Source organism: Phaeodactylibacter sp. (assembly GCF_022763345.1).
Taxonomy (GTDB): domain Bacteria; phylum Bacteroidota; class Bacteroidia; order Chitinophagales; family Saprospiraceae; genus Phaeodactylibacter.
In genome coordinates this window covers 1-57671 of sequence record NZ_JALEGS010000086.1, presented here as the reverse complement: position 1 = coordinate 57671, position 57671 = coordinate 1, and the positions used below count along the sequence as shown (strand labels likewise).

The following is a 57671-nucleotide window of genomic DNA, read 5'->3' as shown; positions in this document are numbered from 1 at the left end:
CAGGCGGACAGACAGTTTGCACACCGGATTTGACAATAGCACAGAGGTTTTCGATTCCTGCTCAATGGCCGGCGCCTCCCGCCCGTAATCGAAGCGGGGAGCGCACTTTAAATTAAAGGTCAGTTTGCCGCGGATGCACCGCAGAGTGCGGACTAAAGCACAGCCCTCCTCCTTGTTTTTTACCGGCATATAATCCGTCAGTTCCGCCATGCCCGTTTCGGACAGGAAGCGGGTGAGCAGTATGGCCGTATCTGGGAGGTAGAGCTGCTTGATGCGGATGTTATCATCTGCCGGGCAAATCTGGAAACTGCCGCCTTGTTCCTTATCGAGCAGTGCGGCAAAGAGGGTAGGGGAGTCAAAACGGGTAAAGGGTAAGTAGTCAATCGAGCCTTCTCTGGAAACGAGGGCTACGGTATGAAGGTTACCAATAACACCGTAGTCTGCAATGGGAAGGTAGGCTGGGTTGCGCTTTTGCTGTGTACTGTTCATACTTCACTAACGCATCCCAGCCCGATTTGCTCAAAATACATTCACTTCTTCAGGCACGGGCACTGCCGATAAGGCCTGTCCAAGATCCCGGATGAGGTCATCTGCATTTTCTACGCCCACCGATAAACGCACGAGCTGATCCCGTATGCCCATGGCTTCCCGTTCTTCTGCGGGGATACCGGCGTGAGTCATGCTTGCCGGGTGCTGTGCCAGGGATTCGGTGCTGCCCAGGCTCACGGCCAGCTTCACCAGCTTCAGGTGGTTGAGAAAGGCAAAGGCCTGTTGTTCCCCGCCCACGATATCGAAGGAAAGCATAGCGCCCGGTGCTTCGCATTGGGTTTGGTACAGGCGGTAGGCTTCCCCATCCGCTTCCGTGAGCAGCCCGAGGTAATTCACGTGTTCCACTTTCGGGTGGTGGCTGAGGAAATCGGCTACTTTTTGGGCATTGGCGCACTGCTGTTCCATTCTCACCTTGAGGGTTTCCAGGCTGCGCATCAGCAGCCAGCCGGTCCAGGGGCCGGCCATATTGCCAAGGAAGGTCCGCAGGGTTTTGATGGGCGTCATGACCTCCCGGCTGCCCAGGCAGGCACCGGCAATGACATCGCTATGCCCGCCGATGTACTTGGTGGCGGAGTAGAGTACTAAATCGGCACCATGCTTCAGCGGATGCTGCCAGAGCGGGCCCATGTAGGTGTTGTCTACGGCCACACGCACCGGGTGGTCTTCCGTTCCCAGCGTATCTGCAATCTGCCGCATGCCCCGGATGTCAATCTGGGTATGGGTGGGGTTGGCAGGCGTTTCAATGTGGATCATAGCCAGACGGTCTGCCCAGCCCTCTGCCCGGGCACGGCGGATGATCGCATCAGGCGTTTCGGTAGGTTGGAAACCTTGTATCTCTACGCCCCAGCGGGTGAGGACTTCGGTAATGAAGTGGGAAGTGCCCCCGTACAGCGGCTTACTGTACAGCAATACATCGCCTGGCTTGAGAAAGGCAAGCATCGCCGTGGAAATGGCAGACATACCGCTTTCGAATACGGCACATTCTTCGGCCTCATCCCACAGGCATAGCCGGTTTTCGAGAATCTCCAGGTCGGGATTATTGAGCCGGCTGTAGATGAGGCCCGGCGCTTCTCCCTGATCGGGCTCCCGAAGGCCATAGGCCAGCTCGAAATAAGCTTTGCCTTCCTCTGCGCTTTTAAACACAAAGGTAGACGTCTGGAAAATGGGGCATTTGATGGCGCCTTCCGACCACTCCGGTTTGTAACCATGGGACATCATAAGGCTTTCTGGCTTGAACTTCATAATTATTTGGTTTTAGTAAGGTGCTGCTATGGCACCCCAATTTGGTTAGGTTAAATTAATCTAAAGCACTGCGCCTGAAAACGCAACGACATTTGTCAGCAGGGGGCCCGGATATTGTACCTGAACGACAGGCATAACACTGTGAAGCCATTACCATACAAAAATAGGGCGGTCGAGAAAGAAAACCCATATGGAGGGAAACACCGGGAAAACAACACTTTTATTACCCCGTGTAAAAGAAAAAGCCTATTTTTAGGTCGAACAACATCCCTAACGATAGAAATTTTTTCGCCAATGAAAGCTTTAGATGCGATCGACCGCCGCATTTTGACGATGCTGCAGGACAACGGCAAGGCCACCAATAAGGAAATTGCCAGTGTGCTGGGAATGAGCATTACTCCTATATATGAGCGGATCAAAAAGATGGAGGACGCCGGCTACATCAAAAAGTACACCACCGTGGTGGACAAGGATTTGCTGGGGTACCACCTCATGGCATTTTGCAATGTGCGGCTCAAGGAACATACCAAGGAATACCTGGAACGCTTTGAGGAACAGATCGCTGAGCTGCCGGAAGTGTCAGAGTGCTACCACATTGCAGGCAACTTTGACTATCTGCTTAAAGTAACCGTGGTGGATATGGAAGTGTACCACTTTTTCATCACCACCAAACTGGCCACCCTTGACAATATTGGCCATGTACAAAGCTCTTTCGTCATGAAGGAAGTGAAATGGGAAATTAATGTGCCCATTGAATAGTGCCCTCCCAGCCTGATCATTGAATTTGACTGCTGGCATACGGTTGAGCCGGAGTGGTATGCTTACCTTCGTCTCCGCTTTTATTGCAAACGAACCGTATGAATACCAAACAGCAAGCCAGCTTGCTCCGTACTTTTCGCAGTCTCCACCGGTATACCGGAGCGCTGCTTTTCTTTTTCTTTTTCTGGATTGCCATCTCCGGTCTTTTTCTGGGCTGGAAAAAGCACAGCGGCGGGGCTATTTTACCCTCAACCCAGCGCGGTACCTCCCAAAGCCTTACAGAATGGATGCCTGTAAACGAACTCGCCAACCGGGCCATAGCTGCATTGGAAGCGGCAGACCCACAGGCAGGCACTACGATCGACCGCATGGACCTGCGGCCCGGCAAGGGTGTGGTCAAGGTACGCTTTGAAGGCCATCATACCGAAGTGCAGGTCGATGGAGCCACCGGCGAAGTCCTGCAAGTGGCCACCCGCCACTCCGACTGGCTGGAAGCCCTGCACGATGGTTCGATCATTGAAGGCCCGCTCGGCATCGGAGGCGGCTACTTCAAGCTCGTCTACACCACCATCATGGCCCTGGCGCTGCTGATCTTCACGATAACCGGCTTTTGGCTCTGGTACGGCCCCAAGCGTTTGCGGGCAGCCAAACGCCACCGAAAGCATCGGGATTAAATGCAATTGAAATAATACGCCCTCAAATTTTCGCACTTTCCCGAAAAAGCCTATCTTTGCATTCCGTTTTAAGAAGCTAAAGTAACGAGCGCAATGAAAAATGATCTTCATCCAGATAACTACCGCATGGTAGTGTTCAAAGATTTCTCTTCCGGTGATTCTTTCATCACACGGTCTTGTGTGGCTACAAAGGATACCATCACCTGGGAAGACGGCAACGAGTACCCACTGGCCAAGCTGGAGATTTCCGCTTACTCTCACCCATTCTTTACGGGTAAGATGAAGTTTGTGGATACCGCCGGTCGTATCGATAAGTTTAACAAGAAGTTCGCTAAGACGCGCTTCGCTAAGAAAAAAGAGGACGAAGAGCAGGAAGGCTAGACCTTTTGCTGCACTCGCCGCTCCCGCAGGGGTAGTTTTGCAAAATGTGCAAAGCTACCCCTTCGTTTGTTATTTCTGCCTTTAAATGGTGGAAAGCTTGGTCCGCCTCTATATATTTGCCGCATAACCCTAAGGGACGGAAACAAAATAAGCTAGGCTGTTTTGGCTTTTGCGTCCCGGTCAAACCGGGACGCAAAAGCCTAAAGAAAAACGGTCTAGCTTATTTCCGTCAAACTACTAAAGACCATTATGCCCAATATTATTCTCTTTGACAACGAAGTCCGTGACCGGCTCCTGCCGCTGACCTTCACCCGCCCGGTGGGAGAACTCCGGATGGGGATTCTGACCATTCGCGAAAAATGGGAACGCTGGATGGACGCCCCGGTTTCCTACATCACACAGGACTACCTGGCGGAGCGCTTCGAAATTGAGTACGGCAAAGACAATTACATCATCAATGGCTCGGTACTGCCTTCGCCTCAGCTGGTCCGCCTCATTAAGCAGATGGACTACAACGAGGCTTATCTCCGGGGGGAAGAGCTCATCGTGGCCAAACTGGATGAAGAGCAGATCAGCCGCCTCATCAGCGATGATGATATCAGCGAGCTCAACGGGTTTGATCTGGAGGGGACGGAGTACCTGAAGATCGATTACCTCTGGGATATCTACCGCCACAATCAGCAGGCCATCGCCGAAGACTTCGAGCTGCTTACCAAAGGGCGCAAGTCTGCCCCCCTGAGCGCGAGCAACCGGGTGGTCGGCGATCCGGCACAGATTTTCCTGGAGGAAGGCGCTAATGTAGAGTGTGCCACCCTGAACACGGTGGATGGCCCTATCTACTTCGGAAAGGACAGCCTGGTGATGGAAGGCTGTATGATCCGCGGTGGTTTCAGCCTGGGCGAGGGCGGCATTCTGAAAATGGGCGCCAAAGTATACCGGGGCACCACCCTTGGCCCTGGTTGCAAAGGAGGAGGGGAAATCAACAACGTGGTCATGCTGGCCAACAGCAACAAAAGCCATGAAGGCTACCTTGGCAATGCCGTCCTGGGCGAATGGTGCAACATCGGTGCCGATACCAATGCTTCCAACCTCAAGAACAACTACGATGAGGTGCGGGTGTGGAGCTATGAGGAAGAGCGCTTTGTGAAGACCGGGCAGCAGTTCTGCGGCTTGTTTATGGGCGACCACTCCAAAACGGGGATCTCCACCATGCTCAATACCGGTACGGTGATTGGGGTGTGTACCAATGTATTTGGTGAGGGCTTCCCACGTACGTTCATCCCTTCCTTTGCCTGGGGCGGCAAACAGGGTTTTCAGACCTACCGTTCCGACAAGGCTTTCGAGACGATGGACCGGGTGATGGAGCGCCGGGGGCATACCCTTTCCGTGCAGGAGCGCCTCATTTTGCTGCGGGTCTTTGAAGATACCCGTCAGTACCGCAAATGGGAAAAAGAAGACTGATGGAGGTCCCCCGCTGGAAACGATGGCTGTCTTACCTCACGGAGGTGCATGTGGAGAGTGCGCCCAGCGAGGTCAATCCGCATTTGTACGTGAGTATGCGCAACGGCCGGTACCAGTTGTCTACCGCTAACGCTATTTACTCCTACGAGGACTTGTACACCAACTTCCTGTATGCCTTCCGGCAAATCGACTTTGCCCGCCTGCCTGGCCGGGAAGTGCTGCTGCTGGGGCTTGGGCTGGGTTCGGTACCGGTGATGCTGGAGCGCGTTTTCAAGCAGGATTTCAGCTACCTGGCTGTTGAGCTGGACCCTCACGTCATTTACCTCGCCAACACCTATGCGTTGAGCGGGCTGTCCTCCCCGGTCACCACCATCTGCGCCGACGCCTTTGCCTACACGCAGCAACTGGACGAAACCTTCGCCCTCATCTGTATGGATATCTTTCTGGATGACGTCATCCCCGCTGCTTTCCTCACTGCCTCCTACCTGGAAACGCTCCGTGGCCTGCTGCAACCGGGTGGCGTGCTCCTTTACAACTGCCTCTACCGCAACCCGGATGATAAGCGGGATACGGAGGCCTTCTACACCAACATTTTCCAGGAGGTCTTCCCCAATGCCACTTCTCTGGACGTCCACGGGAACTGGATTTTGGTGAGTGATGGGGGCGTGGTGAGGTGAAAAGCTGTTTTTCCCTTGCTGGTACATCGGCGAGCGTTACCTGAGCAGCATTTTAGTCGTAGCTACAGACCTGATTATGAAGGGCGTATTTGTTTTTTCAGGTGCAATAAGTGAAAATCTGCCCTGTCTTTTTTCGGGAAAAGTGTCACAAAAAAGTTTCCAGAGCCTTCTTATCTTAAGGGTGGCAATGGGATAAGCGCTTATTCTGATCGCACATTTTATTAATATTGAGTTAAAATCTGCCGAAAGATATTTTCATCTGCCCATAATAATCGTACACTAATGAAAGAGCAGTTATACTTTCTCAATATGATTCTGTTTTCATTTCTTATAAGCTGTTGCAATGATGATGATATGATGATAAAAGAACCTGATGGCATGGTGGTTGATTGTAGCGAAATGGATTGCTCGACTCAGGAGGATTTTTATGGTGTTGGTGTGATGAATGGGGAATGTTGGGAGTCAGATTTTAATCACCTAGAAATTTTTGATAGCTCTTGGAAGTTAATGATAACGCTTGGAAAAGAAGAATCAAACGGTATAGATGGTCGGTTGTTTTTTATAATTAATGAACTTACCAGTTTAAGCGATACGATTTGGCTAGGATTTTCATACAGTAATGTTTCAACACCTAACCTCATTGCAAGCGTGGGATACACCTATTTAGAAGACCATTCCATAGTTGGAGACTTTGATTTTTCTCCCGATGATGAACTGACTTATAATGACTTTTTAATCATTGATTATTTTAATCAAGACACTAGTATCGTAGAGGGGCATTTTCAAGTTCGCTTCCCGCAAAGGAGTGTTAATCATTTCGTTAATGCACCCGATAGTATGAATATCCAATGCGGACGTTTTAGGGTAAGTGAATATTGAGTATTAATAATTGTGGCTAACAAGGGCTACTCATCGAAATTTTGGGGGCAACATTCCTGATCACCGTTATTTCGAGTACACCTCACACCTGTCGCTCGCCTACTGGTACAAAAGGTATAGGGTAGAGCTGTCCTACATTCATGGCCTGGGGCTGAGGAACAGAGAGCGGGAAATGCTCCGCCCGATCAATGAGCTTAATCTCACGCTGATCGTTCAGTTCAAGGCGCCGTGGTCTGGTAAAGGGCGCAGGGGCATGGAGCTTCGGTTTTGAAAATAAAGCCATGAAACACTACTTCAAACCTAGCTTCACTGCCTACCTTACTCCTACTGCCTAGTATCGCTGCCCTGCACAGGCAGACCTACTTCAGGGGGATGCCCCTTGCTTGTTCGGCTAAATCATTTACCCTAAATACCTAACTGGCCTTCCGCCTACGGAAGGCCAGTTAGGTAGATGGAAGGACCGGTATCTACTTAATAAATGCTCTAAAGTTTTCTCTGTTAATCAGGAACCCTTCGGCATCATAAGCTTTAGTGAAAGTACTTGATATCTTAACCTTCTTGTTTGGGTTCCATTTAAATTCGTAGGCTTTCAAATTCAGCCCTCTTTGCTCAACGTAATCAATTTCCTGCTGCTGGTTTGTTCTCCAAAAAAAAGATTTTGCAAGGGTGAATTTATATTTATTCATTTTTATTCGCTCTGAGATAAGAAAGTTCTCCCAAAGTTGTCCGACATCTGATCTTAATGCCAGGTGGTCCATGGCACCAATTACAGCATTCCGAATGCCATTATCATAAAAATAGATTTTCCTTCCTTTTTTGATTTCATTTCTAACGTTTCGGTTAAAACTTGGTAGCCTAAACACGACATACCCTTGTTCCAATATCGTTATGTACTTCTCGATTGTGTTCCGGTCCACACCCACTAACTGGCTCAACTCATTGTAATTGACTTCACTTCCGATTTGTAAAGCCAATGCCTGAATCAGCTTATCCAATACCTGAGGTTTTCTTATTCCAGCGTAAGACAAAACATCTTTATATAAATAACTGCTAACCAGATTTCCCAAAATTTCCGGCTCTTCATTAGGATTGTTGATTACATCTGGGTACATGCCGTATACCAATCTTCTTTCTAATTGCTGGTCGGCTTCAATAAACCCTACATGATGCTCAAATTCTTCCCAGCTTATTGGAAATAGTTTGTATTCCCATTTCCTCCCGGTAAGTGGTTCATTGAGCTCATTGAACAGTGAAAAGGAAGAGGAGCCGCTAATCCATAATTGAACATCCTTTAGCTGATCAATTATTATTTTCATTGTTAGGCCTATATTGTTGATCCGCTGTGCTTCATCAATAAATACGACCTTGTGATCGCCTATAAAGGCACGTATTTGATCCGTATTTGGGGTGTCCAATAATGTTCTGATACGTGGGTCGTCACCATCAAAAAATTGATATCGCTCGTTCCTGAGCAATTTTTTGATCAATGTCGTTTTACCAACCTGCCGGGGCCCAATTATAATAATCGCCTTTCCTCTACCGGCTTTTCCGCTTATTCGTTCTGTAAGTATTCGTTCAATCATACTATAAATATAGTGAAATATGAATAGAATCTTAAAATAGTATGCTATTTTATGATTTATGATTTAGAATTTGAGGCACGATGGTATGAGGGGAATCTCTGGCGTCTAATACAGAAACTGGATTTTGGTAATTAACGGGGGCAGCAGCAGACTTCATTTCATTGCCCCTACTGCCTTAGGCAACTGCAACAAAAACGGCAGGCTTCATAGTAAGTGGTGTCGGTTATCCTCATTGCTATATGCTATACCCCTTCAAAATAGCGGTAAATCCGCTGCCTTCAAAGTTTCAGAAGGGAAGAAATAAAAACCGGGCTGTTGCGCCAAATAGCAACAGCCCGGTCCCTCAAGATGCGGATCGCTACCTAGCGCACACCATGCATCAGGCGCTTGAGCAATGGATTGAGCGCCATTACCAGCAGCCCGGAGGCAATAGGGACTATGGTGAAGATCAGGAAAAACGTACTCAAAGAGTACTGCGAGACGATCGCGTCAATCTTGCCGCCCATAAAGTGTGCCAGCTTATTGCCAATGGCAATGGCCAGGTACCAGATGCCAAACATAAAGGCAATCATGCGGCCAGGCACCAGCTTGCTGAGGTAGGAAAGCCCTACCGGTGACAGGCAGAGCTCACCCAACGTATGGAACAGATAAGCCAGAATCAGCCAGATCATACTTACGGCGGCGGTCTCTGCTCCCTGAGGGATAGAAAGGGAACCGAACACCAGGAAACCAAAGCCCACGCCCAGCAGGGACAGCCCGATTCCGTACTTCACCGCCGCAGAAGGGTTGTACTTGCTTTCCCACCAGCGGGAGAACAAAGGCGCAAACATGATGATGAACAGGGAATTCAGAATGGCAAACCAGGTGGCGGGTACCTCTGTTCCTGTATTGGAAAACTCCCGCATTAGTTTGTAAATCACGATCCCCCAGATAATCACAAAGCTCAGCCCCAGGATAATATTGGAAAGCGTGATTTTCTTGTAGGTCATCCGGAAAAGGCTGTAAAGCACCCAGGTGATGATCGCCAGTGGTATGATGGTGATGATGGTGTCCACGACTTTGAAAATCATGGCCGTATTGCCAGCCAGGGCACGGCTCGTATAGTCTTTGGCAAAGATGGCCATAGAACCAGCCGCTTGCTCAAAAGAAGCCCAGAAGAATACGGTGAAGAACGCAAAAATGGCTACCGCGATCATTTTATCACGTACCAAAGGCGTGTAACGGGTCAGACGGGAAATAAGCAATACAAGGAAGGCAACCAGGGCCGTTAGTATCACGGAATTGGCCACAGTGCCTTCCGCTCCGCCCGGCAATATCGGTATTTCCCCGATCTTGGACAGGGGATCATTGAAAATCCAGATTACCGAGAGCACCACAAAAGCGCCGATCAGAATTTTGTCCAGCAGGGTGAAAGGGTTGAGCTTGTCGCCCTCCGGTATCTCGAGCTCTTCATCAGTAGTGGATTCCGGCTTGTCGCCAATGCCATCAAATATGGGCTTGGCGAAGTAGAACTGAAGCATGCCCAGGAACATGAAAATACCCGCCAGGCCAAAGCCAAAGCTCCAGGCTACTTTCTCACCCAGGTACCCGCAAAGCATTATGCCCAGAAAGGCGCCGGCATTCACACCCATGTAGAAAATGGTATAGGCGCCGTCCTTTTTCTCCGGGAAGTTTTCATACATCTTGGAGATGATGGAGGTCATATTGGGCTTGAAGAAGCCGTTGCCAAAGATCAAAAATCCAATACCAATGTAGAGGAAGAGCGGGGTCTCCACCGCCATAGAGGCGTGGCCCAGGGTCATCAGCAATGCCCCGATAACCACCGCTGAACGATAGCCGATCATTCTATCAGCAATGTATCCGCCCATAATAGGCGTGAGGTAAACCATAAGGGCATATGTGCCCAAAAGGGACAGCGCGTCTTCCCGTTCCCATCCCCAGCCGGGGTTCTCTACATCAATAGCGCCAATGAGGAAAATGACGAGCAGGGCCCGCATACCGTAGTAGGAAAAGCGTTCCCACATCTCCGTGAAAAACAAAACGAATAGCCCCGAAGGGTGCCCGAGCACAGTTCCGTGTTTGGTCAGGCTGTTCAATGATCCGTTCGACATAAGTGTTTTGCTGTTTTTTGTTGGCCCCGAAGCAGGGCTTGCAGATTCGTAATTTGGTTAGATGACAAAGCCTCCGGCCTTTCCAAAAGAAGGCTGGAGGCCAGGGTTTTTATGATTTGGGAGGGTTCAGCATAGACCCGTCATCATCCTGTGTAGGATTGTCCTCGTCAGTCTGATCAGCAATTTCGTACCCTTCCTGCTCCTCGAAGTGGGTGTCGGTGGTGTCCTCCGCGCCGTGGGTCAGTTTCTTCAGGCGCTTGAAGAAGAGCAACAGCAGCACGCCAAAGGCCGCAGTAAAGATGAAGATGCCGACAAAGGTCTTATACTCCTGCTGATTTTGAAGTTCAAAGAGTTCAATTTCGCCACTGTATTTGCTGATATCGACCTTAGCGCCACCGTCTTTCATGGCGGCTTTGGCTTCCTCATCGTAGGCCATGCGCACCACTGCCGTCAGTTGAGCATCTGATGCCGCCCCTTCTTCTTGGAGGTATTCGGTCAGTAGCTGCTCATTTTCGGACGAAAGCTGCAGCAGTTCCTTTACGTCCACACCGCCCTCGCGGAGCACCACCTGCCCGCCTTCCAGGTAAGCATTGGCCGTAAACTCAAAATCATCGGCTTTCATGATGACCGTATCTGCAACCAGGTCATATTCCGCCGGAGAAGCCACCAGTTCCGTACTCACGGTTTCCAGCTGAGACGATTCCCCAATGGCGCCGGCCACTTTATTACCCAGGCCGGTGGCCGCAAAATAAACCCCCATCATAATGGAGACATACTTGACAGGTGCCACTTTCGTGATAAAGGACAAGGCAACCGGTGAAGCACAAAGCTCGCCCAACGTGTGCAGCAGGTAGGCCAGGATGAGCAGATAGAGGGCGGCTTTATCGCCGTACTGCTCCACATCGGCACTGGCTTTCGCCATAAACAGGAAGCCTGCGCCCATAATAATGGTACCCACTGCCATTTTCACCAGAGACGAACTCTCGTAGCCCTGATGTTTCCACCAAATCCAGAAGCTGCCCACCAGCGTACCGAAAATAATGATGAATAAGGCATTCACCGACTGAAATACCGATGCCGGGATTTCATACATCTCTGAGGTATACAAATCCGACCGGTAAAAACTATAGCCTGCTAAAATGAGTGCCCCAATCGGCAAAAACAGGTAGTATGTATCTTTTTTCTGCAGGTAGTGGATGATGCCGAGGATCACCAAAATGCCGCCGGCTCCGTAAAACAGCAGATCAATGGTGAGGAAGTTCACCGTCCGGTCAATCTTGTTCAGCGTGTAGATATTGAGCAAACCACCCGCCTGCTCGAAGGCGCCCCAGAAGACAATAATGATCAGGAAAGACAGGATGAGCACCATAAAGCGGTCTTTCTCGATGCTGTTCACCTCCTTGTAAATCATCATCATCAGCCCGGCTACGATAGAAAGGAACAGGAACAGCGCTGTGTAGAGGTAACGGTCTGTGCCTTCAAAAGCGGTAAATGCAAGAACCGAAGAGCCAACGATAAGCCCTGCCGTAATGGCTAGCTGCACCGGGCTCCTGAAAAGCTCCTGGAATAAGTCGCCAAAGGAGGAATCTGCGGCTTCCCCGGCCGCTTTGGGGGCTTTGCTCGGCGGTTCACCTACGCCTTTCAGGTATTTTTGCCCCAGCATGAAAATGACCTGCCCGAGGAGCATGCCAATACCCGCCAGTCCAAAGCCATAGTGCCAGCCGATGGTCTCGCCCACCGCGCCCACAATGAGGGAGGACAGGAAGGCCCCAACGTTAATACCAATATAAAATATAGTAAAGCCCTGATCGCGCCGTTCATCACCTTGCTTGTACAAGCCACCCACCATGGTGGAAATATTGGGCTTCAGCCCGCCCACGCCAAGAATGATGAGGGCCAGGCCCGTATAAAAAGCCCAAATAGCCTCAATAGCCAAAATACCGTGCCCGGCAACCAGCGTCAAGCCACCGTAGAGCACCGCCTTCTTTTGCCCGATAAACTTGTCGGCCAGAATACCACCGGGGATAGACATCACATAAACCAGCATGGTGTACCAGCCGTAAAGGGCCAACGCCTCAGAGGACTCCCAGCCCAGTCCCGGGTTGTCGCCGGTAGCGGAGCTGATGATGTAAAGGACCAGGATGGCGCGCATGCCATAATAGGAGAAGCGCTCCCACATTTCGGTAAAGAATAGGACGAAAAGCCCAATCGGGTGCCCAAAGAGTGAGGGCTGATTGTCAAAGTCAAAGGTGTTCGCTTTCGACATGTGTAATTGTAGTTTTAGCTAAGCCGGGGTCTTCCCGGTGTGGTTCTTCATTTCTGTTGCCCGATGAGACGGCGCTGCAAAACGGGTGTAAAATAGATACTTTTGGCTGAGCCTGCCTAATATCCCATCTATTATTTTGCAGTTCAGGCAGTTCACAGACAATCACTTTTAGAGTATTTCCCAACGGATACTGCATGAAAATAAATGGCATTCAATAGATCAAAAAAATGAATAACCAGCTGACTTCATCTGCAGCAAAAGCCTGACCCCCCTCTGTATGCCATGCCTCTGCATCCCATTTCTCCGCGGCCTTTGCGTGCCTTTTCTCTGCGTCCCTGCGTGCACGCTCTCCACCACTCCTATTTTATGTTTCCACCAGAACTTCTTACCTTCGCATTCCAATTACCTGAAACAGGTTGCTTACCTCACCTCATTTTAATCATGATCACGTATATCAAAGGGAATATTACCCACAAAAGCCCGACCTATGTCGTAGTGGAAGCTGGTGGTATCGGTTACCATATCAACATAAGCCTGCACACCTACGCTCTGATCGAAAAGCTGGAGGCCGTCAAAATTCTGACCCATCAGCACATCAAGGAAGACAGCCACACGCTCTACGGGTTTTCCGAGTCTGTCGAGCGTAACCTGTTCCGCCACCTGATTTCCGTATCCGGTGTGGGGCCGAGCACCGCTCAGCTGATGCTCTCTTCTATGACACCGGATGAAATGCGGGCCTCTATCATTGGCGAGGACGTGACCGGGCTCAAACGTATCAAAGGCATTGGTGCGAAAACCGCACAGCGGATCATACTCGACCTCAAGGACAAACTCCTCAAGGACGGGGGCGACGAAAACCTGCCAGCCAATGTCCCACAGGCAGACAATACGATCCGGGAGGAGGCGTTATCAGCTTTGGTTGCATTGCAGTTCAATCGTATTCATGCGCAAAAAGCCCTGAACAAAGCACTGAAAGCTCAGCCCGGGATTGGGCAGGTGGAGACCCTGATCAAGCTCGCGCTGAAGGAGCTGTCGTAACCAAATCTATTTTGCTTTGGTTGCCCCTGTTGAAATGCGTTACTTTGCGCCGTCTTTGAAGACAGGTACAGGAGGCTTCCGAAGTTTCCCAAAAGCAGAATGTTAAAGTTATCGGGTGGGGTAAAATATGCCCGTCACCTTCGTTTATAGGTGAAACACCCTGAAAATTGTGTTCGTAAAAGGATTAGGATTAACAAGATTTTAACCCTTTCAATGCCCTGACTTTTTTGATTTTCTACGGATTAAGCGATGCCTCGTGCAAGAATTCCATGATGTTGAATATGAATAAACTACTGATACTCGCTACGTTTTTGTGTGGGATAGCAACTATTGCCCTGGGGAGTGGCCCTCACCTCAATGAGGACCCCTACAGCAGCAGCTACACGGTAGCTTCGGATACCATCCCGGATATCGATGAGCGCTTCGGCGACTTTCTGACGAACCCGAATTCCAATCCATTTGACCTCAATGACCCCGATGTCGTTCAGCAGAATGTGGAATTTGACCCGGCTACCGGCCAGTATATCATCACTGAAAAAATTGGGGACGACTTCTATCGCCCGCCTACCTTTATGTCTTTTGATGAGTACCTCAATTTCCGTCAAAGACAGGATCAGCAGAATTATTTTAATGAGCTGGCGGGCATCAGCTCTACCGGGGCTACCGGAGCCCTTGACCCCATTGAGAAAATCGACGTGAAAGAAAACCTCCTGGAGCGCCTCTTTGGTGGCACAGAGGTGGACATCCGCCCACAGGGTAACATCGACCTCACCTTTGGCGTCAATTCCAGTATCACCGAACGCCCCGACCTCCCCGAACGGCAGCGGAACCTGACCAACTTTGACTTCGACATGAACATCAACATGAACGTAGTCGGTAAAATCGGGGAAAAGCTCAACCTGACCACTACTTACAACACCAACGCCAACTTCAACTTTGACAACCAGATTAAGCTGGACTACAACTCCGACAACTTTGAAGGGGGAGAGGATGCTATACTGCAGAAAATTGAAGCCGGTAACGTCAGCCTGCCACTCCGGGGCAACCTGATTCAGGGTGGGCAAAGCCTCTTCGGCCTGAAAACAGAACTGAAATTCGGGCACCTGCGCCTGACGCCCATCGTCTCCCAGCAGCGCTCTCAACAGGAAAACATCCAAATTGAAGGCGGTAGCCAGGTACAGGAGTTTGAAGTCCGCGCCGATGAATACGACGAAAACCGCCACTTCCTGCTGACCTTCTACAACCGCGACAACTTCAACCGTTCTCTGCAAAACCTGCCGCAGATCAACAGCCTCTTCAAAATCAAAAAGCTTGAGGTCTGGATCACCAACGACCGGAATGAAGTAACGGATGTGCGGGATATCGTTGCCCTGGCTGACCTTGCCGAGCCGAATCGACTCGTTAGCCCAGATAAAATCAACCAAAATCCATCCTGGAACAAGCGCGACCTGGTCAACCGGGACCTGCTTCCTGATAACTCCGCCAACGACCTCTACAGCCGTATCATCTCCCGTGGCGAACAGGTCCGGGATATCGACCGTGCGGTTTCTACGCTCAAAAATGACTTCGAGCTACAGCAAACCCGCGATTTTGAAAAAGTAAGTGCGCGCAAGCTACAACCTTCAGAGTACACCTTCCACCCGGAGCTGGGCTTCGTCTCCGTGAATATTAATGTGCAGCCTGATCAGGTGCTGGGCGTGGCATTCGAATATGAATACAACGGCAGCATCTTCCGGGTAGGGGAGATGTCGATCAACAACAGTACAGTTGGTACCGATACCACCGACCTGACACCTAAGGTGCTCTTTGTGAAAATGCTGAAGAGTACCACGCAGCGGACCGACGTGCCGACCTGGGACCTGATGATGAAAAACGTGTACCCCATCGGTGCCTTTCAGGTGAATCAGGAGGACTTCCGCCTCGATATTTTCTACGATGACCCTGGCGCAGGGCAGAAGCGATTCCTGCCAGAGACCAATATCGCAGGGATACCCCTTCTGCGCATTTTTAACCTTGATAGCCTGAATACACAGGGCGACCCGCAGCCCGACGGTATCTTTGACTTTGTGCCGGGCGTAACCATCAACCCCCGAAACGGGCGGATCATGTTCCCGGTCCTGGAGCCTTTCGGTGCTGCTCTGGCCCGGCAAATTAACGACGAAGAACTCCGGCGAAAATACGTTTACGATTCCCTCTACCGGACTACCGTATTCCTCGCGCAGGAAGCCGCCGAACAGAACCGGTTTATCATCCGGGGAGAATACAAATCGAGTGTCTCCTCAGAGATATCGCTCGGCGCCTTCAACATCCCTCCGAACTCGGTGACGGTGCGCGCCGGTGGGCAGGTACTGCAGGAGGGCCGGGATTATGAGGTGGACTACACTATTGGTAAGGTCCGGATCCTGAATGATGCGATCCTGCAATCGGGCGTGCCGGTGAATGTCTCTTTTGAGGACAATACCCTTTTCGGCTTCCAGCAAAAGACGATGGTCGGTTTGAGGGCCGACTATGAAATTGATGAGAACTTTAATATCGGTGCGACTTTCCTGAAGCTTTTCGAGCGTCCGTTTACCCAGAAAGTAAACGTTGGAGATGACCCCATCAACAATAATATTTACGGGTTGGATATGAATCTGAGCCGTCAGGCACCCTGGCTGACCCGCGCAGTAGATGCCCTCCCGGGCTTGTCCACGAAGGAGCCGTCCAATATCACGGTAGCTGCAGAGGTCGCCGCTATTCAACCCGGCCATGCCCGGGCGATTAGCCTCAACCCTGTGGATGAAGGAGGGGTGGTCTATATCGATGACTTTGAAGGCAGTGGAGCAAGCTTTGACCTCCGTGCTCAGGCCAACCGTTGGTTTCTGGCCAGTGTGCCGCGGAACGACGATCCCGGTGCAGAACAGCTTTTCCCGGAAGGGCAGCTGATCAATGACCTGCGCTACGGTGCCAACCGGGCCCTGCTCAATTGGTATCGTATCGATCAGGCTGCAAGGGGTGGAACCGATAATGACAATATTTACACCAGCCAGGTGCCTCAGCTTGAGGTCTTCCCTAACTTGCAGCTGCAGCCTAACCAATTACCGAACGTACAGACCTTTGACCTGCGCTATTACCCAACCCTTCGCGGCCCCTATAACTTTGATGTCCCCGAAGGCTATCCTGGCTACACACGAGGGGTGGAAACCTCCAACGGGCGGGTGGAACTCAAGGACCCCCAAACCCGATGGGCGGGCATTATGCGTGACATGACCACCAACGATTTCCAGTCTGCCAATATTGAATTCCTGGAGTTCTGGATGTTGAGCCCATTCCTTGACGAGTCCGGGCAGGGCGCTGCTTCTGACGCCGATGCCAAGCAGGGGGACCTCTACATCAACCTGGGTAACATTTCAGAGGACATCCTCCGGGACTCCCGCTTGTTTTACGAAAACGGCCTTCCCGGCCCGACCAACCCCAGCCGGCCTACCAATGATACGGAATGGTCACGGGTGCCCGTTTCCCAGCAGATTACCAGGGGCTTCGACATTGACGAGGCAACCCGGGAGCAGCAGGACGTAGGCCTGGATGGGTTGAGTGATGCCGCTGAGCGGGTAAAATACCAGGATTACATCGAGGCGATTTCGGCTACCAACGCGGTGGTGGGACAGCAGGTAGCAGAAGACCCTTCACAGGATAACTTCCGGTACTATAACGACGGGCAATGGCCTAATGAAGCCGGTGTCTACGAGCGCTACATCCAATTCAACAACCCGGACGGCAACTCCCGCTCTGCTTCTCAAAATACAGGTAACCAAAACCTCCGCCAAACCGGCACCAACATTCCGGATGCAGAGGACCTCAATCAGGACAACACCCTGAATGAATCGGAAACCTACTTCGAGTACAAGATCCCACTGCGCCGTAGCCTGGAGAACCCCGGTGAAATTGACCTTGAAGAGACACCTTACATCACAGACCGCAGGCAGGCTTCCAACGGACGGATCTGGTACCGTTTCCGTATCCCATTGACGGAGCCCGATAAGGCAGTCGGTGGCATCCGGGACTTCCGCTCCATTCAGTTTATGCGGATGTACCTGCACAATTTCAACGCGCCGGTAACTTTGCGCTTTGCCCGCCTGGAGCTGGTCCGCAACCAATGGCGCCGCTACCGCCCGGACCTGTCCGAGGTAGGAGGCCCTGCCACACCGGAGTGTATTGACGACGAGACCAACTTCACAGTCGACAACGTCAATATCGAGGAGAATAGCGGCCGTGAACCGTTCAACTACGTGCTGCCGGAAGGTATTCAGCGCGAAAGAGCAGTAGGGGTTTTCACCAACCTGCAGAATGAGCAGTCCCTGTCCCTCAATATCGAAGACCTGTGTAATGGGGCGACCCGCTCGGTCTTCAAAGTCATCAATATGGACATGCGGGTTTACGAACGCTTTAAAATGTTCATCCACGCTGAAGAAAAAAATGGTACGGAGATTCCGGAAGGTGCAACCTCTATCTTCGTCCGCCTGGGCAGCGACTTTCAGGGCAATTATTACGAGTACGAGATTCCGCTGACGATGTCGGAAGTGGAGGACCTGTCGGGAGCGCCAACCAGTTCTTCCTATAAAAATGCAGTTTGGCGGCCGGACAACGGGTTTGACTTTGCGCTGAAAGACTTTGTGGAGCTTAAAAAGCGGCGTAATGAGGGCAGCGTAAACCTAAGCGAGGAATATGTAGAGCAGAAGCAGGTAGGCTCTAAGATTCACCGCCTGAAAATCAGGGGCAACCCCAGTGTGGGGCAGGTGAAAGTCCTGATGGTCGGGGTGCGAAATCAGTACGACTTTGTGACGGAGGATGAAAACTTCGACCTGGAGGTCTGGATCAATGAAATGCGCCTCACCGGATTGGATGAGCGGGGCGGTGCCGCTGCTACTGCAAGGGTTGATGCACAGTTGGCGGACTTTGGTTCGATTGCGGCAGCTGGTAACATCAGTACCATCGGTTTTGGTGCGCTGGACCAGAAAGTGCAGGAACGGGCCCGGGAGCGGCTGACTGGCTACGATTTTGCGGTCAACTTCAATCTCGATAAGTTCCTGCCGGAACGCTGGGGGCTTCAATTGCCATTCTACGCACAGTTATCCAATACCACAAGCACACCGGAATTTGACCCTTACGATCTGGATATCCTCCTGGAAGATAAACTCAGGGATGCGGATAACCGTACAGAGCGTGATTCTATACGAGCTGCTGCTCAGGAGGTCACCACGATCAAAAGTTTAAACCTGACAAATGTCCGCAAAGAGCGGGCTGATAATTCCAAGGCGGCTATGCCGTGGGATATCTCCAACTTCAGCGCGTCCTATTCCTATACAGAGTCTGAGTTCCGGGACCCCATTATTGAATTTAATGAAGAAGAGCGGCATACGGGCTCTATCGATTATGCCTTTAGCAGGCGGACCAACTACATCGAGCCTTTTAAAGGGATACAGGGCAATGCTTTCAAGATCATTTCGGAGTTTAACTTCAACCCGTTGCCTAATGCCTTTAGCTTCAGCTCAATCATGAACCGGGTGTTCGAAACGACGAGCTACCGCTTCACGGATGTGGCACCGGAGTACCGGACTTTCTACAACAAAAGGTTTACCTGGGACCGGGATTATGACTTGCAGTGGGACCTGACGAGAGCTTTGAAGTTCAATTTCAATGCGACCAACAGTGCTGTAATTGATGAGCCCAATGAGTCCTTCCTGGTAGAGACCTTTGGGTTTGACCAGGCTCGGGAAATCCGGAGGGATAGTATCTGGACGAATATCCGCAACTTCGGCCGTCCGAAAAATTATCAGCATAATCTGAGCGTGGGGTATGACCTGCCCATCAAGCACCTGCCGTTGTTGCAGGGCTGGGTGACGGCCAAGGTACAGTATCAGGGCAGCTACAACTGGACTGCTGCGGCTCTTAACGTGGATAGCCTGGGTAACGTCATTCAAAACAACCAAAACCGAACGGCGGACCTCGACTTTAACCTGGAGCGGCTTTACGACAAAGTCGATTACTTACGGAAAATCAACCGGGGCTCCAGAGGCGGAGGTGGTGCAAACCGGTCACGCGGCCGGCGCCCAGATTCCCGTGATGATAATCAGAGCCAAAAAGATGACGAGGAGGACAAAAAGAAGAAACGCAACGGGCCTTCCGCCATTGAGCGGGCACTGATCCGGCCATTGATGCTGGTGCGACGGGTGCGCTTCAATTATAATGAGCAGTTTTCGACCACAGTGCCAGGCTACATGCCTCAGTCACAAATACTGGGTATGACAGATTTTGATTCTCCGGGCTGGGGCTTCGTGGCTGGACTGCAGCCCAACATCCGAAATTTAACAGAAGACCAGCTGTTCAACCCGAACCCCAATAATGTGGAGGGAGACTGGCTTAGGGAAAACGAGCAGTGGATCACCGGGAGCTCCTTCCTCAACCGGGAGGTCATGCAAACCTACTCACAGCGGTTTGACGCCCGGGCAACCATAGAGCCTTTCCAGGATTTCAGGATTGACCTGGAGCTCAACCGAACCTTCACAGAAAATTATTCGGAGACGTTTAAAGATACCCTCCCGGGCGATGGCGTGCGGCGGTTAGTCCACACGGTGCCATATGAGACGGGCAGCACACAAATGACTTACAATGCGCTGAATACGCTATTCCGTGACAGCCGGGATGATATTAGCGAGCTCTTTAACACGTTCGAAGCCAATCGTGTCATCATTTCCCGTCGTTTAGGGGTGGGAAATCACCAGGATGAAAACCTTAGCGCACTGGGTTACACCCGGGGCTATGGTAATACCCAGCAGGAGGTCATTCTGCCGGCTTTCATTGCTGCTTACCGGGATGTGGACCCGAATAATGTGCGGTTGAATATTTTTGATCAGATTCCTTCTATTAACTGGAGAATGCAATACAACGGCTTATCCCGGATTCCATTCTTCAGGGATATCTTCCAGAACTTCTCTATCTCCCACGGGTACCGGTCCACGCTTAGCGTGAATAACTTCCGGTCAAGTCTGCCGTTCCTGGCTACCCGGGCCACGGAGCCCATAGATACCGGGACGTTTAACTTTTACCCACGCCTGGAGATAGCTGATGTTGTCATTCAGGAGCAGTTTGCTCCGCTGATTGCGGTGGATATGACCCTGCAAAATGGGATTAGCTTAAATGTGGATTATAAGAAATCCCGTACACTGGCTCTGAGTACGGTCAACTACCAGTTGAATGAAACACAATCTGAAGAGTTCACTGTAGGGTTTGGCTACCTGATCCGGAATGTGGACATTCCATTCCTGACCGGGAGCAATAAGAAGCGAGACCGTAAAAAGGAGGAAGAGGAAGAGGAAGACCCCAATCAGCAAAATCAGGGCCGGAACAACCGGCGTGGCGGTGGAGGCCGTGGACTGCAGGGGCAGGACCTGGATATCAACTTCGATATGTCGATCCGGGATGATATCAGCTTTGCCCATCGGTTGGATGAGGGCATTCAGGAGCCTACCCGGGGTACTTATGCCTTCTCGATATCACCTTCAGCGGAGTACGCGATCAGTCAGCGGCTCTCACTGCGCCTGTTTTTTGATTACCGGCGTACAGTACCGGCTATTGGCCCGGCAGCGCCCAGAACAGATGCATCGGGAGGTATTATCGTCCGTTTCCAGCTGAATTAAGTGAATTGAGTTTTGACGAAAAAAGCAGTTGCTGTTCATCCGCAACTGCTTTTTTTATTCTTCTTCTATAGCTTCCTCCTCGCCCCAGCCCAGGGCTTGCACCATTTTTTCATAGATGGCGGTATTTTCGTAAATGCCCCGGAAAAGTTCTGCCCGTGGGCCATAGGCAAAAACAGGCACCAGGCTGGCGGTATGGTCCTCTGCTGTCCATCCGGCAATCAGGGAATCCCTGGTAGAGCCTGGCTGAATGGCATAGCCTCCGGTCTCATGGTCGGCCGTGACGACGACCAGCGTCCCTTTATTGCGTTTGGCAAAAGCCAGGGCTTCGCCTACGGCCTCATCAAAGTCCAGCATTTCTGTAATCATGTATTCCTGATCATTAGCGTGCCCGGCCCAGTCGATCTGAGCACCTTCAACCATAAAAATAAAGCCGCGGCTGCTGCGCTTCTGAAGAAAACGGTTCCCGATACGGGTGGCCGGTGGGAGGTATTTTCGCCCATTTATGTTTTTAGGCGGGTCTTCTTTTGCTGTGAAATAGCCAAAACCCCGGCTAAAGTCAGGCGTGATCGTATACAGCTCCGTTTCGTAGGCATTGTATATGTTATAGCCGTTTTTTCTCATCTCGCTAATAAGGTCCCGGCCATCTGTATCCCGGTTATTGAAGTAGCGCATGCCTCCCCCCATGAAAAAGTCGATCTTTTTCTGCATTAGTTGTTCTGCAATATCTTCGTACTGACTGCGCAGGGGGACGTGTGCGAAAAAGCCGGCCGGTGTGGCGTGTACTATAGAAGATGTGGTTAGCAGCCCGAGTGCATATTCCCGCGCTTTGGCCTGCTCAAAGATGTTGGGCACCACGTTCCCTTCAGCATCCAGCCCCAACGCACTTTTATTGGTCTTATGCCCGGTGGCGAAAGCCGTAGCTCCGGCTGCTGAGTCGGTGATCAGGTCATCCGCAGCATAGGTTTTCTGAAGGCCGATGATATTGAATTGCTCAATATTCAGGGGCTTTTTATGGCTGTACATGCCAGCACTGATTTGGCCGATACCCATACCATCACCGATCAGAAAGATAATATTCCGGGCAGGTGGTTCGCGCTCCAAAAGCTCTTGGTTGAGGTGCTCCGGGCTTTTGCAGCTTAGCGGCAGCAAGAGTAATAAAAGCAGGTAGTATGGCTGAAAGTTCATGAAAATGATTTTACGCGCTGATAACAGAGCGGTTGGGTTTGCCAATTCAAATCGCGCTAAGTTACAAAACCCGCTTGTTTTCAGACAAGGGTGTACCGCTTGCCCGGAAGCGTACGAACCACCCCTTTAAACTCCAGCCCCAGTAGCAGCGCTGCCAGCTCACTGTTGCTTTGCTGCGTAGCGGCCGATATCTGGTCTACAGGCAATAAGTCCTGCTGTTTAAGGAGTGCTACGATGGCTTCCTCTCCGGGGGTCAGGTCAGGAAAGAGCTCACGCTGTATGCCTTTTTGCACATCTGACTTCTCCCAGCGCATCACGTAGGCAAGATCATCCACACTTTCCAGTAAGTTAGCTCGGTGACTTTTGATAAGCAGGTTGCAGCCTGCTGAGGACTTGTCCCGTATCCGGCCGGGGACCGCAAAAACGTCGCGGTGGTAGTCATTGGCCATCTTCGCACTAATCATGGACCCGCCCTGCCGCTGGGTCTCCACTACGATAAGGGCGTCACAAAGACCGGCAATAATGCGGTTGCGCATGGGGAATCGTTCCCGGTCGGGCTTGGTCTGACTGGGGTATTCGGAGAGCAAGCCTCCGTTTTCAACCATTTCAAGGGCGGCATGGGTGTGTTGAGCTGGGTAGATGCGCTCCAGCCCGTGCGCAACACAGCCTATGGTAGGGACTTCATTCGCAATACAGGCCCGGTGGGCGGCGATATCAATGCCAAAGGCCAGCCCGCTGACTACCATTGCATTATAAGGTTTAAGCCCCTCTACAAGCTCTTCGCAGAAATGCACCCCCTGCGGGCTCGGCCGGCGGGTCCCAACAATTGCCACCGTGCGTTTGGTATTAAGGTCAGCGCTGCCTTTGTAATAAAGCAATGGCGGGCTGTCTGGCAAATGCCTGAGCCGTTGCGGATACTCGGGATCCGTGTAGAATAGAACCTGAATGCCGTGCGCTTCAATAAAATTTAGCTCGCGCTCTGCCATGAAAAGCGCATCTGAGTTACGGATGTTGTGCAGAAGCTGAGGCCCGATGCCTGGCACCCCATTCAGTTCTTTTGCTGTCGCCTCAAAAACAGCTTTTGCTCCGCCGCAGTAGCTCATAAGGTTACGGGCCGTCACCGCACCGACTTTGGGGATGAGCGTCAAAGCGACCTGATAAAAAATATCATCATTCATGGTAGAATAGCTGGCGCGGAGTAAGCCTTCTAAACATGAATCACACAATAAACCAGAATAACGGGTGGCGCAAACACCCTGCACAGGCAAGACAAAACACTAAGCCAGTTTGATTAATGGTACTCAGAAAAGCGAAGCCTAAACTGGCGGTTAACCGAAATATATTGCCACAAAGGGCAGGCTCAGAGGACAATTCCGCGTTAATTTATAATTTCGCTTTAAAGATAGGCTTTTTCAGGCTATGAAAGCAAGTTTTTGTAGCTTTTTCATGGCTGGTAACACAAAAAGCGTTGAAAACAATCTTGTATGAGTGAGCAATCTGGTGGTATGTTACCAAAGGTAGAGATCCTCATCATTGGGGGCTTTTTTATTTTATTTATGATTTGGGCGGTCTCCAAATGTGCGGCTACGCAGGAGGCTTACGAAGAACAGGCACAGCAGGAAGCCATAGAGGAAGCTCAGGTGGACTCCCTGCGCGGTGCCGGTCTCGTTGGGGATTACATGCCCCTGGATACGACCGTAAAGCCTCTAAAGAAACCGGAGTCTGAAGTAGAAAGCAGTGCGACGGCTATTTCTACACCGCTCTATGTCATTACACCAGCTCTGAATATGCGCACCGGGCCAGGCCTTCGCTTCAAAATCATGGAACGCCTGGAGCTCTATGATGAATTGCAGTTCCTGGGCGAGGTGACGGATACGACACAACGCATTGACCTCGGCGAGATCACAGCAGAAGAACCCTGGGTGAAAGTACGAACGCCAAGTGGTAAGGAGGGCTGGGTGTTTGGTGCCTGCATTGACTACTATAAGCACGAGCTTAAAGGAGTCGAGACGGATTAGCACCGCCAAGACACCTGCAACCCTCCCAACGGCTACAGCCCATACACCCGGATCACCTCCAGCAACTGGGCTGCAAAGTCAGGTTCTTCTGAAAACCCTTTGTCTTCCAGTGCTGCCGCCCAGCCGCGTACATTATCCACACCTAGTGTTTTCAGTTCGCTGTAGGGTCCGGTGGTAACGAAGAAGCTGTAGTCTCTAAAGCTGGTCCAGGCATTTTCATACTGCCTGAGGCAACGCCCATCATAGGTCTTTTCTGCCCCTTTCCAGTCATCCGTGCAAGGCAACAGGAAATGGTTATTGCGCCCCTCTCCGGACCAGGGGGCCGTACCGGCCTGACTGTGCAGTATGGCACTTGCCAGTGTAATTGCTGCCGGTATTCCAAACTTGCGCTCCTCACTTTGAGCTACTTTATCGAAGCGTTCAATGTATTGCTTAATTCGGTCCTGCCCGGTGCGCTGTAGTCGCTCCAGCGCGTTGGTCTTCTTAGGGCTGCGTGCCGCAGCAGTCAGGTCAAAATGCTCTGTTTGGCTGGCAGTAGCATCAATGGTAGCATTATCCGTATACCGCTCACTTTTGACGGCTTTCTCTTGTGGTCGTTCTTCCGGGCTTTGCTCCAGTTGTACCGGTGTGTTGAGGTTGAGCTTAAAGCTGAGGTCTTTTTTTAAGGCAACAAAAATTAGTAAGGCAGCAATACTTAGCTTAAACCAGTTGCGCTGTAGATAGCCTTTGATGTGTTCTGCTTTCGGGCTCATTTTTAATACATTTTGTTTCCTAGAACTGTGTTTTAAACAAAAGTAAAACAAAAAGTTTTCATTTGCAATACCTAAAAACAATTTGTGAGCTATTTTAGCTAGCTCAGTACGACATCCAAATTGGTGCGTCTATGCTGCTGATCACGAGTGTATGTTTGGAGATGCACTTCGGCTGACAACCAAAGCCTTGTGAATCCCGCATGCTGTGGGGCAGTCTCCGCCAAACGCGCATTTTCCGTTTAGCCATTAATCTGTCGGCACACTGGCACAGCATTTGGGTATGACTATTTAATTATCAAGGCTATTTTGCTCCAGACCTACACTGGAGAATTAAATAAAAAAGGCTCCGGGTTGTAATCCCGAAGCCTTAGGCCATTTATATGTTTTTGCCGGAGTATTAAAGCTGCGCCAGTGCCTGCTTCAGGTCCTCAGCAAGGTCCTCGACATCTTCCACGCCTACACTCAGCCGGATGAGCGAATCCGTGAGGCCAACTTTCAGGCGTTCCTCACGCGGGATGGAGGCATGCGTCATGGAAGCGGGGTGCCCGATGAGCGACTCCACGCCACCCAAGGATTCGGCCAGGGTAAAGATATTGGTATTGCTCAGCACTTTCACTGCGAGGTCGAAGCGGTCATCTTTCAGGTCAAAAGAGACCATGCCACCATAGTAGCGCATCTGCTTTTTTGCGACCTCATGGCCCGGGTGATCCGAAAAGCCGGGGTAGTATACTCGGCCTACTTTATCAGCACCTTTGAGCACTTCAGCAATTTGGGCAGCGTTTTGGCAGGCTCGTTCCACCCGAAGGTGAAGTGTCTTGATGCCCCGGAGTACCAGGAAGCAGTCCTGAGGGCCAGGTACAGCACCAACGGCATTCTGGAAAAAGTGGAACTGCTCCGCTAGCTCATCGTTGCTAGTGACCAAAGCGCCCAGGACCACATCAGAGTGGCCGCCCAGGTACTTGGTAGCGGAGTGCAGGACAATATCAGCGCCCAAATCCAGCGGGTTTTGGAGGTAAGGAGAGGCAAAGGTGTTGTCCACGCAGCTCAGAATACCTTTTTCCCGGGCAATGCCACAGACCGCTTCGATGTCCACGATGTTGAGCATGGGGTTGGTCGGTGTTTCTACCCAAAGGAGTTTGGTTTGGTCTGAGATGGCAGCCCGCACCGCGTCCGTGTCATTAAAGTCGACAAAGGTAGACTTGATACCATATCGCTCGTAAACCTTGGTCATCAGGCGATAGGAGCCGCCATAGAGGTCGTTGGTGGAGACTACCTCATCGCCCGGGTTCAGGAGTTTAAGCACGGCATCCATGGCTGCCAGGCCACTGCCGAAGCAAATGCCATGTTTTCCGTTTTCCAGCGCAGCGAGGTTGTTTTCCAGGACGGTCCGGGTGGGGTTTTGAGTCCGGGCGTATTCGTAGCCTTTGTGGTCGCCCGGCGCGCTTTGTGCATAGGTGGACGTTTGATAGATTGGTGTCATGACGGCACCGGTCACGGGGTCCGGGTGTACGCCGGCGTGTATGGTTTTGGTTCCGAATTTCATATGTAGGGCTGTGTACTTTCGGCCCGCCTGCAGCGGGTTGTGATTTAAAAAATGAAGAAAAGGGCAATCTGATAAGCATACCAGATTGCCCTTTTAGGACACCAGAGGCGCTAGCCGCCAACCGGTGTGTTATAAGACTTAGCTGTAATTAAGCGTTAACAGCGTCAGAAATTTCTTTACCGGGCTTGAATTTTACAACGTTCTTAGCTGCAATTTGGATGGTTTCACCGGTTTGTGGGTTACGTCCGCTGCGTGCTTCGCGGTGGGAAACAGAAAAAGTACCAAAGCCGATCAGGGTAACTTTGTCACCGCCCTTCAGTGAGTCAGTGATGCCGTCGAGCACTGCGTTCAGTGCGTCAGTAGCCTGGGCTTTAGAAAGGTTCGCGCTATCGGCGATTTTGTTAATAAGATCTCCCTTATTCATTTCTGAATGTTTTAATTAGTTAAACTTAACGTGCGGCAAATTTATGCGCTGGAACTGTCATTACCAAGTTTTGCTACTCAAAAAAAATGCGGGAAGCCAGAATTTTCAAGGGTTTTGGACGTTTTGGATATATCTTTGGAGTGAATTACTTTTGACACTTGTTTATTTTTCTTCCGATCAGAATAAAATTTGCATACATGCGCCGAAGCTTATTGTTATTAGGATTTTGTACGGTTCTGGCTTTTATGACGGTTACAACCTCTTCCTGCAACCGTAAAGCCGGGTGCCCGGCAGTGGAAAACGCTCATGTCAAGCCCAACCGTAAGGGGGAATTGCCAACAAGGGGGGGCAAGTCGCAGCTCTTCCCGAAGAAGTTCTACAAGAATTAGACTTAGACTATGTTGGGAATTCGCTTTTGGAGCGAATTTAGTCAAATTTTATTCTGAACGAGGCACGATGAAGGAGCATAGCCTTAAGCTAAGTGACTGAAGAGTAACGAAGTGCAGGATAAAATTTGGCAAATGCAGCCCAATGGGTGAAATCCCAACATAGTCTTACTGCTTCCGGCGGGGGTCCAGGGCATCAGTGAGCCCTTCGCCCAGCAGGTTGAATACCGTGACTGTCACAAAAATCGCCAGCCCGGGGAAGATCGCCAGCCACCAGGCAGAAAATTTACTCCGGGCCAGGTTGAGCAGAGAGCCCCAGGTGACCTCTTCTGCGGCAACGCCAATACCCAGAAAGGATAAAAACGCTTCCATCAGTATCGCACTGGCGATTCCAAACGCGATGGTAATGAGTACCGGCGTTAGTGCATTGGGGATAGCATGCCGGGCTATGATCCGCCATTCGCTGTAGCCCAGGGCCTGTGCGGCCTCAATGTACTCCAGGTTTCTCACCCGAAGCAGCTCTGCACGGATGAAGCGGGCGATTCCCGTCCAGCCTATCAGCCCGATAATGGCCATAATATAAAAGACCGACTGTTCCTCAATAATGGCTACGATGCTTAGTATGAGGAGCAGCCCGGGAATAGAGTTGACGACTTCGATCAGCCGCATCACGCCCAGGTCAAGCGGAATAGTGATCGGTCGCGACCAGACCCCCTTGCCTTTCAACCACACAGCAAGCAGATTGACCAGGCTCATAATGGCGGCGATGAGGGCCAGGCTCTTGAATATTTCCCAACCAAAGGTGCCCTCACTCAGGGCAAAGGACCGGGCCTGAAAGCCATAGAAGTAGGCGAGGAAGGCCCCCAACCCGTTCAGAGCCAGCCGAATCCGGCTGATACTGAACCGCTCATCCCCAAAGTAGCCGGCCAGTGCGCCGAGGAAGATGCCGATCACCGCGGCAATACTCATTGCTACAATACCGACCAGCATGGCCGTACGGGTGCCGGCAATCATCCCGGCAGCCACATCTCTGCCCAGTTGGTCGGTGCCGAGCCAGTGCCGGAAGCGCGTGGAAGGCACATCCTGCTCATCGCCCGGAGCTACGTAGTTGCGGTTGTTGCGGTCCATCGTTTGGGCAGAATAGGGGATAGGTGCCCAGATCACATAGTCGTAGTCGTGCTCATGCCAGCTGTTCTGAAAAAAGCGGGCTTCCCAGCTATCCAGCCCGAGCCCGACCGCATAGGAGCGGAATACCGGGAAGTGCGACTCCCCGTCGAGCTTGGCGTATATCGGCTTTTCATTGGCGATGAAGTCTGCAAAAAGGGCAATAAACCCAAGGAGGTACAGTACCCGCAGCGACCAGACCGCCATCCGGTTTTTCCGGAACTGCTGCCGCACGATCGACCAGTAGCTCTGTGGGGGAGCTTGCTGTTGGCTGAGGTGGTCAGCCAGTTCCTGTTCTTTGCGTACGCCAATCAGCATAGTCAATTCTTGTCTTTTCCGTAGGAAACCCGGGGGTCTACCGTCGCATAAAGGATATCAGCCACAAGTATACCGCTCATCGTCAGTACTGCGGCAAGCATTAATACGGTGTACACTACCGGCCAGTCGCGCTGAAAAATGGCGTCAACGGTCAGTTTGCCCATACCGGGTATATTGAAAATCACTTCAATCACTACTGAGCCGGCAAATACAGCAGGGAAGATACTCGCAAACATCGTGATAATGGGAAATAAAGCGTTGCTGAATGCATGTTTCCAGATCACCGGTTGCGCATTCAGGCCTTTGGCCCAGGCGGTACGGATGTAATCCTGCCGGATCACGTTCAACATGCCGCCCCGTACCTGCCGTGAAATAAAGGCCAGCGCCCCGTAGGCCAGGCAAAAGACGGGGAGCACTAGGTGCGTGCCTGCTTCCACAAAGCGCTGCCAAAACGGTGCCTCCGGTGGCAGATCGCCCAGCCCCAGAGACGGGAACCAGTCCATACCATACTCCGGCGTAGTAAAGAAAACCACCAGCATCGTGGCAATCCAGAAGTTGGGCAGCGAATACAACACGAAGAGCAGCAAAGTCGTCACACGGTCAAACGTACTGTCTTTCCAGACCGCCGAAAATACCCCAATCGGCACCGATAAAAGATAGGCAATAAAGATGGCCAGGAGGTTCATCGTCAGGGTCCACCGAAGTGCATCTCCCATCTTATCAGCTACAGGTCTGCTGTCAACAAAGGATTCTCCAAAATCGAGGGTCAGAAAATCCGTAATCCAGTTGTGGTATTGATTGTCGAACCCGTACCATTTGATATCGGGTATGTAGAGCCGCCCGGGGCTGGCTTGAGTCTTAAGCTGACTGTACGTTTCTTGCAGTTGAGCCACCGAAATGCCGATGGTTGCCTGAAGGGTGCTGTCTCCGGCGGTTTGGCTGGCGGCTTTGTCGAGCAGGCTACTGATGCGCTCGTCCTTATAGGCCAGGTACAGCTGTTTGATGAGTGGGCGTACGGACCGGACCGCTTCGGTTTTGCCTAGGAGCTGTTCGGTACCCCGGTCTGCCTTCCGTATCGCATGATAGTAGTGGGAAATGGCTTCCCAATTGCCATACTGTTGAATGAGCTTGACCAGGTTTTCTCTCTCATCGCGCTTAAAGATGCGATAGAGCGTGTCGGGGTAGGCCTCAGAAGACAGGCTCAGGTAAAAAACAGGCTTGTCCAGCCCCAGGTATTCGGAAGTTTCCCGGTACACCCGGTCCGCATCCCTTAGCTCACGCTGCAGCCCTCCACCCATATCGCGGTTGCGCTGTTCCACCGGATCGCCGGGTGCCATCTTGCTCAGCCCAAAGGCCAGCAATGAGATGACCAGCAGGGTGGGCAGAAAAATCAACAGGCGTTTAAGCAGGTACTGCAGCATAAATGGCGGGCACCTAGCCCTCGGTTTTAAATTTTAATAATGCAGGGACGTAGCCCGGGAACACCGGTGTGATCGGGGCTTCCAACTCCTTATTAATGATAAGCCGGCCGGTCGGTACCAAAATGGGAATGATCGGCATAGACTCGTGGATTTTGGCCTGTAGGTCTATGTAGAGCTTTTTGCGCTCTTTGGGGTCCAGGGTAACTTGTATACGGTCAATAAGCGCATCGGTTTCAGGAGTGGCAAAACCACTGCGGTCATCACCTTCGGAATGGTACTCCTGCTTGGGCTCCCAGGTGATCGGCTGAATGCCTTTGGCACCTGCCAGGAGCTCAAAGTCCCGGCGGCTGACATCTTCCATATTCACGTTGTGCTCCTGTGGGGTCAGGGTGATTTCGATACCGGCTTTTTTGGCAGACTCCTGAAGCAGCAGGGCTACATTTTGAGAAACCTGCCGCCCGGCGGTGTACTTGTACTCCAGCGATAATTCCGTAAGTACCCCATCAATTTTTTTGTCCACAATACCATTATCGTTGCTGTCTTCCCACCCTGCTTCGGTCAGCAGTGCCCGGGCCTTTTCCACTTCATAGGGGATTGGCTTAATATCCGGGTTGTGGTAAGAAGAGGAAGCGAGTACGGCGCCGGTCGAAGGCTCTGCCAGCCCAGAGAAGGCTGTGCTGATAATACTTTCCACATCAGTGGCGTAGGCCAAAGCCCGGCGCACCTTAGGATCCTCCAGTTTTGGAAGGCGGGTATTGACATAAATAAAGGCATGCACCAGAGAGGGGGGGGTGTAGAAGTCAAACTTTTCAGCTACAAATGCCGTTTCTTTCAACTCATTGAACTGCTCAGGCGCAATGTTCGTCAGTACATCAAGCTGCCCGTCCTTCAGGGCAGCCACCGCTGCGGTCTGATCCTGAATGGGGCGGAAGATCATCTCCTGCGGATAGGATTCCATGACAATGCCTGCGCCTTCCACCTGATCGCCCCACCAGTCCGCTTTGCGTTCGAGGACCAGCCGCTGACCGGTTTCCCAGCGCACCAGCTTGTAAGGCCCGCAGCCATTCACACCTTCCGGCTCCCGGCTGAAAAAGGGGCTGGTGAATTGCTCAGCAAACTGGTTGATCTTTTCATTGCTTTCGGCGAGGGCTTTGGCTTTTTCGGTATCCATCAGGTCGGGCAGGGGGATGTCCGCCATCAATCCAAGGGAGTCATAATGGTGCATGGGCAGCACAGGCAAAGCCGCACTTATCGCTTCCTCCCCAATGATATATTTTTGGTCAGAATAGACGGTGAACCGTTTTGGGTTTTCCGCATCTATTTCCACTTCCTTAATGAAAGACAAGTAAACCCGGTAGGGCGCAGCCGGCACCTTGGGATTGAAGGTGGCTTTCATGGTGAAAAGGAAGTCCTCTGCCGTCACCGGGCTGCCATTGTCCCAGATGGCTTCCGGGCGGATTTCAAAGGTGTAGGAAACGCCGCCTGCGTAGGGGCCTTCTTCCAGAATTTTCACTTCAGGCGCGCTCACAGCAAGAGCCGGTTCCAGCTCCAGGGTAGTGGGGTTGAGCCGCTGCAAATAGGAAAAGGTGGCACCAATAATGGTATTAGAATAATTGCTTATGGTCAGCACCGGGTTGAGCTGATCGGGCTCCGCATCCAGTTGCAGGCTTACCGATTCAGGTGCAATGCCTTGGTTCGTTTGGTCGGTCTCTGATGCGGGGTCCGGATCACTGCCACAGCTGAAAAAGCCAATCAGTACAGCAAATAACAAGAAGCGGAGGGTATAACGTAAAGTCATATGGTCGGTTTTTTAGATTGAATTGGGGCTAAATAAGGTAAAAATAGGTCCAATGAATAAATTATTGGGGCGCTACATCCCGCAAAACAAAGTCCTGAACAAAAAAGCCAGGCCTTCGCGCGGAGGCCATCGCTTCGAATCTTTTGCTGATGGCGATGCGTTCCAGTGGCGAAAATAGGAAAATGTAAGGCTGCTCTTCGTATATCAGCTCCTGAAATTCGAGATAAAGCTCGCGGCGCTTCTGCTCATCCAGGGTTACCTGTATTGCTTCAATGAGCCGGTCGGCTTCTTCGTTGCGGAAGCTGACACGGTTGCCGCCGGACGGGGTGTCGCTCTCCGAGTGCCAGAGCTGCTTAGGGTCATCGGGTATAGGCGCTTGCCCCCAGCCGCTGGAGTAGATTTCGTAATCGCGCTTTTTGACCTGGTCGATCAGCACCGTAAATTCTTTAGGCACGATATTAATGCTCACGCCGGCCCGTTTGGCATTGTCCTGAAAGAGGAGGGCTTGGTTGTTGGCAAACTTGCTGGCAGAACTGATGATATAGTCCAGCTCCAGTTCGGTGAGTACGCCGTTGAGGTTTTTATCTACAATTCCATTGCCGTTGGTGTCTTCCCAGCCAGCTTCTGCCAACAAGCTGCGCGCCTGTTCCGGATCAAAGGGGATAGGGGGCAGCTCGTCATGGTAATAAGGCTTGGTAGGGTGGAAGGGCCCCACGGTGCGGGTGGCCAGGCCGTTGTAAAGGGTGTTGATCAGTTCATCCACGTCAAGCAGGTGAGCCAGCGCCCGGCGTACCCTTTTGTCTGCCAGTTTTGGAGACTTATTGTTGAGCCCGATGAAGTAGTACACGAGTGCCGGCGGCGTATGCAGTTCGTACCGGTCGCTTACCAGATCATTGTCCCTGAGGCCGACAAAGTCTTCGGCATCAATCTGGCTCGTCACATCAATCTGTTCGTCTTTAAGCGCAGCCAGCATGGCCGTCTGATCGGGGATAATCGTAAAGACCAACCGCTCCGGTGCCGCGCTAAGCATGGGGTAATCCGCCTTCAGGTCATCCCCCCACCAGTCAGTTTTGCGGGACAATTCAATTTTCTGCCCGGTTTCCCAGCCTTCAAAAGTGTAAGGGCCGGAACCGGAAATGAAGCCTTTTTCCCGGGAGTACTTAGGGCTGTTGAAGGCATCTGCAAAAGCCTGTAGGCCAGGGTCGGACTCCACAAGGCGGGCTGCTGCCTCAGGGTCGGACAAGTCCGCCACACGGTATGGGCTAAGCAGGCCTTCCGGGTCGTAAATATGGGCGGGCAGCACCGTCATATTGCTGATGGCAGGCTCGCCGAGTATATATTTCTTATTGGCATAAACCGTGAATGCTTTGGGGTGGTCAGCATCTACCTCCACCTCGCTGATGAACTCCAGGTAGGCGCGGTAGTGCGCGGCATTGACTTTGGGATTGAGAATGGCTTTGAGCGTAAAAGCGAGGTCATGCCCGGTGATCGGGCTGCCATCATCCCAAACCGCGGCCTCATGTATTTCGAAAGTATAGGCGACACCACCGGCGTTGGGGCCCTCATTGATTTCTTCAACTACGGGGGGCGATTTTGCCAGCTGTGGCTCCAGCTCCAGGGTAGTGGGGTTGAAGTGGAGGAGGTTGAGAAAGAGCTGCTCGTTCACCACGCGGGCGTAAGTGCTTGCCGCAAGTATAGGATTCAGCCGGTCGGGCTCGGCAGGAAGCCGGGCATAAACGACATTGTCTTTGCGTTTAAAATCCACTCCGGAGGCTTGCCCGCCGGAAGCAGTCGAACTGTCCTGGCAACGCCAAAGAAAAAAGCTAAGCATCAGCAGTAGTACTGCGGGGCTGATTTTGATCATGTTTTTAGATTCGTTCAAAGGTAGAATGAGAGACGGAAACAAAATAAGTTAGACCGTTTGAGGTTTTGCGATATTTCATAAGCAATCGAAAACTTGGAAGTTGCGTTGAAATATCGCAAAAGCCCAAAGAGAAAACGGTCTGGCTTATTTCCGTCAAGCTACTAAGCTTCGGGCCTGCCCTAAATTAAAGGATTTGGTGAGTAATTTATAATTATTTTTCCGGAGGCGGCTTGTTGGTGGACCAATAGCCTTGGTGCGCCGGGGCAGAGTGGTGAGTGAAACAGGTTTTTTCCAATCAGGTGTTTTAGGTAAATGGCCGGTCAATTGAGGCTTAGTCATCCTTCGTCGAGACTTCGGCGGCCGGGGAGTGGCTGCAAAGCAGGCGTTGCTCTTGGGTGACGCAGGCTGGAGCTCAACCTGAACCTTGCCTTTCATGAATTGTTAAATATTTACGCCAAGCCCTGCGGTGCTCGGCAAGGGTTACCTTCAAAACAAAAACCAACAGATATGTCTACAGTTCTCATCGGTGGCGGTACAGGTCTAATTGGAACACGGCTCAGCGCATTGCTCAAAGCAAAAGGGTACGAGGTGATGCACCTCAGCCGGACGGCCCGGCCTGATGCTGAATTCCCTGCCTTTGAGTGGGATGTTGAAGCGGGCACGATTGATGAAGCCGCTGTGGCAAAAGCGGATTACGTGATTAATCTGGCGGGTGCAGGCATTGCCGACCGCCCCTGGACCAAAGCCCGGAAAAAGCTGATCATCAGCAGCCGTGTCCAATCCGCAGCCCTGCTGGCCGAGACCTTCCAAAAACTGGGGCATCAGCCTAAGGCTTATCTTTCCAGCTCTGCAATTGGCTACTACGGCGACCGCGGCAACGAGTGGATGTCAGAGGATGCAGAGCCCGGCGACGGCTTCCTGTCGGAAAGTACACAGGCCTGGGAAGAAGCCATTCAAGGCGTAGCGGAAACAGGCGTACGGACGGTTGGTCTGCGTATCGGGATTGTGCTGTCTACTCAGGGCGGCGCACTTGAAAAAATGCTCATCCCTTTCCGGTTTTACACGGGGACTTACTTTGGAGACGGCGAGCAATGGTATAGTTGGATCCATATTGATGATATCGCCCGGATGTTCATTTATGCGCTGGAAACGGAAGCGCTGTCGGGTTTCTACAACGGCGTAGCGCCCAATCCGGTGACCAACAAACGCCTGGTTGCCCAAATGAAGGAAGCGCTGAACTCCCCGGCTTTGATTGTGCCGGCGCCGGCTTTTGCCATGCGCTTAGCGATGGGCGAAATGGCGGACGCCGTACTGGACAGCACCCGCGTACTGGCGGATAAGATTCAGGCTGCGGGCTTCACCTTTGAGTACCCTACTGTTGATAAGGCACTTCAGGCACTATTGCACTAAAACTTAATATACTCCACCGGGTCTACCGGCTTGCCTTTGTGCCAAAGCTCGAAGTGCAGGTGCGGCCCGTCCGACAGTGTCCCGGTATTGCCAATAATGGCAACCGCTTCCCCGGCTTTGACAAAGCTGCCCGCTTCCTTCAGCAGCACGGAGTTGTGCTTGTAAAAGGTGATGGTATTGTTGGAGTGCTGAATGCCGATGGTGTTGCCCGTCTCCAGGGTCCAGTCAGAGAAAAAGATGAACCCATCCATCGCGGATTTGATCGCGGTGTTTTTAGGTGCCAGTACATCCACGCCGTAGTGTTTTTTGTCAGGCATGAAGGCGGCACTGATCTCTCCGGTAACAGGCGGGGAGAAAAACAACTGCTCCAGGGGCACATCGCCCGGAGAGAAGTTGACGGGGCGGCCACGGCGTGCCACGTCTCCAATTTCCTTGAGTTCCAGTTCTTCGCGCAGTTGTTCTTCTGCCTCTGAGCGTTCCACCTCCTGCAGAGAGTCCATGTGTACTTCAGGCCCAGCTTTTTGCTCAGCCTGTTCGGCGGTTTCGACATCCCCCACGAGGACCTTTCGGATATTTTCAGAATAGGCTCGCTGGGCGGCGAGTTGTTGCTCCAGTGACTGTACCTCGTCGTACAGTTTTTCCACCTGCCGGCGGGCTTTATCGCCTTCGCCGTAGCCGGGCACATACTGTCGCAGCGGGGTAAAGGCAATGGCCGTCACCACCAGGAAAGCCACCAATACCAGGATAGTGCTGGCTGCGACGTACACATTGAGCAGGGTAAGCCGGTACGAGCCCACTTCTTCGAAGGTCTCGTTGTTCATGATGATGAAACGGTACGTATGCTGAAGGTTTTGCTTCGTCCGTTTCCACCACGCTTTGAATTTATCTTCGTTCGGAGCCATGTGTGTTTGTTGTTTCTTTTGGGACGCTCGGTTTAGAACAATATTTGACTGCTGGTGATGTGCCGTTAGGCACAAAATATCGGTAAAAAAGGTATAGCGCACGAAGTTCGTGCCGTTAGGTACGAAATGTGAAACCCCAAAACACAGAATACATTCCGTACCTACGGCACGGACTTTTTTCGTATCCCAACTTTTACCGATATGACGTACCTAAAGGCACGCTGTTCCTGCCGAATCCTAAAGTAATACTCACTGTTGTTTCTTGTACCCGCCTGAATAACGCTGCCAAGTTGCTAATATTTTCACACGACCTCCCTCTGGTCGGTTGTTTAGAAAAGATTAGCGAATCAAAATGACATCATTTATTTTTTCTCCGCCGCTAAAAGGTTTGTAGTCTGTTAATAATAAAATAATTTTGGCATTTGGCGTTTATTATACAGTTCCGGGGCCGTAAAGTTAGGCAGTGTCCCCAGCGCCCGGAAGTAATTCGGCCTTTTTCTTTACAATTTGGCGCCCCGGCAGGCGCATTCGGAAAATAACTGGACTTTGAAACAGATCAATAAGATACTTTGGGTATTCCTGAGCATGGTGGTACTGGCAGCCTGTACCACCACCAAGAGCCGCAGCGATATGTCAGCGCTCAGCGAAGCGTACCACAACACAACGGCGCATTACAATGGTTATTTTAATGCGAATGAAATCATCATGCTCAGTAGAGCGTTGCTGGAACAATCATACACAGACAATTATACCAAGCTGCTGCCCATCTACAAACACCTGGCTGTGGAAGATGCCACCGTGGTTGCACAAGACCTCGATATCGCCATGGAAAAGGTGACCGTGGTGGTCAATCTGCACCCCTACAGCAAGTGGGTGGATGATTCTTACCTGGTCTTCGGCAAAGCCCAGTATTACAAGCGCGACTACGAAGCTGCAGAGGCGACTTTCCGCTTCTTTTCCAATGAGTTTAGCCCCGAGGAGATGCGCAAAAAGGAGAAAAAAGCCGATGCTGCCAAAAAAGCCAGTAAGAAGAAAAAGAAAAAGAAGAAGCGCAAAAAGTCCCGCAGCAAGAAAAACAAGATGAGCAAGAAGAAGGCGCGGGCATTGAAAAAGTACAACAAGGCTGTCCGCAAAGCCCGTAAATCCGGCGGGCAGGCACCGGAAAAGCCGGCTATCCTTCAAAGTGGCAAAGACCAGGAAATGGCAGATGCCAAAGAGGAAAAGCGAAAGGAAAATGAAGCCGCCCTGGAGGAAGAAAATGCAGCGAACGATGATCCGAAGAAAAACCCGCTGAAGCATCAGCTGGCCTACCAGGAGGGCATGTTGTATTATGCCAAAACCCTTATTGAACGCGACAAGTTTGACGGCGCAGAACGGGTGATTCGGGAGCTGGAACAGGACCCGGGGACCTTCGCGGAGACCAAAGCCGAATTGGCGGTCATTAAAGCGCACCTCTATATCTCGGAGGAGGCTTACGTAGATGCCCTGCCTGCTTTGGAGAACGCCATAGAAATGACGGACGATAAGACCCTCAAAGCCCGCTACGCCTTTATTATGGCACAAATCTATCAGAAACTGGGCAACAGCCGTGGCGCTTATGCCGGGTTCGAGCAGGCCCTGAATTTCCGGCCGGACTACGTGATGGCGTTCAACTGCAAACTGAATATGGCGCAAAACGCCTGGGCAAACGGTACCGGAAGCGCCCGGGAAGCGCGTGCCAGCCTCGAAAAGCTGCTCAAAGACGAAAAAAATGCCGAGTTTAAAGATCAAATCTACTTTGCGCTGGCAATGATTGCCTTCAAGGAAGGCGATCAGGCGGAAGGGGTGCGCAACCTACAGCTGTCCCTGCAGCATGAATCTGCTAATCAGGGGCAGAAAGCCGAAGCTTACGTGACACTGGCCGACTTCTACTATGAGGGAGAGTCCTATGTGAAAGCCAAAAATTACTACGACAGCACCCTCATGGTAATGACAGAACAGGACGAGCGCTACAAGCGGGTCAAAGGCATGGCCAGCAGCCTCACAGATATCGCCAAAAACCTGGAAATCATCGCCCTGCAGGACAGTCTCCTGACCATCAGTCAGATGACGCCGGCCGAGCAGGAAGCCCTGGCATTGGAAATTAAGAAAAAACAGGATGAGGCCCGCCGTAAGCAATTGATCGCACAAGCCAACCAACAAGCTAATCAGCGTTTTGGCAACCTCAATAACCGGGTGAATGCGAGTGCAAGCCTTGGCTCTGAAGAAAGCTCCTTTTTTGCCTACGACGATCGGAGGCAGAAGCGGGGTATCCGGGATTTCCAACGGGTTTGGGGCACCCGCCCACTGGAGGATAACTGGCGGCGCTCAGCGGCAAGCTCTAACGATATTCTGGAGGAAATTAGCTCCGATAATGGTAGCGATATCCTGACGGACGAGGAGATCGAAAAACTCCTGGGTGCAGTCCCTAAAACCGAAGGCGATATCGCAGCGGCTGAAATTCAGCTGCAGGAAGCGATGTCCAAACTGGGCGCCCTGTACCGGGAACGCCTCGAAAACTACGATCAGGCCGTAGCTGTACTGGAGGGGCTCAACGAGCGCTTCCCCGGCAACACCTACGAGCTGGATTCCTGGTATCAGCTCTATCTGGCGTACACGGATATGGGCAACAACGAGAAAGCAAGGTATTATGCCGATAAGATTTTGGAGAAATACCCGAATACCGCCTATGCGCTAATCATTAAAAATCCAAACTACGCTGAGGAGCTCGTCAAGGAAGAGCGGGAGCTCAACCTCTACTACGATGAGACCTATGCCGCCTTTACTTCCGGTAACTATCGCCTGGCATTTGACCGCAGTCAGCAGGCTAAGGATAAATTTGGGGCAGCTAATCCGTTTCAGCCCAAGTTTGCCCTGCTTTCAGCCATGAGCACCGGCAATATGGAAGGTAAGGAAGCCTACGTGGAAGCGCTGCGCAAAGTCGTGGCTCGCTACCCTGACACGGAAGAGCAACTGCGTGCCCGGGAAATCTTGCGCCTCTTGGGCGAGACGACTACGAGCCTGCCTGCCGGCGCAAAAGAGGAAATCGAAGCCTTTACACAGGAGGATGACAAGCTGCACTATACCATTATCGCCTTTAAAGACAAAGAAGTGAGCCTCACAGATGCCAAGGTACAGGTGTCAGACTACAATGAGAAGTACCACAAGCTTGACCGCATCCGGATATCCAATATTTATCTTGGCACAACAGCCGATGACCGTATTCCGATCCTCGTGCTGCGCCGCTTTAAGAACAAGCAGGACGCTATGAAGTACTATAATGGCGTACAGCGCAATAAGAGTGAGTTTGTCGAGGGAGGAGTGGAGTTTGAGCTCTTCCCTGTCACCCAGAACAACTACCGCGAAATCCTCAAGCAGCGTAAGATTGACGGTTACCGCTTGTTTTTCCAGCAATACTACCTCAACTAGCGTCAGCCCACTTCTGATACCCGGATGATCCCGGCTTCTGTATATTGATCAGGAGCCGGGATTTTTTTGAGGAATTCCCCGGGGTAAATATTTTGTTTCAAACAATAATTTTAAATTAGCGAGCCGAATACTATGAGAAAAACGTATGCTGCTCAACGCCCATACCTACTACAGCCTCCGGTATGGCACCCTGCCACCGTCTGCCCTGACTGAACGCGCCGCACAGTTGGGTTATACAGCTATAGCACTCACGGACATCAATAATACCAGCTGCTCATATGAGTTTGTCCGCTGCTGCGAAGAAGCCGGCATCAAACCTGTTTTGGGACTTGAATTCCGTAAAGAAGGGCGCTGCCTGTATATCGGTCTGGCCCGCAACCGGGAGGGGCTACGGGAGCTCAATCAATTCCTGAGTGAAGCGTCGATCGAGGGCCGGCCGCTGCCCGAAGTGGCTCCGTCCATGCAGCATGCTTACATCATTTATCCCCGTTTGGTCAAGCCCATTCAGGCATTCCGGGAGGAAGAATTCCTGGGGGTCCGCCCGGAGCACGTAGCCCGGCTTTTTGGCCACGAACTGCTACAGTATACAAACAAATTGGTGGCCCTCAGCCCGGTCTTTTTTGCAGACAACGAAGGGTTTGAGCTTCACCGCCTGCTGCGGGCTATTGATGAGAATACCCTGCTGAGCAAGCTGACGCCCAAGCAAACGGTCAAAGCCTCTGAGCGCCTGATGCCGCTCGAGCAGCTCCGCGCCTTCTATAAAACACAGCCCTACCTGATTGAGAACGCCGAACACCTGCTCCACTCCTGCGAAGCAGACCTGCGCCCCGGGCTACACCTCAACCGCCAAACCTTTACCGGGAGCAAAGCAGGAGACTATAAGCTGCTCGAGAAGCTGGCTCTGAATGGTTGCGAACGCCGCTACGCCCACCTGGGCACGGGCACTCCGGCCTACCGCAGTACGCTGGAGCGGGTCAGGCGGGAGTTGATGGTCATTGAGCAACAGGACTTTTGCGCTTATTTTCTCATTACCTGGGATATTGTGCGTTACGCTGCTTCAGCTGGATATCACCACGTGGGGAGGGGGAGCGGGGCGAACTCTATCGTAGCCTATTGCCTTCGGATTACTGACGTGGACCCCATGGAACTGGGGCTGTACTTTGAGCGCTTTATCAACCCGCACCGCACCTCGCCTCCGGATTTCGATATCGACTTTTCCTGGGATGAACGGGATGATGTAACGGACTACATTTTTAAGCGCTACGGACGGGACTACACGGCTTTGCTGGCCACTTACTCTACGTTCAAGGGGCGTTCCATTGTACGCGAACTGGGCAAAGTATACGGCCTGCCCAAGGCGGAGATTGACAAAATCGTAGCCGCGCCCTTTGAGCCGGAGGAACATCATGAGCTGGGGGGCAAAATCATCCACTACGGCCGTAAGCTGGAAGGCTTCCCCAACCACCTGTCTATCCATGCCGGGGGCATTGTGATTTCCGAAGAGCCGATTTACTATCAGACCGCACTGCAATTGATGCCAAAAGGGTTCCCAATCACTCATTTTGATATGTACCACGGCGAAGACCTGGGCTTCCATAAGTTTGATGTGCTCAGTCAGCGGGGGCTCGGGCATATCAAGGATGCGGTAGACCTGGTTAAGCAAAACCGGGGGCAGGCGGTGGACATTCATGATATTCCCCGGCTAAAGGCGGATGAGCGGGTGAAGGCACAGCTCCGTTCCGGGGACTGCATGGGCTGTTTTTACATTGAATCGCCAGCCATGCGGGGCCTGCTCAAAAAGCTGCAGTGCGACAACTACGTGCACCTGGTGGCTGCCAGTTCCATCATCCGGCCGGGTGTGGCCAAGTCGGGCATGATGAAGGAGTACATCCGCCGTTTTCACAACCCCAACAGTTTTGAGTACCTGCACCCTGTTTTTGAGGAACAGCTAGGCGAAACCTTTGGCGTGATGGTCTATCAGGAGGATGTCATGAAAATCGTGCACCACTTTGCCGGGCTGGGGCTGGACGAAAGCGATGTGCTGCGCCGCATCATGAGTGGCAAGAAGTCAAAGGGCGATACCTTCGAACGCCTGCAGCGCAAGTACTTCGGGAACTGCCGGGCGAGGGGGCATCCGGAGGGCCTGGCCAAAGAGGTATGGCGGCAGGTAGAAAGCTTTTCCGGGTATTCCTTTTGCAAAGCCCACTCTGCCAGTTTTGCTGTGGAGAGCTTTCAAAGCCTGTACCTGAAAGCCTACTTCCCGCTGGAATTCATCGTAGCGGTGATCAATAATTTCGGAGGCTTCTACCGTTCGGAGTACTACTTTCATGAAGCGCGGCGCTGTGGCGGGCAGGTGCATGCCCCCTGCGTCAACCACAGTCAGCACTTGACTACGCTGGACGGGGAGGATATTTACATTGGTTTCGTGCACCTCCACCAAATGGAGCAGCAGGTAGCCCACCGCATCGTGCATCAGCGGGCGCAGGGCGGTGCCTTCCGCGGCCTGTCTGATTTTCTCAATCGGGTGGAAATTTGTAGGGAGCAGGTCGACTTGCTCATCCGCATCGGTGCCTTCCGTTTTACCGGGCAAACCAAGCAAGAGCTGATGTGGGAACGGGTAGCACTGTTTCAGCCACCGGGCCAGGACCGCCATACCATGAGCCTTTTCCCGCAGGAAGACGAAGAGGTGGAAGCCACTGCCCGTCAGTTCTTGTCCGGGGGCGAAGCAGATGCCCCTGAGCCTTATGCCGATGCAATAGACGAGCTGGAGCTGCTTGGTTTCCCCCTGTGCCCGCCCTTTGACCTGTTGGACAAGCAGGTTTTCACAGATACCATTTCCCAGTCGGTCCGCCTGGGGGAGCTGGAAGGGCGGATTATCCGGATACTGGGGTACTACGTTTGCAAAAAAGATGTACGCACCAGCAAAGGCAAGCTGATGGCTTTTGGATGCTGGATCGGGCAGGATGGGCACTTCTTTGATACGGTCCACTTTCCGCCCACCCTCAAACGATCACCCTTTCGGGGCAAAGGCATTTACAAAATCGAAGGCAGAGTGGTCCTTGAATTTGGCTTTCCCAGCCTGGAGGTAGTACGGATGTCCTTTTTGGGCTGGGGCGATGCTGTAGTGGAGTAAGCGCCTAAACCTTGCACCAAAGGCTGTCTACAAAGTAGCCCTGATCATCAGTGAAGTGCTGTTCAACCTGGAACCCTGCTTCCCGGGCCAGGCTTTCAATTTCCGGCAGGCTGTACTTTTGGCTCAGCTCTACATTGATGGCCTCCCAGGCATCAAAGTGGAAAGACTGGTTGAGGGCTTTGATGAAAACGTGCTGCGCTTTCTTGCTCACCAAAAAGCTGCGCGTGGCTCCGGTTACCGGGTCGTAAGATTCCCAGTGCCGGAAGTCCTGCACGTCGAAGTTGGCATCCAGTTCCCGGTTCATGCGCTCCAGAAGATTGAGGTTGAAGGCGGCGGTGATCCCTGCCGGGTCATTGTAGGCATTAAGGATGACATCAGGGTCTTTCTTCAGGTCAAAGCCAATGAGCAGTTTGTCACCGGGGTTAAGTTCGTTTTGCAGGTGGCGCAGGAAAGCAGCCGCCCTTTCTTGCGGATAGTTGCCGATATTGGCGCCCAGGAAAAGGACGACTTTAGGCGTGGCGTCCGTCTCCTTTACTTCGTGCAGTACTTTGAAGTAATCGCCGGGTAAGGGGTGCACTTTAAGCTTAGGTAGTTCTTCCCGCAGGCGCTGTTCGAGCTCCAGCAATACATTGGGTGAAATATCCACCGGCTGGTACTCGAAGTCGACCGATTGGTCCATGAAATAGCGGAGCAGCACCCTGGTTTTGTACCCGTCGCCGGCCCCCAGCTCCAGCAGATGGAAGTGTTCCATTCCAATCGTATCAAGAATTTGGGCTTTTTGCTGCTCAAAAATATTCAGCTCACAGTTCATCAGGTAGTATTCCGGCATATGCATGATGTCCTGGAATAGCTGATCACCCTGCTCATCGTAAAAATACATGGAGGGCAGCTGCTTAGGTGTTTTCGATAGCCCGTGAAGCACATCTCGGGCGAATGCGGAAAGTTCAGCCGTAGTGATTGCTGTGGAAGCAGTATTAGAAGACATAGGTCCGGTTTTTTGAGGTTTTGGTGTTATTTAGCCAGGCGCAGCCCGGTGAATTGCCAGCGTTCCTGCGGGTAGAAGAAGTTGCGGTAGCTCATTCGGATGTGCGAACGCGGGGTCGCGCAGGAGCCGCCTCGGAGCACCATCTGATTGACCATGAACTTGCCGTTGTACTCGCCCAGTGCGCCTTTGAAGCGTGGGTAGTTGGGGTAGGGGAGGTAGGCACTACCGGTCCACTCCCAGGTATTGCCCAGCATCTGAAAATCCTGGCTGTTGACCGGGGCAGTAGGGTGGAAGCGCTCTGATTCCACAAAGTTAGCCTCCTCGGGAATGCCCTGGCAGAGTAGGCGGCAGGCGGCTTCCCACTCTTGCTCCGTAGGCAGGCGCATACCCTTCCAGTTGGCAAAGGCATCCGCCTCGTAGTAGTTGATATGCGTGAGCGGCGCATTGGGGTCTACCGGTTGCAGCCCCTGCATGGTGTAGTGCCACCAATTGCCCGCTTGTTCATACCAGTAGAGGGGGGCGTGAACTTCCTGTTTCTGTACCCAGCTCCAGCCATCGTCCAGCCAGTACCCGAAGTGCTCGTAGCCGCCATCGGCCATGAAAGCCATGTACTCTCCGTTGGTGATCAGCCGGTTAGCGATGGCGAAGTCGTGCAGGTAGGTTTTATGTGCGCCCTGCTCATTGTCCCAGGAGAACCCTTCTCCCTGATGCCCGATGGTGTAGACGCCTTCCTTCACCTGAGTGAAAGACAGTGGCGCAGGCTCAGGAGAGGTTACGGGTGTACGGTCTGTCTGATAAGGCTCATGCATGGGGTTGTGCCCCAAAATGTACTTGATATCCGTTACGAGCAGTTCCTGGTGCTGTTGTTCGTGTTGCAGGCCGACCTCCAGCAGCAGGGCCAGGTCTTCGGGCAGGCCACCTTGTGCATACTGTTCCAGAAACCGGGCCATATGCTCATCCACATATTCGCGGTAAGCCTTGATGGTTTCCAGAGGCGGTCGGGTCAGGTTGCCGCGCTTATCGCGCAAAATCCGTGGGCCCTGGCTTTGGTAATAGCTGTTGAAGCAATAGTTCAGCGCTTCATTGAACAGTTGGTAACCTTCCATTTGCTCCGCCAGGATGAAGTTCTCAAAAAACCAGGTGGTATGGCCGAGGTGCCACTTGGGCGGGCTGACAAATGGTACGGGTTGAGCCACATAGTCCTCTGTCTGTAGAGGCGCACAAATATGGAGGCTTTGTCGGCGAATAGACTGGTACCGGTCGAGGAGGGTGCCTGCTGAGGCAGGTGTCGCGTGCAAGGTCATAGAATTGTTAAGTTGGGTACGCATTTGTAAATGCGAAAAGCGGCAGTTTGTTTGCAGGTTCTGCCTGCGGATTGGTACGAAAACCGGGATAAATGGTAAATGCCGCAGCACAGACCGGAAAAGAAAAAGGCCCACCACTCCGAAGAGGTGCGAACCTTCTTTCCGTCTCGGGGAAAAATTCAGCTGTAAATTAAGCTTTTACAGCGGTTTCTTCAAGTATTTCGAGGGATGCTTCAATACCACCCTTCAAAAACTGATCCGTAAGTTCGTACTGTGCAGTACCTTTCTTAAGCTTAGCAATAGCAGATGCTTTCAGAATAGCTCCTTTCCAGTCCGTGTCAGTCTTCCACACGCCACCATCAGGGAGGCTGGGCAAGTTATCATAGCTGATGTCGCTTTTCTTTGTCCAGTGGTTAACATAAAAATAGGGCTCGTCGCACAAGTTGTCCGCAGGTGCGAAGCCAATGCCCACCGTTTTCTCCGGATTACTGGTGTCATCGAATTTTACAGTAATCAGGCTGGCGGTATCAAAATGGTGGGGCCAGGTGGCCACCTCACTGGCGTATTCATACATCTTAGCGATTTCGCGGAGCACAAGGCTGGCGTTATGCCGGTATTTGGCAAGCTCTCTGTGGTCCTCAGGGGCTGTCATTAGGAATGGAGCCCCTTTGTCGAGGTCATGTTCTGGCAATTGATAGTGGTCAATAGGCTGTACATCTTCTCCACTCAATCCCATGGCCCTTGCCTGCGTGCGCACAAAACTGAGTGCAGTGCTTTTGGTTTGCCCGGACAGCGGGAAAACGCCCATAGTGTTTTCGTTTTCGTTAATCATGCGCAGCTCGAACTTGTCATAGACAAGTGCCAAACGGACACGTCGCTTCAGGTTGACTTCCTGAGAAGCCAGTGCCCGGATATCCGGCACCCAATTCAGGCTGGATTGGGAGTCATCAGAAGCTTTAGGGATTAGGCTGTTGCCAAAAGCTGCCACGCACTGCGAAGCGTGGTGGAGCTGCTGCATCGCATTCACGAGGTTTTTTGGCGTCTCATTCGTTAGTTTTTTCCAATTGTTAATCAATGCCATATAATTTATTTTTTCTATTATTTTTAACATAGAGAAAGGGCTTTGGGTTTATTTTGTGCACAAAATGAATCAGAATGGTCTGTTTTTTAGCAAATCGATGTGCTTTTAATTGGCAGATATGGGTTTAAAAGCACAAATGGGAGGGTTGGATATGGTGCCACTCAGAAACTCAGGAATATGAAAATCCAATTACTTAAAGGGGATATAACAAAGGTCGAAGCAGAGGCTATTGTTAATGCCGCGAATTCCTCGCTTATGGGAGGAGGAGGGGTGGATGGTGCCATCCACCGGGCAGGCGGCCCGGCTATTCTGGAAGCTTGCAGGGAAATTAGGGCCAGGCAGGGGAAGTGCCCCACGGGAGAAGCGGTCATCACGACAGCAGGGGTATTGCCTGCGAAATATGTCATTCATACAGTCGGGCCGGTATGGCAGGGGGGTGGAAGCGATGAGGCAGCGTATCTCCACCGGTGTTATCAAAACAGCATGGCACTGGCGGAGGCGTATGAATTGACATCCATCGCCTTTCCTAACATCAGTACGGGAGTCTATGGTTATCCGAAGTCAAAAGCAGCGGAAGTTGCCCTGCAAGCCATCAAAGCCTACCGGGATGATTACCCGGAAAGTACCTTGCAGGAAGTTTTGCTGGTGTGCTTCGATGAGGAAAACCATACCTTATATGACCGTTTGCTCAACGCCTGACCTCAGCCTTTTTACTGGGAGGGCCTTCCCGGTGTGTATGGTTGATGCCTGTAACAATATATGTATAGCTATGCCCCTGCTCTGCAGTAGTATCCAAAAATTTGTGCCGTCGCTTACCCGTCCCAAAGCGGGTAAGGTGGAGGATGTGCTCCGGTTGATCTAAGTCAGCCGGCTGATTGTCCTTAAAACGGTACACCACATAATAGTGCGGCCGGTTTTTGCGGTCTCCTTTCCCAAATTTCCATTTGAGCAGCGTTCCGTCCCGCCGGGTTTTGGCCTTTCGGAGCCGGGGGGCAGCGGGTACCGGAGCTTCCTTGTACTGGTGTTCTGGCAGGAGGGCAGGAGTGGCAAAAGCCGCCCGCAGGCTGTCGCGTACACCCAGGTCGCCGTAAAGCGTGGATGCGGCACGGAAGAAAATGCCGCCATTAATATTGGGGTTGCTTCGCCCCAGTTGTATCTGCCGGGGTAATTCATCCGGCAACAGCCACTGTTCCATCCTATCACGTCCTACCTTGTAGGCGGCATAGCCAATGTAAAGCTTGGCTTTTCCTTTGTGCCGGCTCCACCAGCGCTGCAACTCTGCGTGGTCTGCGACTTCAAAGCCAATATGCCAGTAGAGCTGCGGCACCAGGTAGTCGATCCAGCCTTTTTCCGCCCAGTGGAGCGCATCTGCATAGAGGGCATCATAGGCACCGATGCTGGCCTGAGTAGCAGAGCCTCTGGGGTCTTCTGCCTGATTACGCCATACACCAAACGGGCTGACGCCAAACTCTGCCTGTGGGGCGTGCTGTTCGAGCGTGGAGTCGACCATTTCGATCAGCCGGTTGACATTGTAACGCCTCCAGTCTGTAATGGTGTCGAATTGAGTATTGCCATATTGCTCGAAGGCCAGGCTGTCAGGGAATGGCATACCGGCCACCGGGTAGGGGTAAAAGTAGTCGTCAAAGTGGATGCCGTCAATATCGTACCGGCTGGCGATCTCAGCAACTACGGCACTCAGGTGTTGCCTTACCTGCGGCAGCCCCGGATTGAGGTAATAGCGGTTGCCATAAGGCACCACCCAGTCGCGGTGCTGATAGAATACTTGATTGGGCGAGAGTTGGGCTGTGTCCAGGTTCATGCTCACGCGGTAAGGGTTGAGCCATGCGTGGAAGTCCATACCCCGTTTATGTGCTTCCTCTATCATAAACTTTAGGACATCGTACTCCGGGCTGGGCGGCAAGCCCTGCTTCCCGGTCAGATAGGCCGACCATGGGGCATATACAGAAGGGTAAAAAGCATCTGCTGCGGGGCGCACCTGAGCAACAACGGCATTGAATCCAGTCGCCTTGAGCTTGTCCAGCAAATTGCGCCACTCCTCCTGATGGGCGGTGGGCCAGGTAGAGGGAGACTTGGGGTAGTCGAGGTTGAGGACCGTCGCCACCCAGACGCCACGGAATTCGCGCTTCAGGGGGCGGTCTGCCTGCCCGTTCAGTATACTTCCCAGGGCTAGCAGGAACAGTAACAGAGTGGGTTTAAGCCGTTGCTTTAGCGCCGGTTTGGCATTCTTCGAGCAGCCAGTATTTATTGATGACATTTTCGCTGTTTTCTATTTTGTCGCGAAGTTCGTCAATTTCTTTTTCAAAATCTTTGCGGGAGTAGGTCGAGGCGCTGTGCTTGATAAGGACCAGCTTTTTGGCAAAGCGGAGGAAATTGGTGTAGCCACGCTTCTGTTCTACTGTCATCTTGCGGTTGCGAATGACATATATACGGAAGGTTTCAATGAGCGAGAGCAGGGCTTCGGTATCCTGTAGGGCATAGTAGGTGCGCAGGAGGAGGAAGGTGGTGCTCAGGTGGTACTTAACGTCTGTAAACTGTACGAGGAGCAGTGCGGAAAGGGCATCTTCGTATAAACCTTTATTGTAGTACAGGTTGCCAAGATTGTAATTGTAGGCATTCTCCTGCCGGTGAGTGGGCAGCTTTTCCTGATATTCCTGCAGGAAGTTTTCGGTCCAGGTGAATTCCTTGAGCCGGGCGCCAAGAGTTGCAATGTTTTTGTAGTCCCATTCCGAGATCAGGCCCTTGTCCAGCAGGAGGTCCTGTTTGAGGCCCTGCTTGTAAAGCTGGAATAATTCTACCTGATAGTCCCGGTGCCCGGCATTGATCATCCGGATACAATAATTATAAGAGAAGCTGTAGAGGTCACGCCCTTCGATTTCGGAAAAGGACTTCATATTCTCTGCCAGCATGCGCTTCATGTGCTGATAATGCTCGGGGTTATCTTCCTCAAGCATGCTCATAAGGGCCGTGTAATACATGACAATTGAGTATTCCCCCTCGAAGTCCGGCCAGTTAGCCCGCAGGTATGCCAGCAGCTCGTCTAGCATTCGGAAGTTATAAGAGGTATTGAGAATGAGGGAGTTAGCAGTAAGATGGCAGCAGTTTCGAAGCTTCTCTAGGATGTAATAATTGTCGAGCTCGTCCAGCATGTTTTGAAAGGTATTGGTCTCAGCCCGGTCGAAGTAAGTGCCGCTGTAGTAGCCCATAGCGTGGTTGAGCCGGTAGCTGGTGTGGAAATACTCGGAGTCGTGGACCGGGTCCTTCTTCAGCTTTTTCATCAATTGCTTGCCCCGGTTCGTCATGATATCGAACTGATGGTTGTCGAAAGCTTCCTCAAGTGTGAAGATGGCTTCCTGATACCTTTGTTTTTCGGTATATTCAGCTGCCATAAACCGATAGTATAGCTTGTTGAGGTAAGACATCACATTGTACAGCTGCTGTTCATTGAAGTCTTCACCGGGGAAAAGCGCTTTATAGGCGCGTTCTTTGGATAGCCCACTTGGCCGCCCATCGAGTTTTTTGAGAATGAACTCCAACAAGGCGGTAGTCCGGTCGTGTTGATTGAAGTAGGGGGAGCTGACAAATTGACGGAAGCGCTCCCGCTTCTTGGTAGATAGTTCCCGGATGTGCTGTACGAGGCGGCTCTGATACATAGGTTTTAAATTAAAAAATACAGAATTGGTTTTGGGCTTTCGTGGTAAAGTGTTGCTAATCAGTTTTTTGGTAGGTGGCCGTTTGTCTTTTTCGGTCAGAAATATACGAAAATGTACTTATTTTATACATAAAATGATGTCATATTTGTGGCGTACTCACAATGAAACACTATTTTAAATTTAATGCCAGTTCGACGCAAATAAGAACGGCAAAACTGATGGGAAAAGAGCGCAAAGGTATTTCGTTCCCTTTGCTGCCCGGCATCATCACCCCCCCCTTTACTACCCCTTCGACCGCTATGTTCAGTACGCTTCTACCCAAGCTCTTTGGCTACTTTATTGCCATTTTGACTGACAAGCATGTTCCTTTGAAGATTTGGAGCGCGCTTCGGCCGCCCTGTCTATGCCGTTCTTTACCAACGGTACCCAACTGCTGACTACGCCAGGATTAAAGTCAGCGTGTACTTCACAACAGCAGTCCTTAAAAGCTGCTGAAACTGAGTATAAAAGCCAGTAAACCATTATTCATTAAGTCGAACGAAATGTCTCAGGCCCCCGATTCGGGGGCCTTTTTGTTAACACGCATAGACGTTTTCGAAAAAGATCTCAGGAAAAATGAAGTGGAATACAGGCTTAAATGCACGTTTTTTGAGAATGATAGCCTTTGTTTTTGGTTTTATATATCTGTTAATCAAAGGTTTGTGTTTTGTATTGGTTTGTTTTAGAGCACAGTAATATTTAAAAATGTACTTAGCATCCCCCAAAATTTACTTCACCTTTGTAATGTGATCGGGAAGCAACGGCTTTCAATGCGAGATCCAAAACCCTGATAACGACTTATAATCTCATGAACACGACCTGTTTTTTGAGCTAATGACAAATCATAATCTTTTTTTCAGGAGCCTTCTTGCTGATGACAAATCATAATTAAACGACGACACTCAAAAGCATTCGGCTTACTACTAACAAATTATAATCCACAACTTTTTAGTAGCCGAATCACTACAAGCAATTGTAGTTCCACGAATAATGCAATTATAATCTCATGAATTTTTTGAGGGTGCCAATGGGCACCCTCCTTTTGGTATGTAGATAGCCTCTCAAAGCTCTTTTGGAACCGGTCCGTTGTGGCCGGTTTTCTTTTTTGTACTCTATCCTAAATTGCCACATTTCCCCTATTCGTCCCTATATTCGCCTTCCTCAACCGTATAACCAATGAACCACATAATAGCACCCTCGCTTTTGGCGGCCGATTTCACCCGCCTTGCTGATGAAATTCAAATGGTCAATGATAGTCAGGCAGACTGGCTTCACCTCGATGTAATGGACGGCCGGTTTGTGCCCAATATTACTTTCGGGATGCTGCTCATCGACGCGGCGAAGCAACTCTGCACCAAACCCCTCGACGTTCACCTCATGATACTGGAGCCGGAAAAGTACGTGGAGCAGTTCCGTGAAGCCGGGGCAGATACCATCACCGTACACCTCGAAGCTTCCCCACATTTGCACCGTACGCTGCAACAGATCAAGGCAACCGGTGCCAAAGCAGGGGTAGCCATCAACCCGCACACGCCGGCAAGCAGTCTGGAAGACATCATCGAGCTGGCTGACCTGGTCTGTGTCATGTCAGTCAACCCTGGCTTCGGCGGGCAAAAATTCATTTACAACACCATTCCCAAGATCCGGCGGATCAAAGACCTCATCACCGTACGCAACACCGAAACACTTATCGAAGTGGACGGTGGGGTAGGGCTCCACAATGCCGAGAAAATCCTGCAAGCTGGTGCTGATGTACTGGTTGCAGGCAGCAGTGTCTTCAAAGCCAATGACCCCGCGGATACTGTAGCGCGCCTGAAAGACATAGGAGGCGAAATACAGCGGTTCGCCTAAATAAAAAATACCATCTGGCGTTCCCTTTTGAGAAGGCCCGATTTGACGATCCCGCAGGGACCATCCTGCTCCACAACTGTATTATGAAGCATACTCAACTGTCTCTTTTTGCCCTTTTTCTGATGGTTACCCTGCCGCTTGCTGCGCAGGAGGCTAACCTGGCCAAAGTCACGGGCTTGGTCACCGATGCGGTCAGTGACGCCCCGGTAGATCTGGTAACGGTGTATATTGACGGAACGAGCAAAGCGGTGGAAACCAGCACAACCGGCCGTTACAGCATTACCGTACCGGCTAATGAAGACTTTGTCCTGGTTTTCAGCCGTATTGGTTATCAGAAGGTCGAAGCCAAAATTGCCAATATGCCGCCCCGGACGACCCGGCAGGTGGATGTGGAAATGCCGCCCATCAATTCTGATGTGGAAGTCATCGTGCGGGAAAGCAAAATCAAGGATGCGGGCATCATCACCGAAGATGTGGAGCAGCTCAAGCTCCTGCCCACCACCACCGGTAACCTTGAAAGCCTCTTGCCGCACATCGCGCTGGGGGCAAGCGGCGGCACCGGAGGTGAGCTTAGCTCACAGTATAACGTGCGCGGGGGCAACTACGATGAAAACCTGGTCTACATCAATGACTTCGAAGTGTACCGCCCGCAGCTTATCCGCGCCGGGCAGCAGGAGGGCCTGACTTTTGCCAATATCGACCTGATCCGTAGCCTGTCGTTCTCTTCCGGCGGCTTTGAAGCCAAATATGGGGACAAGCTGTCCTCTGTGCTTGATATCAAGTACAAGCGGCCGGATAGCCTCAGGGCTTCCCTGGGGCTGAGTTTCCTGGGCGGCTCTGCGCATGTGGAGGGGAGTATGAATGTGGGTAAGGACAGCTACCGTAAGCTCCGCTACCTCTTCGGCGCTCGCTACAAAACGACCCGTTACCTCCTCGGCTCCCTGGATGTACAGGGCGAATATATCCCCAATTTTACCGACTTTCAGACCTATATTACCTACGACATCAACCGCAACTGGCAGCTCGGCCTGCTGGCCAACTACAACCGCTCAGAGTACAACTTCACGCCTACGGAGCGTAGCACGGCTCTGGGCCTGATCAACTTTGCCCTGGAGCTTTTCAGCGTATTCGATGGGCAGGAGGTCGATGATTTCACCACCTCAATGGGTGGGCTGTCCCTGACCTATCTGCCCGACCGCAGCCGCAACCCCTTCTTCCTGAAATTCCTCGCTTCTTCCTTCCGCAGTGATGAGAATGAGCGATTCGACATCATAGGCCGGTACAGCCTGCGCCAAATTGAGACCGGGCTGGGCAGCGATAACTTCGGGGAGGTGATTGCCGAGCTGGGCACGGGCACGCAGCAACAGTTTGTCCGTAATTTTCTGGACATTCAACTCTACAATTTCCAACACAAAGGGGGCATTGAGCTGCAGCTCGATCCTGACAAAGACGATGTAACGGCCAGCCACTTCGTACAATGGAGCGCCAAGGTGCAAAACGAGCTCATCGATGATCGCATCAACGAGTGGGAACGCCTGGATTCGGCGGGCTATTCCCTGCCCTACGACACTTCGGATGTCCTGTTGTTCAATGTCCTTAAGACCCGAAATGAGCTGGTGAGCACTCGTTTCACCGCCTTTGTGCAAGACACTTATACCTATCGTGACGAAGAGCGCGGTGAGTGGCGTATTTCTGCCGGCGTGCGGGCTTCCTACTGGGATTTGAACCAGGAATTGCTCATCTCGCCCCGTGCCCAGCTGCTGTACAAACCGCTGGCGGGCAAACGCGACATTTCCTATCGCCTGGCGGGCGGCTTGTACTATCAGCCCCCGTTTTACCGGGAAATGCGAGGCTTTGACGGTAGTGTGAACACGGATCTGCAGGCACAAAAGTCCGCACATATTGTCGGGGGCTTCACTTACGATTTCTACTTGGGCAAGCGCAACCCTAAGAAATTCCGCTTCATCACTGAAGCCTATTATAAGAGCCTTTGGGACGTTGTTTCCTATGAGATTGAGAATGTCCGCATCCGGTACTCCGGCCAGAATGATGCCACGGGCTACGTGACAGGCATCGACTTGCGCCTGAATGGCGAATTTGTGCCGGGTGCTGAGTCCTGGATAAATCTTTCCTTCCTGCGCGCGCGTGAAAGCCTAAATGGCGTGCAGCACCTCATCCGCGAAGTCGGGCAGGCAGAAGGGCAGCCGGTAGAGGATGTGCCCCGCCCCACTGATCAGTTTATGAACCTGTCGATGCTCTTCCAGGACTATCTGCCCAACAGCGAGAATTTCCGCATGCACCTCAACCTGACCGTAGGCACCGGCCTGCCTTTTGGCCTGCAGGGCAACAACGAGGTATTCCGCAATACCTACCGCTTTTCGCCCTATCACCGGGTGGATATTGGCTTTAGCCTGCAGCTGTTTGATGAGGAGAGGCGCCGGAAAAATCCCAGCCACTTCCTCAGCTTCACCCGCAACACCTGGCTGAGCCTGGAAGTCTTCAACCTCATGCAGGTCCGAAATCAGGCCGGCAATACCTGGATAAAAACTATCTTTAACCAGCAATACGCTATACCGAATTACCTCACTTCCCGGCGGATCAACCTCCGCTTGCGGATGGAATTCTGATTCGATTATGTCTGAAGAACAACCTAAAAAACGACGTTTACTGTCCCGCTGGGACTGGCTATGGCTCATTATCGTTGCCGCTATTATCCTGTACGTACTGGCAGACCGTCTGGGCATGCCCGTAGTCACCAAAACAGAGCAGGAAGAACTGATTGAGCATCCACATCGGGATTAAACCTAAACCACCGCCACCTATGAAAAAATCATACCTATTGGCCGCACTAAGCACCTTACTCGCACTGGCCGCCTGCCAAACTGAAAATGCACAGGCTGGTGCCGAACAAAATTCCATACAGTCAGCTGCTGAAGCCCATCCCTTCCTGCCGCCGGCAGAGCGTTGGGGGCAGCTTTTTGTCGATGTTCAAATGGCAAAGGTCTTCCCTGATGGCAAAACCTTCGTGGACTGTACGCCTAAGCAGCCTGCGGAGGAGATTCTTGCAGCCTATGAGGCGATGAAAGACGAACCGGAGTTTCAGCTCAAGGCTTTTGTACTGGAGCACTTCGAATTGCCTAAAAATTACGCCTCCGGCTTTACCTCAGACCCTTCCCGCAGCCCGGCAGCGCACATCAATGCCCTTTGGCCGGTGCTGACCCGTGAGCCCGACAACCAAAGCACGATGGGGTCGCTCATACCGCTGCCCAATGCCTATGTAGTACCCGGCGGTCGCTTCGGCGAAATTTACTACTGGGACAGCTACTTCACGATGCTGGGGCTGGAAGTTGCCGGCAAAACCGATATGATCCGCAATATGCTGGACAACTTTGCCTACCTTATTGATACAGTGGGCTTCATTCCCAATGGCAACCGCGATTACTTCCTGACCCGTTCCCAGCCGCCTTTTTTTGCCGCTATGGTTGACCTGCTGGCACAGTCGGAACTGGAGTCCACGGATCAGCAGGCGGTCTACCTGCGTTACCTCCCTCAGCTGGAAAAAGAATATGCTTTCTGGATGAATGGAGAAGAGCAGGCGAGTGCCGAAAATCCGGCCGTAAAGCACGTCGTCCGTTTGCCGGAAGGCGAAATCCTCAACCGCTATTGGGACGAAGGCGATTATCCCCGGGAGGAGATGCACCGCGATGATATCGAAACGGCGGAGAAAGCAGAAGACCGCCCTGCCGAACAAGTTTACCGGGACCTTCGCTCTGCCTGCGAATCCGGCTGGGACTTCAGCAGCCGCTGGTTTGCTGACCCTGAGCGCCTGGAGACCGTTCAGACCACGCAGATCATTCCGGTGGACCTGAATGCGCTGCTTTACAACCTGGAGCTCATCCTGTCCAAAGCCAACGCCCTGAACGGCATGACCGATCGGGCAGCGCTGTACGAGGAAAAAGCAGATCAGCGCCATGCTGCCATCCAAAAGTACCTCTGGGATGAGCAGGAGAGCTTTTATCAGGACTACAATTTTGTTCAGCAAGCCTTCACGGGGCAGCGGTCTCTGGCTGCTGTGTATCCGCTATTTTTTAATATCGCCTCCCCTCAGCAGGCTGCCTACGTAGCTGGTGTGCTGGAGCGGGACTTCCTCAGCGATGGTGGCCTCGTTTCTACCCTGACCCACAACGGGCAGCAATGGGATGCCCCCAACGGCTGGGCTCCCCTGCAGTGGATGAGCATCAAGGGCCTGCGCAACTACGGAGAAGACGAACTGGCGCAGCGCGTACGCGACAACTGGGTCGCCCTGAACGTCAAAGTGTACGAAAATACCGGCAAGATGGTGGAAAAGTACAATGTGGAGGACATGGGGCTGGAAGCCGGCGGTGGCGAGTACCCGGTGCAGGACGGCTTTGGCTGGACCAATGGGGTTTTGCTGCGCCTGCTAAGTGAAACAGAAGGGCAGTAAATTGACAAAAAACAGGAAGCATGTTTCAAATTAAGACCGAAGCCTTTGGCGAATACGAAGCGTACCTGCTTTCGGATACTACCGGAGCTCATCAGCTCAAGCTTGTACCGGCATTTGGTGCCTGTGTGATTGACCTGCAACTGAATGGACAGTCGGTGCTGGACACCTACCAAACACCCCGTGAGATGGGGATCAACCGCTGGGCAAAGAATGTACTGCTTTACCCTTTTCCAAACCGCCTCAAAAACGGGCGGTACGAATGGGACGGGCAGGCCTATGCGTTTCCGGTCAATGATGTGCCCACTGACAACGCGCTGCATGGTTTCGGTACCGAGCAGGAGATGGAAGTGGCGGGCTCAGAAGCTACGGCAGATTATGCGCTGGTCCGTTGCCGGTTTGATTATGACGGGGCATTAGAGTATTATCCTTTCCCCTTCCGTTTTGAAGCTGCTTTCACCCTTCGGTCCGGTGCATTGGAGGTCGAGTTATCTGTAGAGAATACCGGAGCCTCTGCATTGCCCTTCGGCATGGGCTGGCACCCTTACTTCCGGCTTTCTGATGACCTTGCCAATCATCACCTGCACCTTCCTCCCTGTGAGATGATTGGTGTGAATGCGGCAATGATCCCCACGGGCAAACGCTACGAGTACACCACTTTCTCACAGCCCCGCCGCATCGGCAGCGAAGTGCTGGATAACTGCTTCGCCCTGCAGCAGCAGGAAGGGCGCATTGAGATTGTACTTACGCATGCCGATCAGCAGCTCCGTTACTGGCAGGAAGTGGGGGAGAGGGGGTTCCCTTACGTTCAGCTTTTTACGCCTCCACACCGCACCTGCCTGGCTATTGAGCCGATGACTTGCAATATCGATGCTTTCAATAATGGAGAAGGACTGATACGTGTCGAATCAGGGGAGCGCCGCGCTGCGGTATTCGGGGTAGATAAAAAGGTGTAGTGTTGGTTTTTTGTTTTTTATTCTAATTTTTGAAAACATTTTGTATATTTAGGGGCATACGCACACTCTGTATGATTATGCCCTCAAAACCAAAAATCCATCAGCCGGACGACCGCTTTTTCAAGTCGGCCATGAGCGACCCGGAAGTGGTCAAAGCTTATCTCCAGCATTTCTATCCGGAAATTGCCGGTATTGCGGACCTCAGTACGCTTCAGCAGCAGAATACGCAGTCTATGCGCCCCAATTTAAAGCTTTTCAGCG

40 protein-coding genes and 1 pseudogene (1 of these 41 running past the window's edge) are annotated in these 57671 nt (G+C 51.9%); 21 read left to right on the top strand and 20 right to left on the bottom strand.

Annotated elements, in window-relative coordinates:
• A protein-coding gene (locus tag MRY86_RS22240) for a glycoside hydrolase family 15 protein (protein ID WP_293562883.1) crosses the window boundary here: on the bottom strand, window positions 1-489 show its beginning. The gene continues 1347 nt to the left of window position 1, outside the view; only the first 489 of its 1836 coding nucleotides appear in the window; its start codon is at window positions 487-489; its stop codon lies off the left edge, out of view.
• Between the two features lie 30 nt (window positions 490-519).
• Window positions 520-1791 carry a cystathionine gamma-synthase family protein gene (locus MRY86_RS22235; protein ID WP_293562885.1) on the bottom strand — a complete coding sequence of 424 codons (1272 nt, stop codon included), beginning with the start codon at window positions 1789-1791 and terminating at the stop codon, window positions 520-522.
• A 294-nt stretch (window positions 1792-2085) separates the two neighbouring features.
• Between MRY86_RS22235 and MRY86_RS22230 the strand changes: the two genes are divergently transcribed.
• The 7 genes from MRY86_RS22230 to MRY86_RS22200 all read left to right on the top strand — a co-directional run bounded on the left by MRY86_RS22230 (window position 2086) and on the right by MRY86_RS22200 (window position 6893).
• A complete protein-coding gene (locus tag MRY86_RS22230) occupies window positions 2086-2550 on the top strand; it encodes an Lrp/AsnC family transcriptional regulator (protein WP_293562887.1) in 465 nt (154 codons plus the stop codon).
• A 98-nt stretch (window positions 2551-2648) separates the two neighbouring features.
• Entirely contained in the window at window positions 2649-3224 is a 576-nt protein-coding gene (locus tag MRY86_RS22225; RefSeq protein ID WP_293562889.1) for a PepSY-associated TM helix domain-containing protein, read from the top strand.
• Window positions 3225-3317: 93 nt separating this feature from the next.
• Window positions 3318-3605, top strand: a complete 288-nt coding sequence (locus MRY86_RS22220) for a type B 50S ribosomal protein L31 (protein ID WP_293562891.1) — start codon at window positions 3318-3320, stop codon at window positions 3603-3605.
• A 249-nt stretch (window positions 3606-3854) separates the two neighbouring features.
• Window positions 3855-5066 (top strand): GlmU family protein, encoded by a 1212-nt coding sequence (locus tag MRY86_RS22215; protein ID WP_282776499.1) that lies wholly within the window; start codon window positions 3855-3857, stop codon window positions 5064-5066.
• Window positions 5048-5743, top strand: coding sequence for a hypothetical protein (locus MRY86_RS22210; RefSeq protein WP_293562895.1), 696 nt, complete (start codon window positions 5048-5050; stop codon window positions 5741-5743). Before MRY86_RS22215 ends, MRY86_RS22210 begins: the two co-directional genes overlap by 19 nt.
• A gap of 282 nt (window positions 5744-6025) precedes the next feature.
• Window positions 6026-6622: a hypothetical protein gene (locus MRY86_RS22205; RefSeq protein ID WP_293562896.1), complete on the top strand. Its 597-nt coding sequence runs from the start codon at window positions 6026-6028 to the stop codon at window positions 6620-6622.
• 10 nt (window positions 6623-6632) lie between these two features.
• Window positions 6633-6893 (top strand): hypothetical protein, encoded by a 261-nt coding sequence (locus MRY86_RS22200; protein WP_293562897.1) that lies wholly within the window; start codon window positions 6633-6635, stop codon window positions 6891-6893.
• 196 nt (window positions 6894-7089) lie between these two features.
• Here MRY86_RS22200 and MRY86_RS22195 read toward each other — a convergent pair whose 3' ends face one another.
• The 3 genes from MRY86_RS22195 to MRY86_RS22185 all read right to left on the bottom strand — a co-directional run bounded on the left by MRY86_RS22195 (window position 7090) and on the right by MRY86_RS22185 (window position 12582).
• Window positions 7090-8205: an ATP-binding protein gene (locus MRY86_RS22195; RefSeq protein ID WP_293562898.1), complete on the bottom strand. Its 1116-nt coding sequence runs from the start codon at window positions 8203-8205 to the stop codon at window positions 7090-7092.
• 362 nt (window positions 8206-8567) lie between these two features.
• Window positions 8568-10316, bottom strand: a complete 1749-nt coding sequence (locus tag MRY86_RS22190; protein ID WP_293562899.1) for a peptide MFS transporter — start codon at window positions 10314-10316, stop codon at window positions 8568-8570.
• Between the two features lie 109 nt (window positions 10317-10425).
• On the bottom strand, window positions 10426-12582 hold the full coding sequence (locus MRY86_RS22185; protein WP_293562900.1) for a peptide MFS transporter: 2157 nt from the start codon (window positions 12580-12582) through the stop codon (window positions 10426-10428).
• 441 nt (window positions 12583-13023) lie between these two features.
• Here MRY86_RS22185 and ruvA point away from each other — a divergent pair, with 441 nt between their 5' ends.
• Window positions 13024-13620: a Holliday junction branch migration protein RuvA gene (gene ruvA, locus MRY86_RS22180; RefSeq protein ID WP_293562901.1), complete on the top strand. Its 597-nt coding sequence runs from the start codon at window positions 13024-13026 to the stop codon at window positions 13618-13620.
• Window positions 13621-13901: 281 nt separating this feature from the next.
• The gene (gene sprA, locus MRY86_RS22175; RefSeq protein ID WP_293571955.1) at window positions 13902-21296 is read left to right on the top strand and encodes a cell surface protein SprA; all 7395 of its coding nucleotides are present in this window, start codon (window positions 13902-13904) and stop codon (window positions 21294-21296) included.
• Window positions 21297-21350: 54 nt separating this feature from the next.
• Here the strand turns inward: sprA and MRY86_RS22170 are convergent, their stop codons facing one another.
• Both MRY86_RS22170 and dprA read right to left on the bottom strand, forming a co-directional pair.
• Entirely contained in the window at window positions 21351-22481 is a 1131-nt protein-coding gene (locus tag MRY86_RS22170; protein WP_293569558.1) for an alkaline phosphatase, read from the bottom strand.
• A gap of 80 nt (window positions 22482-22561) precedes the next feature.
• Entirely contained in the window at window positions 22562-23659 is a 1098-nt protein-coding gene (gene dprA / locus MRY86_RS22165; RefSeq protein ID WP_293569559.1) for a DNA-processing protein DprA, read from the bottom strand.
• Between the two features lie 306 nt (window positions 23660-23965).
• Between dprA and MRY86_RS22160 the strand changes: the two genes are divergently transcribed.
• Window positions 23966-24499: an SH3 domain-containing protein gene (locus tag MRY86_RS22160; RefSeq protein WP_293569560.1), complete on the top strand. Its 534-nt coding sequence runs from the start codon at window positions 23966-23968 to the stop codon at window positions 24497-24499.
• A 32-nt stretch (window positions 24500-24531) separates the two neighbouring features.
• On the opposite strand, the gene MRY86_RS22155 is transcribed toward MRY86_RS22160, so the two are convergent.
• From MRY86_RS22155 to MRY86_RS22145, 3 genes are all read right to left on the bottom strand, one after another.
• Complete coding sequence (locus MRY86_RS22155) at window positions 24532-25251, bottom strand: glucosaminidase domain-containing protein (RefSeq protein ID WP_293569561.1); 720 nt, start codon at window positions 25249-25251, stop codon at window positions 24532-24534.
• A 397-nt stretch (window positions 25252-25648) separates the two neighbouring features.
• Window positions 25649-26794, bottom strand: a complete 1146-nt coding sequence (locus tag MRY86_RS22150) for a cystathionine gamma-synthase (protein WP_293569562.1) — start codon at window positions 26792-26794, stop codon at window positions 25649-25651.
• A gap of 148 nt (window positions 26795-26942) precedes the next feature.
• On the bottom strand, window positions 26943-27218 hold the full coding sequence (locus MRY86_RS22145) for an HU family DNA-binding protein (protein ID WP_293569563.1): 276 nt from the start codon (window positions 27216-27218) through the stop codon (window positions 26943-26945).
• Window positions 27219-27415: 197 nt separating this feature from the next.
• Here MRY86_RS22145 and MRY86_RS22140 point away from each other — a divergent pair, with 197 nt between their 5' ends.
• Window positions 27416-27607 (top strand): hypothetical protein, encoded by a 192-nt coding sequence (locus MRY86_RS22140; protein WP_293569564.1) that lies wholly within the window; start codon window positions 27416-27418, stop codon window positions 27605-27607.
• A 165-nt stretch (window positions 27608-27772) separates the two neighbouring features.
• Here the strand turns inward: MRY86_RS22140 and MRY86_RS22135 are convergent, their stop codons facing one another.
• The 4 genes from MRY86_RS22135 to MRY86_RS22120 all read right to left on the bottom strand — a co-directional run bounded on the left by MRY86_RS22135 (window position 27773) and on the right by MRY86_RS22120 (window position 34169).
• The gene (locus tag MRY86_RS22135) at window positions 27773-29086 is read right to left on the bottom strand and encodes an ABC transporter permease (protein WP_293569565.1); all 1314 of its coding nucleotides are present in this window, start codon (window positions 29084-29086) and stop codon (window positions 27773-27775) included.
• Window positions 29087-29088: 2 nt separating this feature from the next.
• Window positions 29089-30507, bottom strand: a complete 1419-nt coding sequence (locus MRY86_RS22130) for an ABC transporter permease (protein ID WP_293569566.1) — start codon at window positions 30505-30507, stop codon at window positions 29089-29091.
• 13 nt (window positions 30508-30520) lie between these two features.
• Window positions 30521-32305, bottom strand: a complete 1785-nt coding sequence (locus tag MRY86_RS22125) for an ABC transporter substrate-binding protein (RefSeq protein WP_293571953.1) — start codon at window positions 32303-32305, stop codon at window positions 30521-30523.
• Between the two features lie 61 nt (window positions 32306-32366).
• Window positions 32367-34169: an ABC transporter substrate-binding protein gene (locus MRY86_RS22120; RefSeq protein ID WP_293569329.1), complete on the bottom strand. Its 1803-nt coding sequence runs from the start codon at window positions 34167-34169 to the stop codon at window positions 32367-32369.
• A gap of 507 nt (window positions 34170-34676) precedes the next feature.
• On the opposite strand from MRY86_RS22120, the gene MRY86_RS22115 reads away from it, so the two are divergent.
• On the top strand, window positions 34677-35579 hold the full coding sequence (locus MRY86_RS22115) for a TIGR01777 family oxidoreductase (protein WP_293569331.1): 903 nt from the start codon (window positions 34677-34679) through the stop codon (window positions 35577-35579).
• On the opposite strand, the gene MRY86_RS22110 is transcribed toward MRY86_RS22115, so the two are convergent.
• Window positions 35576-36481, bottom strand: coding sequence for a M23 family metallopeptidase (locus tag MRY86_RS22110; protein ID WP_293569333.1), 906 nt, complete (start codon window positions 36479-36481; stop codon window positions 35576-35578). The two genes, MRY86_RS22115 and MRY86_RS22110, sit on opposite strands and share 4 nt — an antisense overlap.
• 546 nt (window positions 36482-37027) lie before the next feature.
• Between MRY86_RS22110 and MRY86_RS22105 the strand changes: the two genes are divergently transcribed.
• Together MRY86_RS22105 and dnaE are read left to right on the top strand one after the other, a co-directional pair.
• Window positions 37028-39928 (top strand): tetratricopeptide repeat protein, encoded by a 2901-nt coding sequence (locus MRY86_RS22105; protein ID WP_293571951.1) that lies wholly within the window; start codon window positions 37028-37030, stop codon window positions 39926-39928.
• Window positions 39929-40073: 145 nt separating this feature from the next.
• Window positions 40074-43061, top strand: a complete 2988-nt coding sequence (gene dnaE / locus MRY86_RS22100; RefSeq protein WP_293565247.1) for a DNA polymerase III subunit alpha — start codon at window positions 40074-40076, stop codon at window positions 43059-43061.
• 4 nt (window positions 43062-43065) lie between these two features.
• Here dnaE and egtD read toward each other — a convergent pair whose 3' ends face one another.
• From egtD to MRY86_RS22085, 3 genes are all read right to left on the bottom strand, one after another.
• Window positions 43066-44046: an L-histidine N(alpha)-methyltransferase gene (gene egtD / locus MRY86_RS22095; protein ID WP_293565249.1), complete on the bottom strand. Its 981-nt coding sequence runs from the start codon at window positions 44044-44046 to the stop codon at window positions 43066-43068.
• A gap of 26 nt (window positions 44047-44072) precedes the next feature.
• On the bottom strand, window positions 44073-45350 hold the full coding sequence (egtB, locus tag MRY86_RS22090) for an ergothioneine biosynthesis protein EgtB (protein ID WP_293565251.1): 1278 nt from the start codon (window positions 45348-45350) through the stop codon (window positions 44073-44075).
• A gap of 190 nt (window positions 45351-45540) precedes the next feature.
• On the bottom strand, window positions 45541-46431 hold the full coding sequence (locus MRY86_RS22085) for a hypothetical protein (RefSeq protein WP_293565253.1): 891 nt from the start codon (window positions 46429-46431) through the stop codon (window positions 45541-45543).
• A 177-nt stretch (window positions 46432-46608) separates the two neighbouring features.
• Between MRY86_RS22085 and MRY86_RS22080 the strand changes: the two genes are divergently transcribed.
• Window positions 46609-47130: an O-acetyl-ADP-ribose deacetylase gene (locus MRY86_RS22080; protein ID WP_293565255.1), complete on the top strand. Its 522-nt coding sequence runs from the start codon at window positions 46609-46611 to the stop codon at window positions 47128-47130.
• On the opposite strand, the gene MRY86_RS22075 is transcribed toward MRY86_RS22080, so the two are convergent.
• A complete protein-coding gene (locus MRY86_RS22075; RefSeq protein WP_293571949.1) occupies window positions 47120-48706 on the bottom strand; it encodes a family 10 glycosylhydrolase in 1587 nt (528 codons plus the stop codon). The genes MRY86_RS22080 and MRY86_RS22075 overlap by 11 nt on opposite strands.
• Window positions 48645-50102 (bottom strand): hypothetical protein, encoded by a 1458-nt coding sequence (locus tag MRY86_RS22070; RefSeq protein ID WP_293565874.1) that lies wholly within the window; start codon window positions 50100-50102, stop codon window positions 48645-48647. The genes MRY86_RS22075 and MRY86_RS22070 overlap by 62 nt, the downstream gene beginning before the upstream one ends.
• A gap of 1215 nt (window positions 50103-51317) precedes the next feature.
• On the opposite strand from MRY86_RS22070, the gene rpe reads away from it, so the two are divergent.
• The 6 genes and pseudogenes from rpe to MRY86_RS22040 all read left to right on the top strand — a co-directional run.
• Complete coding sequence (rpe, locus tag MRY86_RS22065) at window positions 51318-51992, top strand: ribulose-phosphate 3-epimerase (RefSeq protein ID WP_293565872.1); 675 nt, start codon at window positions 51318-51320, stop codon at window positions 51990-51992.
• Window positions 51993-52075: 83 nt separating this feature from the next.
• Entirely contained in the window at window positions 52076-54619 is a 2544-nt protein-coding gene (locus MRY86_RS22060) for a carboxypeptidase-like regulatory domain-containing protein (protein WP_293565870.1), read from the top strand.
• Between the two features lie 7 nt (window positions 54620-54626).
• A complete protein-coding gene (locus MRY86_RS22055; RefSeq protein ID WP_160213783.1) occupies window positions 54627-54794 on the top strand; it encodes a hypothetical protein in 168 nt (55 codons plus the stop codon).
• Window positions 54795-54813: 19 nt separating this feature from the next.
• Window positions 54814-56457: an alpha,alpha-trehalase TreF gene (gene treF / locus MRY86_RS22050; RefSeq protein WP_293565864.1), complete on the top strand. Its 1644-nt coding sequence runs from the start codon at window positions 54814-54816 to the stop codon at window positions 56455-56457.
• Between the two features lie 20 nt (window positions 56458-56477).
• Window positions 56478-57410: an aldose 1-epimerase gene (locus MRY86_RS22045; RefSeq protein ID WP_293565862.1), complete on the top strand. Its 933-nt coding sequence runs from the start codon at window positions 56478-56480 to the stop codon at window positions 57408-57410.
• Window positions 57411-57487: 77 nt separating this feature from the next.
• Window positions 57488-57671, top strand: a pseudogene (locus MRY86_RS22040) (Rpn family recombination-promoting nuclease/putative transposase); the annotation flags it as partial.

Bases quoted from the DNA above. Each gene is read 5' to 3' on its own strand.
- MRY86_RS22235 (WP_293562885.1), bottom strand. From the start codon at position 1,791: ATGAAGTTCAAGCCAGAAAGCCTTATGATGTCCCATGGTTACAAACCG.
- MRY86_RS22230 (WP_293562887.1), top strand. From the start codon at position 2,086: ATGAAAGCTTTAGATGCGATCGACCGCCGCATTTTGACGATGCTGCAG.
- MRY86_RS22225 (WP_293562889.1), top strand. From the start codon at position 2,649: ATGAATACCAAACAGCAAGCCAGCTTGCTCCGTACTTTTCGCAGTCTC.
- MRY86_RS22220 (WP_293562891.1), top strand. From the start codon at position 3,318: ATGAAAAATGATCTTCATCCAGATAACTACCGCATGGTAGTGTTCAAA.
- MRY86_RS22215 (WP_282776499.1), top strand. From the start codon at position 3,855: ATGCCCAATATTATTCTCTTTGACAACGAAGTCCGTGACCGGCTCCTG.
- MRY86_RS22210 (WP_293562895.1), top strand. From the start codon at position 5,048: ATGGGAAAAAGAAGACTGATGGAGGTCCCCCGCTGGAAACGATGGCTG.
- MRY86_RS22205 (WP_293562896.1), top strand. From the start codon at position 6,026: ATGAAAGAGCAGTTATACTTTCTCAATATGATTCTGTTTTCATTTCTT.
- MRY86_RS22195 (WP_293562898.1), bottom strand. From the start codon at position 8,205: ATGATTGAACGAATACTTACAGAACGAATAAGCGGAAAAGCCGGTAGA.
- MRY86_RS22190 (WP_293562899.1), bottom strand. From the start codon at position 10,316: ATGTCGAACGGATCATTGAACAGCCTGACCAAACACGGAACTGTGCTC.
- MRY86_RS22185 (WP_293562900.1), bottom strand. From the start codon at position 12,582: ATGTCGAAAGCGAACACCTTTGACTTTGACAATCAGCCCTCACTCTTT.
- ruvA (WP_293562901.1), top strand. From the start codon at position 13,024: ATGATCACGTATATCAAAGGGAATATTACCCACAAAAGCCCGACCTAT.
- sprA (WP_293571955.1), top strand. From the start codon at position 13,902: ATGAATAAACTACTGATACTCGCTACGTTTTTGTGTGGGATAGCAACT.
- MRY86_RS22170 (WP_293569558.1), bottom strand. From the start codon at position 22,481: ATGAACTTTCAGCCATACTACCTGCTTTTATTACTCTTGCTGCCGCTA.
- dprA (WP_293569559.1), bottom strand. From the start codon at position 23,659: ATGAATGATGATATTTTTTATCAGGTCGCTTTGACGCTCATCCCCAAA.
- MRY86_RS22160 (WP_293569560.1), top strand. From the start codon at position 23,966: ATGAGTGAGCAATCTGGTGGTATGTTACCAAAGGTAGAGATCCTCATC.
- MRY86_RS22155 (WP_293569561.1), bottom strand. From the start codon at position 25,251: ATGAGCCCGAAAGCAGAACACATCAAAGGCTATCTACAGCGCAACTGG.
- MRY86_RS22150 (WP_293569562.1), bottom strand. From the start codon at position 26,794: ATGAAATTCGGAACCAAAACCATACACGCCGGCGTACACCCGGACCCC.
- MRY86_RS22145 (WP_293569563.1), bottom strand. From the start codon at position 27,218: ATGAATAAGGGAGATCTTATTAACAAAATCGCCGATAGCGCGAACCTT.
- MRY86_RS22140 (WP_293569564.1), top strand. From the start codon at position 27,416: ATGCGCCGAAGCTTATTGTTATTAGGATTTTGTACGGTTCTGGCTTTT.
- MRY86_RS22135 (WP_293569565.1), bottom strand. From the start codon at position 29,086: ATGCTGATTGGCGTACGCAAAGAACAGGAACTGGCTGACCACCTCAGC.
- MRY86_RS22130 (WP_293569566.1), bottom strand. From the start codon at position 30,507: ATGCTGCAGTACCTGCTTAAACGCCTGTTGATTTTTCTGCCCACCCTG.
- MRY86_RS22125 (WP_293571953.1), bottom strand. From the start codon at position 32,305: ATGACTTTACGTTATACCCTCCGCTTCTTGTTATTTGCTGTACTGATT.
- MRY86_RS22120 (WP_293569329.1), bottom strand. From the start codon at position 34,169: ATGATCAAAATCAGCCCCGCAGTACTACTGCTGATGCTTAGCTTTTTT.
- MRY86_RS22115 (WP_293569331.1), top strand. From the start codon at position 34,677: ATGTCTACAGTTCTCATCGGTGGCGGTACAGGTCTAATTGGAACACGG.
- MRY86_RS22110 (WP_293569333.1), bottom strand. From the start codon at position 36,481: ATGGCTCCGAACGAAGATAAATTCAAAGCGTGGTGGAAACGGACGAAG.
- dnaE (WP_293565247.1), top strand. From the start codon at position 40,074: ATGCTGCTCAACGCCCATACCTACTACAGCCTCCGGTATGGCACCCTG.
- egtD (WP_293565249.1), bottom strand. From the start codon at position 44,046: ATGTCTTCTAATACTGCTTCCACAGCAATCACTACGGCTGAACTTTCC.
- egtB (WP_293565251.1), bottom strand. From the start codon at position 45,350: ATGACCTTGCACGCGACACCTGCCTCAGCAGGCACCCTCCTCGACCGG.
- MRY86_RS22085 (WP_293565253.1), bottom strand. From the start codon at position 46,431: ATGGCATTGATTAACAATTGGAAAAAACTAACGAATGAGACGCCAAAA.
- MRY86_RS22080 (WP_293565255.1), top strand. From the start codon at position 46,609: ATGAAAATCCAATTACTTAAAGGGGATATAACAAAGGTCGAAGCAGAG.
- MRY86_RS22075 (WP_293571949.1), bottom strand. From the start codon at position 48,706: ATGTCATCAATAAATACTGGCTGCTCGAAGAATGCCAAACCGGCGCTA.
- MRY86_RS22070 (WP_293565874.1), bottom strand. From the start codon at position 50,102: ATGTATCAGAGCCGCCTCGTACAGCACATCCGGGAACTATCTACCAAG.
- rpe (WP_293565872.1), top strand. From the start codon at position 51,318: ATGAACCACATAATAGCACCCTCGCTTTTGGCGGCCGATTTCACCCGC.
- MRY86_RS22060 (WP_293565870.1), top strand. From the start codon at position 52,076: ATGAAGCATACTCAACTGTCTCTTTTTGCCCTTTTTCTGATGGTTACC.
- MRY86_RS22055 (WP_160213783.1), top strand. From the start codon at position 54,627: ATGTCTGAAGAACAACCTAAAAAACGACGTTTACTGTCCCGCTGGGAC.
- treF (WP_293565864.1), top strand. From the start codon at position 54,814: ATGAAAAAATCATACCTATTGGCCGCACTAAGCACCTTACTCGCACTG.
- MRY86_RS22045 (WP_293565862.1), top strand. From the start codon at position 56,478: ATGTTTCAAATTAAGACCGAAGCCTTTGGCGAATACGAAGCGTACCTG.